The sequence below is a fragment of the Micromonospora lacuserhaii genome, from assembly GCF_036902735.1.
Taxonomy (GTDB): domain Bacteria; phylum Actinomycetota; class Actinomycetes; order Mycobacteriales; family Micromonosporaceae; genus Micromonospora.
Window position 1 is genome coordinate 1 of sequence record NZ_JBAKHO010000007.1, and the last position, 56168, is coordinate 56168.

At 72.7% G+C, this 56168-nt stretch carries 53 protein-coding genes, 2 tRNA genes and 1 pseudogene (1 of these 56 running past the window's edge); 34 read left to right on the top strand and 22 right to left on the bottom strand.

Annotation, left to right across the window (positions count from 1 at the left end; genetic code table 11):
* From eboE to V6U81_RS06795, 10 genes are all read left to right on the top strand, one after another.
* The coding region (eboE, locus tag V6U81_RS06750; protein WP_334485573.1) for a metabolite traffic protein EboE at window positions 1-1029 on the top strand (1029 nt) is incomplete at its 5' end.
* Window positions 1026-2507, top strand: a complete 1482-nt coding sequence (locus V6U81_RS06755; protein WP_334485576.1) for an alkaline phosphatase family protein — start codon at window positions 1026-1028, stop codon at window positions 2505-2507. The genes eboE and V6U81_RS06755, both read left to right, overlap by 4 nt.
* Window positions 2504-3571, top strand: coding sequence for a polyprenyl synthetase family protein (locus V6U81_RS06760; RefSeq protein ID WP_334485577.1), 1068 nt, complete (start codon window positions 2504-2506; stop codon window positions 3569-3571). Before V6U81_RS06755 ends, V6U81_RS06760 begins: the two co-directional genes overlap by 4 nt.
* 419 nt (window positions 3572-3990) lie before the next feature.
* Complete coding sequence (locus V6U81_RS06765) at window positions 3991-6849, top strand: PQQ-dependent sugar dehydrogenase (RefSeq protein WP_334485579.1); 2859 nt, start codon at window positions 3991-3993, stop codon at window positions 6847-6849.
* A 62-nt stretch (window positions 6850-6911) separates the two neighbouring features.
* A complete protein-coding gene (locus tag V6U81_RS06770) occupies window positions 6912-9014 on the top strand; it encodes a ThuA domain-containing protein (RefSeq protein WP_334485581.1) in 2103 nt (700 codons plus the stop codon).
* A gap of 95 nt (window positions 9015-9109) precedes the next feature.
* Window positions 9110-10387, top strand: a complete 1278-nt coding sequence (locus V6U81_RS06775) for a sensor histidine kinase (RefSeq protein ID WP_334485583.1) — start codon at window positions 9110-9112, stop codon at window positions 10385-10387.
* On the top strand, window positions 10384-11064 hold the full coding sequence (locus tag V6U81_RS06780; RefSeq protein WP_334485585.1) for a response regulator transcription factor: 681 nt from the start codon (window positions 10384-10386) through the stop codon (window positions 11062-11064). The genes V6U81_RS06775 and V6U81_RS06780 overlap by 4 nt, the downstream gene beginning before the upstream one ends.
* Before the next feature lie 100 nt (window positions 11065-11164).
* On the top strand, window positions 11165-12103 hold the full coding sequence (locus V6U81_RS06785) for an ABC transporter ATP-binding protein (protein WP_334485587.1): 939 nt from the start codon (window positions 11165-11167) through the stop codon (window positions 12101-12103).
* Complete coding sequence (locus V6U81_RS06790; protein WP_334485589.1) at window positions 12100-12927, top strand: ABC transporter permease; 828 nt, start codon at window positions 12100-12102, stop codon at window positions 12925-12927. Before V6U81_RS06785 ends, V6U81_RS06790 begins: the two co-directional genes overlap by 4 nt.
* Before the next feature lie 234 nt (window positions 12928-13161).
* Entirely contained in the window at window positions 13162-14172 is a 1011-nt protein-coding gene (locus V6U81_RS06795) for a sugar phosphate isomerase/epimerase family protein (protein WP_334485591.1), read from the top strand.
* Window positions 14173-14276: 104 nt separating this feature from the next.
* On the opposite strand, the gene V6U81_RS06800 is transcribed toward V6U81_RS06795, so the two are convergent.
* From V6U81_RS06800 to V6U81_RS06815, 4 genes are all read right to left on the bottom strand, one after another.
* The gene (locus V6U81_RS06800) at window positions 14277-15461 is read right to left on the bottom strand and encodes an ROK family transcriptional regulator (protein ID WP_334485593.1); all 1185 of its coding nucleotides are present in this window, start codon (window positions 15459-15461) and stop codon (window positions 14277-14279) included.
* A gap of 108 nt (window positions 15462-15569) precedes the next feature.
* Complete coding sequence (locus tag V6U81_RS06805) at window positions 15570-16640, bottom strand: sugar phosphate isomerase/epimerase family protein (RefSeq protein ID WP_334485595.1); 1071 nt, start codon at window positions 16638-16640, stop codon at window positions 15570-15572.
* Window positions 16641-16728: 88 nt separating this feature from the next.
* Window positions 16729-20064 carry a ThuA domain-containing protein gene (locus V6U81_RS06810; RefSeq protein WP_334485597.1) on the bottom strand — a complete coding sequence of 1112 codons (3336 nt, stop codon included), beginning with the start codon at window positions 20062-20064 and terminating at the stop codon, window positions 16729-16731.
* A 259-nt stretch (window positions 20065-20323) separates the two neighbouring features.
* Complete coding sequence (locus V6U81_RS06815; protein ID WP_334485599.1) at window positions 20324-20704, bottom strand: hypothetical protein; 381 nt, start codon at window positions 20702-20704, stop codon at window positions 20324-20326.
* Window positions 20705-20992: 288 nt separating this feature from the next.
* On the opposite strand from V6U81_RS06815, the gene V6U81_RS06820 reads away from it, so the two are divergent.
* The 4 genes from V6U81_RS06820 (at window position 20993) to V6U81_RS06835 (ending at window position 24996) form a co-directional block, all read left to right on the top strand.
* A tRNA-Asn gene (locus V6U81_RS06820) sits at window positions 20993-21065 on the top strand.
* 350 nt (window positions 21066-21415) lie between these two features.
* Window positions 21416-23539 (top strand): MMPL family transporter, encoded by a 2124-nt coding sequence (locus V6U81_RS06825; protein WP_334485601.1) that lies wholly within the window; start codon window positions 21416-21418, stop codon window positions 23537-23539.
* The gene (locus tag V6U81_RS06830; RefSeq protein WP_334485603.1) at window positions 23529-24770 is read left to right on the top strand and encodes an NAD(P)/FAD-dependent oxidoreductase; all 1242 of its coding nucleotides are present in this window, start codon (window positions 23529-23531) and stop codon (window positions 24768-24770) included. The genes V6U81_RS06825 and V6U81_RS06830 overlap by 11 nt, the downstream gene beginning before the upstream one ends.
* Window positions 24771-24919: 149 nt before the next feature.
* Window positions 24920-24996: transfer RNA gene (locus V6U81_RS06835), tRNA-Ile, on the top strand.
* Window positions 24997-25010: 14 nt separating this feature from the next.
* Here V6U81_RS06835 and V6U81_RS06840 read toward each other — a convergent pair.
* Window positions 25011-25394 carry a tyrosine-type recombinase/integrase gene (locus tag V6U81_RS06840; RefSeq protein ID WP_334485919.1) on the bottom strand — a complete coding sequence of 128 codons (384 nt, stop codon included), beginning with the start codon at window positions 25392-25394 and terminating at the stop codon, window positions 25011-25013.
* A 155-nt stretch (window positions 25395-25549) separates the two neighbouring features.
* On the opposite strand from V6U81_RS06840, the gene V6U81_RS06845 reads away from it, so the two are divergent.
* Both V6U81_RS06845 and V6U81_RS29135 read left to right on the top strand, forming a co-directional pair.
* A complete protein-coding gene (locus tag V6U81_RS06845; RefSeq protein WP_334485605.1) occupies window positions 25550-26122 on the top strand; it encodes a GNAT family N-acetyltransferase in 573 nt (190 codons plus the stop codon).
* 418 nt (window positions 26123-26540) lie between these two features.
* Window positions 26541-26714, top strand: a pseudogene (locus V6U81_RS29135) (GNAT family N-acetyltransferase); the annotation flags it as partial.
* 187 nt (window positions 26715-26901) lie between these two features.
* Here the strand turns inward: V6U81_RS29135 and V6U81_RS06850 are convergent.
* The 3 genes from V6U81_RS06850 to V6U81_RS06860 all read right to left on the bottom strand — a co-directional run bounded on the left by V6U81_RS06850 (window position 26902) and on the right by V6U81_RS06860 (window position 29103).
* Window positions 26902-27279, bottom strand: a complete 378-nt coding sequence (locus V6U81_RS06850) for a VOC family protein (RefSeq protein ID WP_334485607.1) — start codon at window positions 27277-27279, stop codon at window positions 26902-26904.
* 204 nt (window positions 27280-27483) lie between these two features.
* Window positions 27484-28395: a phosphotransferase gene (locus V6U81_RS06855; RefSeq protein ID WP_334485609.1), complete on the bottom strand. Its 912-nt coding sequence runs from the start codon at window positions 28393-28395 to the stop codon at window positions 27484-27486.
* A gap of 9 nt (window positions 28396-28404) precedes the next feature.
* Entirely contained in the window at window positions 28405-29103 is a 699-nt protein-coding gene (locus tag V6U81_RS06860; protein ID WP_334485921.1) for a TetR/AcrR family transcriptional regulator, read from the bottom strand.
* A gap of 187 nt (window positions 29104-29290) precedes the next feature.
* Here V6U81_RS06860 and V6U81_RS06865 point away from each other — a divergent pair, with 187 nt between their 5' ends.
* A complete protein-coding gene (locus V6U81_RS06865; protein ID WP_334485923.1) occupies window positions 29291-29935 on the top strand; it encodes a DUF2306 domain-containing protein in 645 nt (214 codons plus the stop codon).
* Between the two features lie 10 nt (window positions 29936-29945).
* Here V6U81_RS06865 and V6U81_RS06870 read toward each other — a convergent pair whose 3' ends face one another.
* The 4 genes from V6U81_RS06870 to V6U81_RS06885 all read right to left on the bottom strand — a co-directional run bounded on the left by V6U81_RS06870 (window position 29946) and on the right by V6U81_RS06885 (window position 32237).
* Window positions 29946-30149, bottom strand: a complete 204-nt coding sequence (locus V6U81_RS06870; RefSeq protein WP_334485611.1) for a DUF1737 domain-containing protein — start codon at window positions 30147-30149, stop codon at window positions 29946-29948.
* A 96-nt stretch (window positions 30150-30245) separates the two neighbouring features.
* A complete protein-coding gene (locus V6U81_RS06875; RefSeq protein ID WP_334485613.1) occupies window positions 30246-30887 on the bottom strand; it encodes a GNAT family N-acetyltransferase in 642 nt (213 codons plus the stop codon).
* Between the two features lie 145 nt (window positions 30888-31032).
* On the bottom strand, window positions 31033-31551 hold the full coding sequence (locus V6U81_RS06880) for a hypothetical protein (RefSeq protein ID WP_334485615.1): 519 nt from the start codon (window positions 31549-31551) through the stop codon (window positions 31033-31035).
* 41 nt (window positions 31552-31592) lie between these two features.
* Window positions 31593-32237 carry a TetR/AcrR family transcriptional regulator gene (locus tag V6U81_RS06885; protein ID WP_334485617.1) on the bottom strand — a complete coding sequence of 215 codons (645 nt, stop codon included), beginning with the start codon at window positions 32235-32237 and terminating at the stop codon, window positions 31593-31595.
* Between the two features lie 56 nt (window positions 32238-32293).
* On the opposite strand from V6U81_RS06885, the gene V6U81_RS06890 reads away from it, so the two are divergent.
* From V6U81_RS06890 to V6U81_RS06900, 3 genes are read left to right on the top strand one after another with little or no spacing between them, the layout of a single operon-like run.
* Window positions 32294-32587, top strand: a complete 294-nt coding sequence (locus V6U81_RS06890) for a hypothetical protein (protein ID WP_334485619.1) — start codon at window positions 32294-32296, stop codon at window positions 32585-32587.
* Window positions 32587-33522: a class I SAM-dependent methyltransferase gene (locus tag V6U81_RS06895; protein ID WP_334485621.1), complete on the top strand. Its 936-nt coding sequence runs from the start codon at window positions 32587-32589 to the stop codon at window positions 33520-33522. Before V6U81_RS06890 ends, V6U81_RS06895 begins: the two co-directional genes overlap by 1 nt.
* Window positions 33519-33917: a hypothetical protein gene (locus tag V6U81_RS06900; protein ID WP_334485623.1), complete on the top strand. Its 399-nt coding sequence runs from the start codon at window positions 33519-33521 to the stop codon at window positions 33915-33917. The genes V6U81_RS06895 and V6U81_RS06900 overlap by 4 nt, the downstream gene beginning before the upstream one ends.
* Before the next feature lie 92 nt (window positions 33918-34009).
* Here V6U81_RS06900 and V6U81_RS06905 read toward each other — a convergent pair whose 3' ends face one another.
* Window positions 34010-34981, bottom strand: coding sequence for a helix-turn-helix transcriptional regulator (locus V6U81_RS06905; RefSeq protein WP_334485625.1), 972 nt, complete (start codon window positions 34979-34981; stop codon window positions 34010-34012).
* A gap of 92 nt (window positions 34982-35073) precedes the next feature.
* Here V6U81_RS06905 and V6U81_RS06910 point away from each other — a divergent pair, with 92 nt between their 5' ends.
* A complete protein-coding gene (locus V6U81_RS06910) occupies window positions 35074-35514 on the top strand; it encodes a VOC family protein (protein ID WP_334485627.1) in 441 nt (146 codons plus the stop codon).
* A 30-nt stretch (window positions 35515-35544) separates the two neighbouring features.
* Here the strand turns inward: V6U81_RS06910 and V6U81_RS06915 are convergent, their stop codons facing one another.
* Window positions 35545-36720, bottom strand: a complete 1176-nt coding sequence (locus tag V6U81_RS06915; RefSeq protein WP_334485629.1) for a zinc-dependent alcohol dehydrogenase — start codon at window positions 36718-36720, stop codon at window positions 35545-35547.
* A 174-nt stretch (window positions 36721-36894) separates the two neighbouring features.
* On the opposite strand from V6U81_RS06915, the gene V6U81_RS06920 reads away from it, so the two are divergent.
* The 6 genes from V6U81_RS06920 to V6U81_RS06945 all read left to right on the top strand — a co-directional run bounded on the left by V6U81_RS06920 (window position 36895) and on the right by V6U81_RS06945 (window position 43026).
* Window positions 36895-37689 carry a class I SAM-dependent methyltransferase gene (locus V6U81_RS06920; protein ID WP_334485631.1) on the top strand — a complete coding sequence of 265 codons (795 nt, stop codon included), beginning with the start codon at window positions 36895-36897 and terminating at the stop codon, window positions 37687-37689.
* Between the two features lie 65 nt (window positions 37690-37754).
* A complete protein-coding gene (locus V6U81_RS06925) occupies window positions 37755-38141 on the top strand; it encodes a hypothetical protein (RefSeq protein WP_334485633.1) in 387 nt (128 codons plus the stop codon).
* Between the two features lie 409 nt (window positions 38142-38550).
* On the top strand, window positions 38551-38820 hold the full coding sequence (locus V6U81_RS06930) for a hypothetical protein (protein ID WP_334485635.1): 270 nt from the start codon (window positions 38551-38553) through the stop codon (window positions 38818-38820).
* Entirely contained in the window at window positions 38820-39857 is a 1038-nt protein-coding gene (locus tag V6U81_RS06935) for a hypothetical protein (RefSeq protein WP_334485637.1), read from the top strand. Before V6U81_RS06930 ends, V6U81_RS06935 begins: the two co-directional genes overlap by 1 nt.
* A gap of 201 nt (window positions 39858-40058) precedes the next feature.
* A complete protein-coding gene (locus V6U81_RS06940; protein ID WP_334485639.1) occupies window positions 40059-42038 on the top strand; it encodes a GTP-binding protein in 1980 nt (659 codons plus the stop codon).
* Between the two features lie 31 nt (window positions 42039-42069).
* The gene (locus tag V6U81_RS06945; RefSeq protein ID WP_334485928.1) at window positions 42070-43026 is read left to right on the top strand and encodes a TIGR03560 family F420-dependent LLM class oxidoreductase; all 957 of its coding nucleotides are present in this window, start codon (window positions 42070-42072) and stop codon (window positions 43024-43026) included.
* A 44-nt stretch (window positions 43027-43070) separates the two neighbouring features.
* Here the strand turns inward: V6U81_RS06945 and V6U81_RS06950 are convergent, their stop codons facing one another.
* Window positions 43071-43655, bottom strand: a complete 585-nt coding sequence (locus tag V6U81_RS06950) for a TetR/AcrR family transcriptional regulator (protein ID WP_334485641.1) — start codon at window positions 43653-43655, stop codon at window positions 43071-43073.
* Window positions 43656-43727: 72 nt separating this feature from the next.
* Here V6U81_RS06950 and V6U81_RS06955 point away from each other — a divergent pair, with 72 nt between their 5' ends.
* The gene (locus tag V6U81_RS06955; RefSeq protein ID WP_334485643.1) at window positions 43728-44936 is read left to right on the top strand and encodes an FAD-dependent monooxygenase; all 1209 of its coding nucleotides are present in this window, start codon (window positions 43728-43730) and stop codon (window positions 44934-44936) included.
* Between the two features lie 6 nt (window positions 44937-44942).
* On the opposite strand, the gene V6U81_RS06960 is transcribed toward V6U81_RS06955, so the two are convergent.
* Both V6U81_RS06960 and V6U81_RS06965 read right to left on the bottom strand, forming a co-directional pair.
* Complete coding sequence (locus tag V6U81_RS06960; RefSeq protein WP_334485645.1) at window positions 44943-45476, bottom strand: SRPBCC family protein; 534 nt, start codon at window positions 45474-45476, stop codon at window positions 44943-44945.
* 2 nt (window positions 45477-45478) lie between these two features.
* On the bottom strand, window positions 45479-45787 hold the full coding sequence (locus tag V6U81_RS06965) for an ArsR/SmtB family transcription factor (protein ID WP_334485647.1): 309 nt from the start codon (window positions 45785-45787) through the stop codon (window positions 45479-45481).
* A gap of 129 nt (window positions 45788-45916) precedes the next feature.
* On the opposite strand from V6U81_RS06965, the gene V6U81_RS06970 reads away from it, so the two are divergent.
* On the top strand, window positions 45917-46846 hold the full coding sequence (locus tag V6U81_RS06970; RefSeq protein ID WP_334485649.1) for an LLM class F420-dependent oxidoreductase: 930 nt from the start codon (window positions 45917-45919) through the stop codon (window positions 46844-46846).
* 268 nt (window positions 46847-47114) lie between these two features.
* On the opposite strand, the gene V6U81_RS06975 is transcribed toward V6U81_RS06970, so the two are convergent.
* The gene (locus V6U81_RS06975) at window positions 47115-47513 is read right to left on the bottom strand and encodes a hypothetical protein (protein ID WP_334485652.1); all 399 of its coding nucleotides are present in this window, start codon (window positions 47511-47513) and stop codon (window positions 47115-47117) included.
* 55 nt (window positions 47514-47568) lie between these two features.
* Between V6U81_RS06975 and V6U81_RS06980 the strand changes: the two genes are divergently transcribed.
* Window positions 47569-48801 carry an FAD-binding protein gene (locus tag V6U81_RS06980; RefSeq protein ID WP_334485654.1) on the top strand — a complete coding sequence of 411 codons (1233 nt, stop codon included), beginning with the start codon at window positions 47569-47571 and terminating at the stop codon, window positions 48799-48801.
* A gap of 12 nt (window positions 48802-48813) precedes the next feature.
* Here V6U81_RS06980 and V6U81_RS06985 read toward each other — a convergent pair whose 3' ends face one another.
* Both V6U81_RS06985 and V6U81_RS06990 read right to left on the bottom strand, forming a co-directional pair.
* Window positions 48814-49953: a site-2 protease family protein gene (locus tag V6U81_RS06985; protein WP_334485656.1), complete on the bottom strand. Its 1140-nt coding sequence runs from the start codon at window positions 49951-49953 to the stop codon at window positions 48814-48816.
* Between the two features lie 46 nt (window positions 49954-49999).
* Window positions 50000-50851, bottom strand: a complete 852-nt coding sequence (locus V6U81_RS06990) for an alpha/beta hydrolase (protein WP_334485658.1) — start codon at window positions 50849-50851, stop codon at window positions 50000-50002.
* A gap of 148 nt (window positions 50852-50999) precedes the next feature.
* Here V6U81_RS06990 and V6U81_RS06995 point away from each other — a divergent pair, with 148 nt between their 5' ends.
* Genes V6U81_RS06995 through V6U81_RS07010 form a run of 4 tightly spaced genes read left to right on the top strand, consistent with a single transcriptional unit; the run spans window position 51000 to window position 54496 of the window.
* Window positions 51000-51905: an ABC transporter ATP-binding protein gene (locus tag V6U81_RS06995; RefSeq protein WP_334485660.1), complete on the top strand. Its 906-nt coding sequence runs from the start codon at window positions 51000-51002 to the stop codon at window positions 51903-51905.
* 1 nt (window position 51906) lies between these two features.
* Window positions 51907-52713 carry an ABC transporter permease gene (locus V6U81_RS07000; protein WP_334485662.1) on the top strand — a complete coding sequence of 269 codons (807 nt, stop codon included), beginning with the start codon at window positions 51907-51909 and terminating at the stop codon, window positions 52711-52713.
* A 29-nt stretch (window positions 52714-52742) separates the two neighbouring features.
* The gene (locus V6U81_RS07005) at window positions 52743-53876 is read left to right on the top strand and encodes a sensor histidine kinase (RefSeq protein WP_334485664.1); all 1134 of its coding nucleotides are present in this window, start codon (window positions 52743-52745) and stop codon (window positions 53874-53876) included.
* Window positions 53873-54496, top strand: a complete 624-nt coding sequence (locus V6U81_RS07010) for a response regulator transcription factor (RefSeq protein WP_477463156.1) — start codon at window positions 53873-53875, stop codon at window positions 54494-54496. Before V6U81_RS07005 ends, V6U81_RS07010 begins: the two co-directional genes overlap by 4 nt.
* A 38-nt stretch (window positions 54497-54534) precedes the next feature.
* Here the strand turns inward: V6U81_RS07010 and V6U81_RS07015 are convergent, their stop codons facing one another.
* Complete coding sequence (locus V6U81_RS07015; protein WP_334485666.1) at window positions 54535-54978, bottom strand: DUF4362 domain-containing protein; 444 nt, start codon at window positions 54976-54978, stop codon at window positions 54535-54537.
* Between the two features lie 123 nt (window positions 54979-55101).
* Window positions 55102-56168: the 3' portion of an alpha-amylase gene (locus V6U81_RS07020; protein WP_334485668.1), read on the bottom strand. It continues 379 nt past the right edge of the window; the window shows 1067 of its 1446 coding nt (coding positions 380-1446); its start codon lies off the right edge, out of view; the stop codon is at window positions 55102-55104.

The following is a 56168-nucleotide window of genomic DNA, read 5'->3' on the forward strand; positions in this document are numbered from 1 at the left end:
CTACGATCCGACTTCGCCGCCGCGCTCGCCGCCGACCCGGCCGCCCGCCGCCGGCTGCGGGCCGCGCTGGACGGGCGGGGCCTGGAGGTGGTCACCCTCAACGGCTTCCCGTACGCGGCCTTCCAGGCGCCGGTGGTCAAGGGCGCGGTGTACCAACCGGACTGGACCACCGACGCCCGGCTGGACCACACCCTGCATCTGGCCCGGATCCTGGCCGACCTGCTCCCCGACGACGCGGCCCGGGGCTCGGTCTCCACCCTCCCACTGGCCTGGCGCCGGCCCTGGGACGCGGCCCGCGCCGACGCCGCCCGGCATCGGCTGGACCGGCTCGCGGCCGGGCTCGCCGCCGTCGAGCGGGACACCGGCCGGTGCATCCGGGTCGGCTTCGAGCCGGAACCGGGCTGCGTGGTGGAGAGCACCGCGCAGGCCGCCACGCTGCTGGCCGGCGTCGACACCGGACGGCTCGGCGTCTGCCTGGACCTGGCCCACCTCGCCTGCGCCTGGGAGGAGCCGGCCGAGGCGTTGGCCCGGCTGGCCGCCGCCGGCATCCCGGTGGTCAAGGTGCAGGTCTCCGCCGCCCTGGAGGCGGCCGACCCGGTCGGGGCGGCCGACACGTTGGGCCGCTGGGTCGAGCCGCGCTTCCTGCACCAGACCCGGGCCGCCGGCTGCGCGGGGGCGGTGGATCCGGCCGGCCCCGGGTACGCCGCCGACGACCTGGACGCCGCGCTGGCCGGCGGGCTGCCCGGCCCCTGGCGGGTGCACTACCACGTGCCGCTGCACGCCCCACCCGAGCCGCCGCTGACCTCGACCGTGCCGGTGCTGCACGCCGCGCTGGCCGCGCTCTTCGCCGGGCCGGCCGCGGGCTGCGACCACCTCGACGTCGAGACGTACACCTGGGGGGTGCTGCCGGCGGCGCGACGACCGCGCACCGACGCGGAGTTGGCCGCGGGGATCGCCGCGGAGCTGGCTTTCGCCCGCGACGAGCTGGTCGCCCTCGGCCTGACCGAGAGAAGCGAGGTGCCGGCATGAGCAGGCGACTGGTGGTGCTGGACGTGGTCGGGCTGACCCCGCGGCTGCTGGCGCACATGCCCCGGCTGCGCGCGGTCGCCGAGGGCGGGTTCACCGCCGAGCTGGGCACGGTGCTGCCCGCGGTGACCTGCTCGGCGCAGGCGACCCTGCTGACCGGGGAGCCGCCGTCCGGGCACGGGATCGTCGGCAACGGGTGGTACTTCCGCGACCTCGGCGAGGTGCTGCTGTGGCGGCAGCACCATGCGCTGGTCGGTGGGGAGAAGCTCTGGCAGGCAGCCCGCCGGGTCGAGCCGGGCTACACGGTGGCCAACGTCTGCTGGTGGTACGCGATGGGCGCGGACGTCGACTGGACGGTCACCCCGCGCCCGGTCTACCACGCCGACGGGCGGAAGGAACCGGACTGCTGGACGGACCCGCCGGAGCTGCACGACACGCTCACCGCCGCGCTGGGCACCTTCCCGCTCTTCACCTACTGGGGGCCCGGCGCCGGACTGCCGTCGTCGCGGTGGATCTGCCGGGCGGCCGAGCGGATCCTCGCCGACCACGCCCCGGACCTGACCCTGGTCTACGTCCCGCACCTGGACTACGACCTGCAACGCTTCGGCCCGTCCTCGCCCCGGGCCGCCGCCGCGGCGGCCGAGCTGGACGCGGTGCTCGCCCCGCTGCTGGACGCGGCCCGGGCCCGCGACGCCACGGTGGTGGCGCTCTCGGAGTACGGCATCACCGACGTGTCCCGGCCGGTGGACGTCAACCGGCTGCTGCGCGCCGAGGGGCTGCTGCGGGTCTACACCCAGGCCGGGATGGAGTACCTGGACCCGTGGACGTCGCGGGCCTTCGCGGTCGCCGACCACCAGATCGCCCACGTGTACGTCCGCGACCCGGCGGACGTGCCGGCGGTGGCGAAGCTCTGCGCCGGCCTGCCCGGGGTGGCCGAGGTGCTGGACGCCGACGGCAAGGCGGCGGCCGGGCTGGACCATCCGCGTGCCGGCGAGCTGGTGCTGGTGGCCGAGCCCGACGCCTGGTTCACCTACTACTACTGGCTCGACGACGACCTCGCCCCGGACTTCGCCCGGCTCGTGGACATTCACCGGAAGCCGGGTTACGACCCCGCCGAATTGTTCTTCGACCCGGCCGCGCCGGGGGCGGCGAAGCGCCGGGCGGCGGTCGCGCTGGCCCGCAAGAAGCTCGGCATGCGCTACCTGATGAGCGTGGTCGGCCTGGACGCCGCCGCCCGCGCGGTTCGCGGCTCGCACGGCCGGCTCCCCGCCGACCCGGCGGACGCCCCGGTGCTGCTCTGCTCCGATCCGGCCGCCGCCCGGGACCGGCTCGCCGCCACCGAGGTCAAGGCGCTGCTGCTGGAGCTGGCGGGACTCGGCGCCGCGGTCCCGGCCCCGGGCGGTCCCCGGTCGGCCGCGCCGTCGTCCGGACCGCCGCGCGTCGGGGCGGACGGACCCGGTGGCCGGGGGGCGGAGCGGTGACCCTCGCCGCCGCGCCCGCCGACGCCAGTGGGCTGCGGGAGCGGTTCGACGCCGAGTTGGTGGCCTTCCTCGACCGGCAGGGCCCGGACTGGCCGGACGGCGCACCGCGCGGGGTCTTCGCCGCGCTGCACCGGTTCGTGCTGACCGGTGGGAAGCGGCTGCGCCCGCTCTTCTGTTACTGGGGCTGGCGGGGCGCCGGCGGCGCGGACGGCCGGCCGATCGTGGTCGCGGCGGCGGCGCTGGAGCTGTTCCACGCGTTCGCGCTGATCCATGACGACATCCTCGACGGCAGCGACCGCCGGCGGGGGGAACCCTCGGTGCACCGGCTCTTCGCCGACCGGCACGCCCGGTCCGCCTGGCGGGGCGACCCGGAGGCGTACGGGCGGAACACCGCGCTGCTCTGCGGGGACCTCTGCGCCGCCTGGTCGGACCAGATGTTCCACGAATGCGGGCTGAGCACCGCGCAGGTGTGTCGGGGTTACGCGGTCTTCGCCCGGATGCGGACCGAGGTGATCGCGGGGGAGTACCTGGACCTGGTCTCCGGCGTGGGCGACGGCTCGGTGGCCAGCGCGCTGACGGTGATCCGGATGAAGGCGGCCCGGTACACCGTGACCCGCCCGTTGCAGATCGGCGCGGCGCTGGCCGGTGCGGAGCCGGAGCTGGTGTCCGCGCTGGCCGACTTCGGCGATCCGCTGGGGGACGCCTTCCAGCTCCGCGACGACGTGCTGGGCGTCTTCGGCGACCCGGTGGTGACCGGCAAGTCCACCCTGGACGACCTGCGCGAGGGCAAGCCGACGGTGATGATGGCGCTGGCCCGGGCCGGCGCGGACCGGGCCCAGGGCGCCCTGCTGCGCGAGTTGCACGGCAATCCCGCGCTGGACGTCGCCGGCGCGGCGGAGCTGCGCGCGATCATCGAGTCGACGGGGGCCCGGGACGAGATCGAGCGGCTGATCCGGGTGCGCGCCGATGCGGCCCGGGCCGCCCTGGACCGGGTACCGCTGGTGGAGCCGGCGCGGGCCGCGCTGGCCGCCCTGGCCGATCAGGCCGTCGATCGCCGCCGCTGACCGGCGGACCCGGGTTCTCGGGCGTGTCGCCCGCTGGGGCCACATCTCGGGAAGAGCGGTATGACGCAGAGGCATAAATATGCCGCTGCGTCATATCGCTCATGCCGGAATCCGCCGCCGTGCGGCGACACGCCGCGCAACTTTCGGCTGGATGAGCGAAAGTTCGGGTTGCTTGGGCAGAAGGTATGGACAGGGATATCGATTCCCCTTAATGTTCGTGCCATCACGAACATGTTTCGTCGAGGTGAACCGGCGGCGCGGTAACCCATCGACTGGTGACCATCCCGTGGCCCACGCTGCGGCCCGTGGTCACGGCCGGCCGGCACGGCACCCGGCAGGCCTGCCGCACCCCCGTACACGGCACCGGCGCGACGGCGCGCGCCCGCCTGGCAGTCGCTCGTCAGGAAGGGACAGCAAGCATGTCCATCGAGGACACCACACCCCACCGCCCCCGACGATGGTTCACCGCCGTATCCGCACTGCTCCTGGTCGGCGCGGCCGGCACGGTCAACCTGGCGGTCGGCCCCACCGCCCTCGGCGGTCCGGCCCCCGTCGCCGCCCACCCCATCACCGCCAGCGACTTCCAGCAGGTCGAGCTGGCCCGCGGCGTCGCCGAGACCGGCGAGCCGATGTCCCTCGCGGTGCTGCCCGACCGCTCCGTCCTGCACACCGCCCGCAACGGCACGCTGCGCCGCACCGACGCCGCCGGCACCACCACGGTGATCGGCACCCTCTCCGTCTACAACCACGACGAGGAGGGCCTCCAGGGCGTCGGGGTCGACCCGAACTTCGCCGGCAACCGACAGATCTACCTCTACTACGCCCCGCCGCTGGCCACGCCCGGTGGGGACGCGCCCGCCACCGGCACCGACTTCTCCGCCTGGCAGGGCGTCAACCGGCTCTCCCGGTTCACCCTCAACGCAGACTTCACCGTCAACCAGGCCAGCCGGGTCGACGTGCTGGACGTCCCGGCCGACCGGGGCATCTGCTGCCACGTCGGCGGGGACATCGACTTCGACGCCGCCGGCAACCTCTACCTCTCCACCGGCGACGACACCAACCCGTTCGACTCCGCCGGCTACGCGCCGATCGACGAACGGACCAACCGCAACCCGGCGTATGACGCGCAGCGCAGCGCCGCCAACACCAACGACCTGCGGGGCAAGATCCTGCGCATCAAGGTCAACGCCGACGGGTCGTACTCGATCCCCTCGGGCAACCTGTTCCCGGCCGGTACCGCGAAGACCCGCCCGGAGATCTACGCGATGGGCTTCCGCAACCCGTTCCGGATGAGCGTCGACAAGGCCACCGGCATCGTCTACGTCGGCGACTACGGGCCGGACGCCGGCAGCAGCTCCGGCCGCGGGCCCAGCGGCCAGGTCGAGTTCGACCGGGTCACCGCCCCCGGCAACTACGGCTGGCCGTACTGCACCGGCACCAACACCGCCGCCGAGACGTACGCCGAATGGGACTTCGCCGCAGGCACCGCCGGCGCCAAGTTCAACTGCGCCGGCGGCCCCACCAACAACTCGTTCCGCAACACCGGCCAGAGCACCCTGCCGGCGGCGAAGGCCGCCTGGATCCGGTACGGCGGCGACGCCGGCACCCCCACCGAGTTCGGCGGCGGCTCCGAGTCGCCGATGGCCGGCCCGGTCTACCGCTACAACGCCTCGTCGGCCTCCACCACGAAGTTCCCGCAGTCCTTCGACGGGCAGTTCTTCGCCACCGAGTTCGGCCGCGGCTGGATCAAGCCGATCCACCTCAACGCCGACGGCACGCCGGGCACCATCGACGCCTTCCCGTGGACCGGCAAGCAGGTGATGGACTCGGCGTTCGGGCCGGACGGGGCGTACTACGTGCTCGACTACGGCACCGGCTACTTCAACGGCGACGCCAACTCGGCGCTGTACCGCTTCGACTACATCGGCTCCGGCAACCGGGCCCCGATCGCCCGGGCCGGTGCCGACCGGACCTCCGGCGCGGCGCCGTTGACGGTGAACTTCTCCTCGGCCGGGTCGTCGGACCCGGAGGGCGGCGCGCTGACCTATTCGTGGGCGTTCGGTGACGGCACCACCTCGACGGCCGCGAACCCCGCGCACACCTACACCGCGAACGGCAGCTACACCGCCACCCTCACGGTGAAGGACCCGCAGAACGCCACCGGCAACGCCAGCGTGGTGATCACCGTTGGCAACACCGCGCCGACGGTCACCGTGAACGCCCCCGGCAACGGCCAGCTCTTCTCCTACGGCGACACCGTGCCGTTCCGGATCACCGTCACCGACCCGGAGGACGGCACGATCGACTGCGGGCGCGTCAAGATGACCTACGTGCTCGGCCACGACCAGCACGGCCACCAGATCACCTCGGCCGGCGGCTGCACCGGCTCGATCAGCATCCCGGTCGACGGCGAGCACGACGACGCCGCGAACATCTTCGCGATCTTCGACGCCGAGTACACCGACACCGGCGGCCTGACCACGCACACCCAGCACACCCTCCAGCCCCGGCACCGGCAGGCCGAGCACTTCAAGACCTCGTCCGGCATCAACACGTTCGCCAAGACCACCGCCGAGGGCGGCAAGACCGTCGGTGACATCAGCAACGGCGACTGGATCGCGTTCGAGCCGTACCAGCTCGGCAACGTCACCTCGTTCAGCGCCCGGGTCTCCTCGGCCGGGACCGGCGGCACCCTCCAGGTACGGGCCGGCTCGCCCACCGGCACGGTGCTCGGCTCCGCCACCGTCCCGGTCACCGGCGCCTGGGACTCGTTCACCACCGTCACCGGCGCGATCTCCGGCGCCCCGGCCGGCACCACCACGCTCTACCTGACCTTCGCCGGTGGCACCGGGCCGCTCTACGACGTCGACTCGTTCACCTTCACCACGGCCGCCGTGCGTACCGGGCCGATAGTCGGGCTCGCCGGCAAGTGCCTCGACGTGCGGGGCGCGGCCACCGCCGACGGCACCCAGATCCAGCTCTACGCCTGCAACGGCACCGCCGCGCAGAGCTGGACGGTCACCCCGAACTCGACGGTCAGGGCGCTGGGCAAGTGCCTGGACGTCTCCGGCGGCGGCTCCGCCGACGGCACGAAGATCCAGCTCTGGACCTGCAACGGCACCGGGGCGCAGAACTGGTCCGCCCAGGCCGACGGGACGGTACGCAACCCGCAGTCCGGCAAGTGCCTGGACGTCTCCGGCAACAACTCCGCCGACAGCACCCCGGTCCACCTGTGGACCTGCACCGGCGCCGCCAACCAGAAGTGGACCCTGCCGTAACCGAGTGAACGCGCGGGGGCCCGTCGCCCGGGCCCCCGCCCACCCGAGAGGGGAACCCCGACATGCGCAGCATCCTGCGACCCGTTCTCGGCGCGGCCACCGCCGTCCTCGCCGCTGTCGCCTGCACCATCCCCGCCGCCCCGGCGGCCGCCGCCGACGCCCCGTACGACGTGCTGGTCTTCTCCAAGACCGCCGGCTTCCGGCACGACTCCATCGCCGTCGGCACCCAGGCCGTCCGGGACCTCGGCGCCGCCAACAACTTCACCGTCACCGCCACGGAGGACGCCGCCGCGTTCACCACCGGCAACCTCGCCCAGTACGAGGCGGTCGTCTTCCTCAACACCACCGGCGACGTGCTCAACACCACCCAGCAAGCCGCCTTCGAGTCGTACATCGGCTCCGGCGGTGGCTTCGTCGGGGTGCACTCCGCCGCCGACACCGAGTACGACTGGCCGTTCTACGGCAGCCTGGTCGGCGCCTGGTTCGCCTCCCACCCGGCGATCCAGCAGGCCACCGTCAAGGTGGAGGACCGGGCGCACGCCGCGACCGCCCACCTCGGGCCGACCTGGACCCGCACCGACGAGTGGTACAACTACCGCACCAACGCCCGCTCCACCGCGCACGTGCTGGCCACCCTGGACGAGTCGTCGTACACCGGCGGGTCGATGAGCGGTGACCACCCGCACTCCTGGTGCAAGACCTACAGCGGCGGACGGTCCTTCTACACCGGCGGCGGGCACACCCAGGCGTCCTACTCGGAGCCGGCGTTCCGCGCCCACCTGCTCGGCGGCATCCGGTACGCGGCCGGCCGCACGAAGGCCGACTGCCGCCCGGAGACCGGCTACACCAGCCTCTACAACGGCTCCACCACCGGCTGGTCCCAGGCCGGGCCGGGCGGGTTCACCAACGCCGACGCCACCCTGAGCTCGGCCGGCGGCCTCGGTCTCTACTGGTACAGCGCGCGGCAGTTCACCAACTACTCGCTGAAGCTGGACTGGAAACTGGCCGGGGACGACAACTCGGGGGTCTTCATCGGCTTCCCGCCGTCGACCGACCCGTACTCGGCGGTCAACAACGGCTACGAGGTGCAGATCGACGCCACCGACGCGGTCGACCGGACCACCGGCGCCGTCTACACGTTCAAGGCCGCCGACATCGCGGCCCGGGACGCGGCGCTGAACCCGCCGGGGGAGTGGAACACCTACGAGCTGCTGGTCGAGGGGGAACGGCTGCAGGTCTTCCTCAACGGGTCGAAGATCAACGACTTCACCAACACCGACCCGGCCCGCTCCCTGGCCGGCCACATCGGCATCCAGAACCACGGCACCGGTGACGACGTCTCGTTCCGCAACATCCGGATCAAGGAACTGGGCGGCACGCCGACCGGGAACACCACCGTCCAGGCCGAGGCGTACAGCGCGGCGAGCGGGGTCACCCCGTTCACCAAGACCGGCGCCAACGGCGGGCAGACCCTCGGCTACATCGACCCGGGCGACTGGTCGGCGTACCAGGGGCAGGACCTGACCGGAGTGACCTCGTTCCAGGCCCGGGTGGTCTCCGGCGGGCCGGGCGGCACCATCCAGGTCCGGACCGGCTCGACCACCGGCGCCGTCCTCGGCTCGGTCGCGGTGCCCAACACCGGCAGCTGGACCACCTTCGCCACCGTCAGCACCGCGCTGAGCGGGGTGCCCGCCGGCAGCCAGACCCTCTACCTGACCTACACCGGCACCGGTACGGGCCTGTTCGACGTGGACGACTTCACCCTCGTCCGCGGCGGGGCCGGCGGGACCGGCCCGATCAAGGGCCTGGCCGGCAAGTGCCTCGACGTGCGCGGCAGCGGCACCGCCGACGGCACCCAGATCCAGCTCTACACCTGCAACGGCACCGCCGCGCAGACCTGGACCGTGACGCCGAACAGCACGATCAGGGCGCTCGGCAAGTGCCTGGACGTCTCCGGCGGCGGCTCCGCCGACGGCACGAAGATTCAGCTCTGGACCTGCAACGGCACCGGGGCGCAGAACTGGTCCGCCCAGGCGGACGGGACGCTGCGCAACCCGCAGTCCGGCAAGTGCCTGGACGTGGCCGGCAACAACTCCGCCGACAGCACCCCGGTCCAGCTCTGGACGTGCACCGCCGCGACCAACCAGAAGTGGACCCTGCCCTGACCGGCTGATCCGGCGCGGCCACCCGGCGGCGACACCGGTGCGTGATCCTCGGACGCGCCCGGTCCGCCGCCGGGCGGCTGCCGTACCTTGACCGCATGGGACCCCTCGCGGAGTGGCGCCGGGTCGCGCGGGAGCACCCCACGGTCGCCGACGCGCTGCTGGCCGCCGCCCTCCTCGCGGTCAGCCTGCTGCCGGTCAACCCGCCCGGCGGCCCGCCCCGCGCCCCGCTCACCGTCGGGGCCGTGCTGCTCGCCGTGCTGGGCTGCGCGGGGCTGGTGCTCCGCCGCCGGTACCCGCTGCCGGTCCTCGTCCTGGCCACGGTCACCGTGATCGCCGCACAGCTCACCGGCCTCGCCCGGGGGCCCTTCGTGATCATCGTGGCGATCGCCGCGTACACCGTCGCCACCCGCACCGACCGGCGGACCGCCGCCGTCGCCGGCGCGGTGAGCGCCCTCGCGGTCGCCGTGGCCGCCGTGGCCACCCTCGGCGTCGGAGTGCTCGACCCGGCCGTGGTGGTGCTGCTGCTCTGGTTCGGCGTCGCGGTCGCCTTCGGCGACGCGGTACGCAGCCGGCGGGCCTACGTGGCCGTGCTGGAGGAGCGGGCCCGCCGGGCCGAGCAGACCCGCGAGGAGGAGGCGCTGCGCCGGGTCGCCGAGGAGCGGCTGCGCATCGCCCGGGAACTGCACGACGTGGTGGCGCATCACATCGCCTTGATCAACGTGCAGGCCGGGGTGGCCGGGCACCTGCTGCGCGGGCAACCGGAGGCGGCCGAGGAGGCGCTGGGGCACGTCCGCGCGGCGAGCCGGACCACCCTGGAGGAACTCGCCACCCTGCTCGGGGTGCTGCGCGGCGCCGGGGAAAGCGACGCCCCCACCGAGCCGGCACCCAGCCTGAACCGGCTGGACGCCCTAGTGGAGGGCTTCAGCGCCGGGCAGCCGGTGCGCTGGACCGTCGCCGGTCAGCCCCGCCCGCTGCCCACCGCGGTCGACGTCGCGGCGTACCGGATCATCCAGGAGTCGCTGACCAACGCGCACAAGCACGCGCCGGGGGCGGCCGTCGCCGTCCGCCTGCGCTACGACGCCGACGGCGTCACCATCGAGGTACGCGACGACGGCCCGCCCCGGCCGGACGCCGCCGTCCCGCCCGACCGGGCCGTTGCCGCCGGCACTCCCACGCCCGCGGCCGACCGGCCCGGGGCCACCAGCCCCGGCGCGGTCGCACCGGACCGGGGCGCCGGGGCGGGGGGCGGGCTGGGGCTGGTCGGCATGCGCGAGCGCGCCGAGACCGTCGGCGGCGCCTTCTCCGCCGGCCCCCGCACCGGCGGCGGCTGGCTGGTCCGGGCGGAGCTGCCCGCACCCGAGGAGGCCCCATGACCATCCGGGTGCTGCTGGCCGACGACCAGAAGCTGCTGCGGGCCGGCTTCCGGGTGCTCATCGACTCCGCGCCCGACCTCACCGTGGTCGGCGAGGCGGCCACCGGTCGGGAGGCCGTCGACCGGGCCCGCAGCACCCGCGCCGACGTCGTGCTGATGGACATCCGGATGCCGGAGATGGACGGCCTCGCCGCCACCGCCGAGATCACCGCCGACGAGGACCTGGCCGGCGTACGGGTGCTGATCCTGACCACCTTCGAGATGGACGAGTACGTCTTCCAGGCGCTGCGCGCGGGGGCCAGCGGCTTCCTCGGCAAGGGGGTCGAGCCGGCCGAGCTGCTCGACGCGATCCGTACCGTCGCGGCCGGCGAGGCACTGCTGTCCCCGAAGGCCACCCGTGGGCTGATCGCCCGGTTCCTGGCCCAGCCCGAACCGGACCCGAAGGCGACTCCGGAGCAGCTGCGGGTGCTCACCGACCGGGAGCGGGAGGTGCTCACCCTGGTCGCCGGCGGGCTGTCCAACGAGCAGATCGCCGAGCGCCTGGTGGTCTCCCCATTGACCGCGAAGACCCACGTCAACCGGGCGATGATGAAGCTCGGCGCACGGGACCGGGCGCAGCTCGTCGTGGTCGCGTACCAGAGCGGGCTGGTCCGGGCGGGGGAGCCGCCGGCACCCTGACCGCGGTAGTCGGGGCCGCCCGCTACCGCGGCTGCGGTACGCGCAGGTGTCCGCGGCTGGCCGACGCGGCGGCCCGGGTACGCGGGCGATCGTTGGCCGCATGATTGACGTGGCCAACCTCAGCAAGCGCTACGGCGACAAGCTCGCCGTCGACGACCTGACCTTCCAGGTGAAGCCGGGGATCGTCACCGGCTTCCTCGGCCCCAACGGCGCCGGCAAGTCCACCACCATGCGGATGATCCTCGGCCTGGACGCCCCGACCTCCGGCACGGTGACCGTCAACGGCCGCCGGTACGCCGAGCACCGGGCCCCGCTGCGCGAGATCGGCGCGCTGCTGGAGGCGAAGGCCGTGCACACCGGCCGCTCCGCCCGCAACCACCTGCTCGCCATGGCGGCCACCACCGGCATCGGTCGCCGGCGGGTCGACGAGGTGATCGACCTGGTCGGCCTGCACGAGGTGGCCGGCAAGCGGGCCGGCGGCTTCTCCCTCGGCATGGGCCAGCGGCTCGGCATCGCCGCCGCGCTGCTCGGGGACCCGAAGGTGGTGATGCTCGACGAGCCGGTCAACGGCCTCGACCCGGACGGCATCCGGTGGATCCGCGGGCTGCTCAGGGGGCTCGCCGCCGAGGGGCGGACGGTCTTCGTCTCGTCGCACCTGATGAGCGAGATGGCGCAGACCGCCGAGCACCTGATCGTGGTCGGCAAGGGCCGGCTGATCGCCGACGTCTCGCTGGCCGAGTTCACCCGGCAGGCGTCCCGGACCACCGTCCGGGTCCGCTCCCCGCAGGCCGCCACGCTGCGCGACCTGCTGGTCGGGCCGGACGTCACGGTGACCAGCGGCGAGCCGGGCCTGCTGGAGGTGACCGGGCTGACCCGGGAGCAGATCGGCGACCGGGCCGCCGACGCTGGTCTCACCCTGCACGAGCTCGCCGCCACCGAGGCCTCCCTGGAGGAGGCATTCATGACCATGACCCGCGACGCCGTCGAGTACCACGGCGACACCGCCCAGCCCGTCCCCGCCGGAAGGAGCGCCCGATGACCACCGCCACGCTCGCCCCCGCCACCGTCCCCGCCGACGCGAAGGTCACCTGGTGGCGGGTGGTCCGCTCGGAGTGGATCAAGTTCCGCTCGCGGCGCTCGTCCCTGATCATGCTGGCTGCCGTCGTGCTCGTCTTCGCCGGCCTGGGCCTCGGCTTCTCGGCGTTCCTCTCCGACACCACCATCGAGCCCGGTTCCCCGGCCCCGCCCGGCGGGCCGTCCTCGCTGGACCCGCTCGGTGCCAGCCTCGGCGGGGTGAACCTCGCCCAACTGCTCATCGGCACGCTCGGCGTGCTGTTGGTGGCCGGCGAGTACTCCACCGGCATGATCCGCTCCTCGCTGGCCGCCGTGCCGAGGCGCTGGCCGGTGCTGGCCGGCAAGGTCACCGTGCTGACCGGCGTCTCCCTCGCGCTGCTGGTGCCGACGGTGCTGCTCACCTTCCTCGGCGGGCAGGCCATCCTGGCCGACAAGGGCATCTCGCTGGCCGACGACGGGGTGCTGCGCGCGGTGCTCGGCACGGCGTTCTACCTGGCCGGGGTGGGGGTGCTCGGGATGGCCCTGGGTGCCCTGCTGCGCAACACCGCCGGGGCGCTGACCAGCGTGGTGGCGCTGCTGCTGGTGATCCCCGGGCTCACCTCGCTGCTGCCGGAGAGCTGGTCGGACGCGATCTCGCCGTACCTGCCGTCGAACGCCGGCCAGGCGTTCATGTCGATCTCGTCCAGCCCGGACCTGCTCTCCCCGGGCGCGGGGCTGGCCGTCTTCGTGGGCTGGCTGGTGGTGCTGGTCGGCGCCGCCGCCGTCCTGCTCCGGAGGCGCGACGCCTGACCCGGTACGCCGGCCGGGCCGGGGCCGGTGCGGACCCTTCCGCGCCGGTCCCGGCGGCCCTAGAGTGAGGGCGGCGACCCACGCGGTGGCCGGTGACCCGACGGGAGGCGCAACCCGTCGGGCCCAGGTGCGCCCGCGCACCCACCGGTGATCCGTGCTGGCCGCCGCGTACCGGCCCGGCTCCCTCGCCCCGGTCCCGCTCAGGAATCCCCATCACGACAGGGGAGACAGACGATGGCGCGACCGATCACGCTCTTCACCGGCCAGTGGGCCGATCTGCCGTTCGACGAGGTCTGCCGGCTCGCCTCCGAGTGGGGCTACGACGGGCTGGAGATCGCCTGCTGGGGCGACCACTTCGAGGTCGACAGGGCGCTCGCCGACGACTCGTACGTCGACCGGAAGCGGGAGACCCTCGCCAAGCACCACCTGAAGGTCTTCGCCATCTCCAACCACCTGGTCGGCCAGGCCGTCTGCGACCACCCGATCGACGAGCGGCACCGGGACATCCTGCCGGCCCGGATCTGGGGCGACGGCGAGCCCGAGGGGGTCCGCCGGCGAGCCGCCGAGGAGATGAAGGACACCGCCCGGGCGGCGGCGAAGCTCGGCGTGGACACGGTGGTCGGCTTCACCGGCTCGTCGATCTGGCACACCCTGGCCATGTTCCCGCCGGTGCCGCCGGCGATGATCGAGCGGGGCTACCAGGACTTCGCCGACCGGTGGAACCCGATCCTCGACGTCTTCGACTCCGTCGGGGTGCGGTTCGCGCACGAGGTGCACCCCAGCGAGATCGCGTACGACTACTGGACCACGAAGCGGGCCCTGGAGGCGATCGGGCACCGGCCGGCGTTCGGGCTGAACTGGGACCCGTCGCACTTCGTCTGGCAGGAGCTGGACCCGGTGAACTTCATCCTCGACTTCGCCGACCGGATCTACCACGTCGACTGCAAGGACGCGAAGGTGCGCACCGGCGACGGGCGGCGCGGCCGGCTCTCCTCCCACCTGCCCTGGGCGGACCTGCGCCGCGGCTGGGACTTCGTCTCCACCGGGCACGGCGACGTGCCGTGGGAGGACTGCTTCCGGGCCTTGAACGCGATCGGGTACGCCGGGCCGATCTCCGTCGAGTGGGAGGACGCCGGGATGGACCGGCTGGTCGGCGCGCCGGAGGCGCTGGAGTTCGTCCGCCGGCTCGCCTTCGACGCCCCGGCGGCGGCGTTCGACGCGGCGTTCAGCAGCGGCCGGGACTGATCCCCGGGGCGTTCCCGGGGCCGACCCGGCCCCGGGAACGCCGTGCTGAGGCACCCCGGTGCGCCGACGGTCCGGATGTTGCGACGTCGCCGGCCGGCAGGTGATCAGCAGGCCGCGAAGACGTGCTCGCTGATCATGCGGGCGGCACCCACCAGGGTGGCCCGGTCGTCCAGGTCGGACAGGACGATCGGCATGCTGCCGGTGGCGAGCGGGGTCGAGCGCCGGTAGACCACCGCGCGGATCTCGGCGAGCATGACGGGACCGATACCGGGGGTCGCACCGCCAATGATCACGATGGCCGGGTTGAAGAAGCTGACCAGACCCACCAGGACCTGCCCCAGCCGGCGGGCGCTGTCGCGGACCAGGGCCTGGGCGGTGGCATCCCCGGCGGTCGCCGCCCGGGCGACGTCGGCCATGGTCAGCGTCCCCGCCTCGCTCAGCCGGTCGCCCAGCGCCCCGGACCGGCCGGCGTGCGCGGCGGCCAGCGCCTCCCGGATCAGGGCGGCGTCCCCGCAGTACGCCTCCACGCAGCCGGTGTTGCCGCAGCCGCAGAGCGGGCCGTCCTCGGTCAGCCGCAGGTGCCCGATGTCGCCGGCCCCGCTGGTGGCGCCCCGGTAGAGCGCGCCGCCGAGCATCAGCCCGCACCCGATGGCGTCGCCGAGCTTGACGTAGAGGAAGTCGTCGAATGGCCGACCGGTCCCGGCGTGCCGTTCGCCGAGCGCCATGGCGTTGGCGTCGTTGTCGACCTGCACCGGGCAGCCCAGCTCGGCGGCGATCGCGTCCCGGACCGGGAAGTGGTGCCAGCCCGGCATGGCCGGCGAGGAGACCGCGGTCCCCTCGCGGACCGCGACCGGCGCCGGCAGGGCGACGCCCACCCCGGTCAGCCGGGACACCCCGGCCTCGGCGCGGAGCTTGCCGAGCAGCTCGACGGCGCGGCCGACCACCTCCTCCGGCCCGCTCCGGACGTCGACCGGCTCGCCGAGCCGGGAGAGCACGGTCAGCTCGCCGTCGGTCAGCGCCACCTCGAGCCGCCCGGTGCCGACGGCCACCGCGCCGAAGCGGACCTGCCCGGCGACCCGGAGCAGCGAGGAGCGGCGGCCGCCCCGGGACGCGGCCGGTCCCGCGGGCTCCACCAGGCCCTGGGCGGTCAGCCGGTCCACCTCGGCGGCGAACCGGGCCCGGGTGAGGCCGAGGACGTCCGCCAGCTCGACCCGGGAGCGGGGGCCGTCGTCGCGTAGCAGCCGGAGCAGCCGCGCCTGGTCCGGGTTCTCCGGTCCGACGAGCGTCATGCGATCACCTCCATCCGGAATCTGCCACATCGGCGTCACCGCCGTGTGACGGGAGGGGCCGCACCCGGTTTCCCGGGTGCGGCCCCTGTGTTGCTCCGGTCGGGTCGGTCAGCCCCGCAGACCCGACATGTGCTGGTAGCTGATCTCCGCGTAGCGCAGTGAGCGACCGGGGTCGGCGGTGCCGCCGGGCGCGGTGTCCTGCTCCCACATCGGGTTGTGGTAGCCCTTCGCGCCCATGTTGGCGAAGAAGGTGCCGTAGTCGATGTCGCCCTGGCCGAGCGGCACCATGTCGTACCCGTTGGTGGTGTTGGTGTTGATCTTGCCGTCCTTGGCGTGGAACAGCGGGAACCGGATTGGCTGGGCGGCGACCACGGCCAGCGGGTCGAAGACGCTGGTCTGGGTCACCCCGTCCGGGTCGGTGTAGCTGCGGAAGCGGTACTGCGCCACGTGCGCCCAGTAGATGTCCATCTCGAACCAGACCCACTCCGGGTTGGTCCGCGCGATGAAGTACTCCAGCTTGCGGACCCCGGAGGACCGGGTCGGCCGGCCCAGCGCGTCCAGCGGCCCGCTGTCCAGCAGGAAGTTGTACGCCGCGTCGTGGTTGTGGGTGTAGAGCTTCAGTCCGCGGGCGGCGGCCATCTCGCCGAACGTGTTCCACCGGTCGGCGGCGGCGTCCCAGTCGGCCTTGTAGTTGCTGCCGGTCGGGTCGTTGCCGGTACCGATGTGGGTCATGCCGAGGATCTCGGCGGTGTCCAGCGTCCGCTCGAACGCGGCGATGGTGTCCGGGGTGACGGTGCTCGGGACCGAGGCGTGCGAGCCGTTCGCCCGCAGCCCGTTGTCGTCCAGGATCTTGCGGATCTCCTCGGGGGTGATCTGCCGGCCGAGGATCCCGGTGTTCTGGGTGTATCCGGCGAACTCGACCTCCTTGTAGCCGATCTCGGCGAGCCGGCCGAGCACCCGCTCGAAGCCGTACGGCACTCCCGAGGCGTCTGGCGCGGCGCCGATCCGGTCGCGGACGCTGTACAGGATGATGCCGCGCTTGCCGGTGGGGACGAGCAGGCCGTTGCCCTCCGCGGCGGCGGAGGAGGCCCAACCTGCGGCGCCGACGGCGACCGCGCCGGCGGCCCCGGCAACGGTGCCGAGCATCCGGCGGCGGCTCATTCCGTGCTGTGTGTTCATCTGGTGGCTGCCCTTCCGTGCTGACTGGTGATGGACGGTGGTCCGGGGGCGCGGGTGGGGCCACCGGCGGTGGCCCCACCCGGGGTCGTCATGGGGTGACGCCGATGCCCTGACCGGTGAACTCGACCCAGTTGAGGTTGCCGAAACCGCTGGTCGGGCCGCCGGGAACGGTGGTGAAGACCAGGTAGAGCCGGTGCGTGCCGCCCGGGTCGGTGAACGGCACGGTGGTGCTGGTGAAGGCGTTGTTGCCGCTGGTGGCGTTGACCGTGGCGGTGGTCAGCAGCGGGCCGGTGGGGGAGTCGAGCCGGAACTGGACGCCGAACCGGGGCTGCCCGGCGGTGGCGGCGCTGCCACCGGAGGTACGCAGCGTCACCGACTGCATGTTCGTCAGGTTCACGGTGTTGTTGATCGCGATCCAGTCGCCGTTGTCGAGGCTGCCACGCTGCTGCCCGCCCCCGGTGTCGGCGCTGGTGCCGACCGTGGTGCCGGACTCGTCGCCGGCGAACTCGACCTCCTGGCGCTTGGCCTGGACGATCTGCTGGTCCACCGTGGTCAGCGCCGGCTGCCCGTTCGCCCCGCCGTCGGTGTACGACGCGCTGACCACGCCGTAGATGTAGCCGCCGTGTGAGGCGTCGTCCGGCTCGGTGGGCAGCACCCCGGAGCAGCCGAACTGGTTGGTCTCGCCGTGGCCGTGCTGGTCGTGGCCGAGGACGAAGGTGACCTCGACCTTGGCGCAGTCGACCGGCCCGTCCTCCGGGTCGGTGACGGTCACCGACCAGGGGATGTCGTCGCCCCAGCTGAAGAAGCCGCCCTCGAGCGGGGTGTTGACGGTCACGGTCGGCGCGGTGTTGCCGACCGTGATGGTGGTGTTCGCCGACGCCGTCTTGCCGCTGGAGTCGGTCACCGTCAGCCGGGCGGTGTAGACGCCGTTGGTGGTGTAGGTGTGCGACGGGTTCGGGTCGATCGAGTCGGTGGTGCCGTTACCGTCGAAGTCCCAGGCGAACGAGACCGAGTCGGCCGGGTCCGGGTCCTTCGACCCCTCGCTGGAGAAGGCGACGGTCAGCGGCGCGATCCCGTTGGTCGGGGTGGCCGTCAGTACGGCGTTCGGCGCCCGCAGGCCCTTGACGTAGCTGAACTTCACCATCGCCGCGTCCGGATTGACGGCGAAGAACCCGTCGCCGTACGTCAGCAGGTAGAAGTTGCCGTCCGCGCCCCAGCGCATGTCCATCGGGTTGTCGCAGAGGAACGGCTTGGCCGGGGTGGTGGGCGCCTGACCGCAGTTCAGCACATTGTTGATCTTCAGGATGTCACCCTTGTCGTCCAGCCGGACCTCCTTGAGGGTGTCCCGGGTGAACTCGCCGAAGAAGATCGCGTCGTCGTAGTACTCGGGGAACTTCGTCTCCGACCTCAGCTCCGGGTCGAAGTCGTACTTCGCCGCGCCGTGCGGGCCGACACCGCCCGTGCCGAGCTCCGGGAAGAGCACCGGACAGGTCTGCGTCGGCGTCGACAGGTACGACTCCGGGCACGGGGTCGGCGCCTGGAACGAGTACCACAGCTCGGACTTCTCCACCGCCGGCAGGTCCGTGAGGCCCGTGTTGTGCCGGGAGGTGTTCTTCGGCGCCGCGCAGTCGAAGGGCGCGATCGGCGAGATCGGGCTGGTGGTCCAGTTCATCTCGATGTACGGCAGGTTCGGCTGCACGCACATCGGCCAGCCGTAGTTCGCCGGCTTGTCGACCACCATCATCCGGCCGGTGCCCGCCGGCCCACGGCCGACCGCGGCGGTCGAGGAGTCGGGGGAGTAGTCGGTGATGTAGGCGACGTCGTTCTTGTCGAGGGTGATCCGGAACGGGTTCCGGAAGCCCATCGCGTAGATCTCCGGGCGGGTCTTTCCGGTGCCGGCCGGGAAGAGGTTGCCCGACGGCACGGTGTACGAGCCGTCCGCCCCCACCGCGATCCGCAGGATCTTGCCGCGCAGGTCGTTGGTGTTGGCCGCGCTGCGTCGGGCATCCACGAAGGGCGCCTGGTAGACGCCGGTGGCACTGACCGAGTCGTTGTGCGGCGAGAAGCCGCCGGAGCCGCCGCCGCCGGCCGGGGTGTCGTCCCCGGTGACCAACCAGAGGTTGTTCTTCGAGTCGAACGCGATGTCACCGGCCACGTGGCAGCAGGCGCCCCGGTCCACCGGCACCTGGAGGATCTTCTGCTCCGTGCTCACATCGAGCGACGGGGTCTCCCCGTCGACGAACTTGAACCGGGAGAGCTGGAAGTAACCCTTCCACTGGTCCCAGGCCGTCGGGTCGGTGCTGGTGGTCGGCGCGCCTCCGGCCGGGGTGTCCAACGGGGGCGCGTAGTAGAGGTAGACCCACTTGTTGTTGGCGAAGTCGTTGTCGATCGCCGGGCCGTACATCCCGTCCTCGCTGTGGGTGTAGACCGGGATCTGGGCCAGCACGGTGGTCGCGTTGCTCTCCGGGTCGTGCAGGCGTACGCCGCCGCGCCGGTCGGTCTGGATCACCCGGCCGTCGGGGAGCACGTCGAAGCCGATCGGCTCGTTGACGTTGGGCTGCGCCCCGATCACCGTCATCTGGTAGTTGGCCAGCACGGTCGCGCCGCAGTCGCCGTCGGTCACCCCGGCCGCCCACTGGATCGCCCCGCCCAGGTGGGCACGCAGGTCGGTGCTGCCGTAGCTCTCCGGGGTCGCGCCGAGTCCGGTGTAGAAGGACCGGCCGCCCTGGTAGTCCTTGCACCAGGTCACCGGGTGGTCGAAGCCCATGGTGCCGCCGGGGTACGTCTTCTCGTCCACGGTGGCCAGCACGTGCGAGACGCCCCGGACGTTGGCCGCGAAGTTGTACCAGCGGTCGGTGGTGCTCCAGCGCTGCGGCAGTGTCTCGGAGGCGGGGTGGACCCGGTCCGCGACGGTGACCGTCGCCCGGCTCACCGCGGAGGCGGTGGTGGCCCGGGTACCGAGCACGTTGGTCAGGAAGGACCACTCCGGCTCGGCCTCGATCGCGGAGTGGACGCCGACGAAGCCGCCGCCGTCGCGGTAGTACTGCTCGAAGGCGGCCTGCTGGGTGTCGGTCAGCACGTCGCCGGCGGTGTTCAGGAAGACCACCGCGCGGAACTGCTTCAGGTGCGATTCGTCGAACTTGCGGGCGTCGTCGGTGACCTCGACGGTGAAGCGCCGGTCGCGTCCGAGTTGCTGGATGGCCTGCACGCCGGCGGTGGTGGCGGCGGGGTTGGCCCCGGTGGCCGACCGGGTGAAGACGAGCACCTTGTACTCGATGCCGTTGCTGACGGCCGCCGGTGCGGCCGGTACCGGCGCGGCCTGCGCCGGGGTCGGCTGCCGCGCCGTCGTCGCGACGAGCGTCGCGCCGACGAGGGCGAGCAGGCTGAGATGGGTGACGGCCCTGCGGCCGAATGGTCTGCGCATCGAACCTCGCTCTGGTCGGGCGGGTCCGCCTCAGCCGGGACGAGGCTGAGGAGGTCGCTGTGAGGTGACGAGAGCCTGGCCAGGTTCTACGCAGGACGATATTTGCGGATGAGAAGAAAGAGAAGAGGTTGGAGGCAAAAGTTTTCGATGAACCGCTCGAACTTTTGCTCTAGAACAGCAAAAGTCCGGGATGGATCGTGCGGGCACACGAAAGCGGGCCGGTCGCCCTGCGGCGACCGGCCCGATGACGTACGAACGGTCAGATGGTGCTGCCGTTGGTGCCCGGCGCCTTCGGCTTCGGGGTCGTGCTCGACGAGCTGGTGGAGCTGGTGGACGACTTGGCGCCGACCGTGGCCGGCGTGCCCGCGAAGGCGTCGTCGGCGGCGGTCAGCTCCTGCTTGCCACCGTTGCTGCTGGTGCCGAGCTTCTCGCCCAGCTTGGACTGGCCGAGCTTGTCCTTGCCCTCCGAGTAGAGCCGGTTCGCCTGGGCCTGCGCGACCCCGGCCGCCTCCTGGACGGTCGGGTGGTCGAGCACCTTACGGCCCCGGACGACCAGCTCCTCGTACTTCTCTCGGCCGGCACGGGCGCCCAGGACGAAGCCCGCAGCCAGCCCGCCAAGAAACATGATCTTTCCGCGCATGGCGGCTCCTTCCGTACCTGACGCTCCGCCGTTCCCGCCGGGTTCCCCCCGCGGGACCGACCATGTCGCGCCCACGTCGTCCTCTGTCGGCAGCTAACTACCCATCCTGCTCCGCGCTCATGCCTCCGTGTGCCCGGATGACGATTTGTCCGTATTCTTCTTGTGGGTCCGGACCCTTCCACCCGGCCGACGCGACGGGGTAACCCCCTGGACCGGACCCCCCGGGAATCCTGTACTCTTGTGCCGTCGCCGAGCGCCGGGGAGATCCGGAACGAGGCGACGAAGCGGTCCCCCGTAGCTCAATTGGCAGAGCAGCCGGCTGTTAACCGGCAGGTTTTTGGTTCGAGTCCAAACGGGGGAGCTCTGCTCCAACCCAACGCCCGTCGGCCCCGCCGGCGGGCGTTTTCGCTGCTCCGGGCGGCCGCCGCCAGGTCCACGCGCCGCGAGCACGCCGGCCTCGCCCAGGCTGCCGGCCGCCACGCCCCGGGGTTCCCGGTCCGGATGCCGCCGGGTGCCCGCGCGTGCAGCTGTTGCTGCCCTGTCGACCACGAACGCACCCGGAACCGGGCCGGCGAGCGGGCGGCGCCGGGGCCAGGGGCCGCCGGCCGGGTGGGCGGTTTAGGTCACGGACGGCTCCCTCGGGCGGCAGGATGGCCAATGTCGACTTAGACTCCCGCTGCGTCGATTGGTGCGTCGATGTGAGGGGTGGAGATGGCCGGAAGACGGGGCCGCGGCATTGCCACGCTGGTCGCGGTGGCGGTCGTGCTGGGCTGGCTGGTGGTCGGGGGCATCGCCGGGCCGTACTCCGGCAAGCTCGGCGACGTCGCGACGAACGACAACGCCTCCTTCCTGCCCACCGACGCCGAGGCGACCCGGGCGCAGAACCTGGCCGCCGGCTTCGTCGAGAAGGAGACCACCCCCGCGCTGGTGGTCTACGAGCGCACCTCCGGCATCACCGACGCCGACCGGCAGCGCGCCGCGGCGGACGTCGCCCGGTTCGGCGAGATCCAGGGCGTGGTCACCCCGGTGTCCCCGCCGATCCCCAGCCAGGACGGCCAGGCGCTCCAGGTGGTCGTGCCGATCAACGGCTCCGAGGGCGAACGGATCGGGGAGGTGGTCGACCAACTGCGCGGCATCGCCGGCGCCGACACCGACGGCCTCACCGTGAATGTCGCCGGCCCGGCCGGCCTGCTCGCCGACCTGATCGAGGTGTTCGGCGCGATCGACGGGCCGCTGCTGTTGGTCACCCTGGTGGTGGTGCTGATCATCCTGCTGATCGTGTACCGCAGCCCGGTGCTCTGGATCGCCCCGCTGCTGGCCGCCGGGATGTCGTACTCGGTGGCGTCGGTCTTCGTCTACTACCTGGCGAAGAACGACGTGATCAAACTGAACGGGCAGGCGCAGGGCATCCTCACCGTGCTGGTCTTCGGCGCCGGCACCGACTACGCGCTGCTGCTGATCGCCCGCTACCGCGAGGAGCTGCACCGGCACGAGCGCCCCTGGGACGCCATGAAGACCGCCTGGCGGGGCGCCGCCCCGGCGATCGTCGCCTCCGGCGCCACCGTCATCGTCAGCCTGCTCTGCCTGCTGCTGTCCAGCCTCAACTCCAACCGGGCGCTCGGCCCGGTCGCCGCGGTCGGCATCGCCGCCACCCTGGTCGTGATGCTCACCTTCCTGCCCGCGCTGCTGGTGCTCGGCGGGCGGTGGGCCTTCTGGCCGCGTAAGCCCCGGGCGGACCAGGCCGACCCGCAGAGCGAGCACGGCATCTGGAGCCGGATCGCCGGCTTCGTCGCCCGCCGGGCCCGGGTGGTCTGGGCGACCACCGCCGTGCTCCTCGCCCTGCTCACCATCGGGCTCACCCAGCTCGGCGTCACCACCCTGGGCCAGTCCGACCTGTTCACCAAGCGCACCGACTCGGTCGCCGGGCAGGAGGCGATCGCCCGGCACTTCCCGGCCGGCACCGGCAGCCCGGCGACGATCTTCACTCGGCAGGAGACCGCCCAGCAGGTCGCCCAGGTGGCCCAGGGCGTACGCGGGGTCGCCGCCGTCCGCCCGGTCACCGGCGGCCAGGCCGGCCCGCCGGACCCGAACGCGCCGCCCAAGGTGGTCGACGGGCGGGTCGAACTGGAGGCCACCCTCGCCGACCCGCCGGACAGCGACGGCGCCGAGCGGGCCATCCGCGACCTCCGCGCGGCCGTGCACCGGGTGCCCGGCTCGGACTCCGTCGTCGGCGGCTTCACCGCGATCAACGTGGACACCTCCGACGCGTCCACCCGGGACCGCAACGTGATCATCCCGGTGGTCCTGGTGGTGATCGCGGTGATCCTGGCGCTGCTGCTGCGCGCGCTGCTGGCCCCGCTGCTGCTGATCGCGACCGTGGTGCTGTCGTTCCTCGCCACGCTCGGGCTCTGCGCGCTGATCTTCCGGTACCTCCTCGACTTCCCCGGCGTCGACCAGTCGTTCCCGCTCTTCGCGTTCGTCTTCCTGGTCGCCCTCGGCATCGACTACAACATCTTCCTGATGAGCCGGGTCCGCGAGGAGTCCGTCAAGCGGGGCACCCGGGCCGGCGTGCTCAGCGGCCTCGCCGTCACCGGCGGGGTGATCACCTCCGCCGGCGTCGTGCTCGCCGCGACCTTCTCCGCGCTGGCCGTACTCCCGCTGGTGGTGCTGGTGGAACTGGGCGTGACGGTCGCGGTGGGCGTACTCCTGGACACCATCGTGGTCCGCTCGCTGCTGGTGCCCGCGCTGTCGTACGACATCGGGCCGAAGATCTGGTGGCCCAGCCGGCTGTCGCGCGCGGCCCGGAACGAGACGGAGGTCGGGCGTGCTCGCTGAGACGGACGTCGTCATCGTCGGCGGTGGCCTCGCCGGGCTGGCCGCCGCCCGGCGGCTGCACCGCGCCGGCGTGCCCTGGCGGCTGCTGGAGGCCGGCGGCCGGCTCGGCGGCCGGGTCGCCACCGACCGGGTCGACGGCTACCTGCTCGACCGCGGTTTCCAGGTGCTCAACACCGCCTACCCGAGGCTGGGCACCCTGCTCGACCTGGCCACCCTGGACCTGGGCTGGTTCACCTCCGGCGTGCTGGTGCGCCGCGGCGACCGGCTGGACCGGCTGGTCAACCCGCTGCGTCAACCCACCGGCGCGCCCGGCACCGCGCTGGCCGGCGTGGGAACGCTGCTGGACCGGCTGCGCTTCGCCGCGCTCGCCACCGGCTGCGCCACCCTGCCAAAGAGCCGCCTGCTGAGCGCCACCGAGACGACCAGCGAGGTGGCGCTGCGCCGCGCCGGGCTCTCCGACGCCATCATCGAGGAGCTGATCCGGCCGTTCCTCTCCGGGGTCCTCATCGACCGGGAGCTGGAGACCTCCAGTCACGTGCTGGCGATGATCCTGCGGTCCTTCGTACGCGGCCGGATCGGCCTGCCCGCGCGGGGCATGGCGGCACTGCCCCAGGCGATCGCCGACCCGCTCCCCGCCGACCTGATCGAGCTGGACACCCCGGTCGCCGAGGTCAGGGCCGGCCGGGTCCGCACCCAGGCCGGTGAGATCGGCTGCCGGGCCGTCGTGGTCGCCGTGGACCCGCCCGCGGCGGGCACCCTGCTGCCCGCCCTGTCCCGGGTACGGATGCACAGCTACACCACCTACTACCACAGCACCGACGACGCGCCGCTGGACGAGCCGATCCTGCTGCTCGACGGGGAGCGCCGGGAACTGGTCGCCAACACCGTGGTGATCAGCAAGGCCGCGCCGACGTACGCGCCGGCGGGGCGGCACCTGGTGGCCACCTCGGTGGTCGGGACGTCCGCGCCGCCGGAGCCGATGATCCGGCGCGAGCTGGACCGGCTCTACGGCCGGTCCACCGCGGACTGGACCCACCTGACCACCGTCTCCGTCCCCGACGCGCTGCCCGCCGCGCCGCCGCCGCAGGGGCGGCTGCGCAAGCCCGTCGCGCTGGGGGAGGGGCTCTTCGTCTGCGGGGACCACCGGGACAGCCCGTCCATCCAGGGGGCGCTGGCCAGCGGCTGGCGGACCGCGGGGGCGGTGTTGGCGGAGCTGCGCGCGGTCGGCTGAGCGGGGGACATCCGGCCCGCTTGTCGGGGCACTTGCGGGCGGCTGCTGACTGTTATCCTCGCGTAGCCCATCGTGCCGGCCCGGCGTGTTCCTGCCGGTTCGGTGGTGGCCGGTGATCCGGCGGGCGGGTTACGATCCGGCGCGGTATCGGGGCGGTAGCTCAGCGGGTTAGAGCAGGGGACTCATAATCCCTCGGTCGCGGGTTCGAGTCCCGCCCGCCCCACCACGCAAACCCCCTGGTCAACCATGCTGCCGACGACCCTGGCGAACCGCCTCGAGGTCGGGGCCGACCCCGTCAGTCCGTACTGAGTCCGCAGCCGCACGACCCGCCGCCCGGTCGAGGCGGTCCGTCACCTGGTCCAGGTCGTCCTCGAACAGATCCGCGTACACGTCCAGCGTCATCGCCGCCGAGGCGTGGCCGAGCATCCGCTGCACCGCCTTCACGTTGGCACCCTCGGCCACCGCGAGACTGGCCGCCGTGTGCCGCAGCTCGTGCGGGGTCAGGCCGGCGAGGCCGATCGACTCTGCGGCTCGATCAAGGACCCGGCGGCGGAAGTTGTTGTTGCGCAACACCTCGCCGGCCGGCGACGTGAACACCAGCTCGTCACGGGTGCGGCCGGTGATCTGCGCGGCCGTCGAAGTCGGAGAAGTGGGCTCCGTCGATGACCAGTACGGGAGGGTCGTCGCTGTGGTTCGTCATGATCCTCAGGACGGCGTTTGCGCCGCGCGCTCCTATGCCGCCGCCCGGCCGCCCCTCATGACAAGGCAACATGGCGCGTATGTCCTTGCCCACCCCCACGCTGCACACCGCTCGCCTGCTACTGCGCCCCGTGACCAGCGCAGACGCGGACGCCCTCTTCGCGATGCACAGCAGCGCCTACGTGCTGCGCTACTGGGACGCGCCGCCCTGGAGCGAACGAGCGCGCGCCGAACGCTTCGTCACGGCTTGCCAGCAAATGGCGGACGAGGGCAGCGGGGCGCGGCTGGCCATCGACCGTGTTTCCAACAGGGCATTCATCGGCTGGTGCAGCCTGACCCGATGGAACCCCGACTATCGCAGCGCGTCGATGGGCTACTGCCTCGACGATGCGGCATGGGGCCACGGCTACGCGACGGAGGCCGCGCGCGCCTTGCTGCAGTGGGCATTCGACACGCTGGATCTGAATCGAGTCCAGGCCGAGACCGATACGCGCAACACGGCATCTGCTCGCGTCCTGGAAAAGCTCGGATTCGTGCGTGAAGGGACGTTGCGGGAAGACTGCGTCGTGAACGGCGAGGTGTCGGACTCGTGGGTGTACGGGCTGATCAGGCGGCAGTGGCGCCCGTCGTCCGGGTCGGATCCTGGCCGCTGAATGCTTTTCGCCAGGCGAGAGAGCGCCCAGCCTCCTGACAAGCGGACGGCGGCCGCGGGCTTCACGGTTGACGGCCTGTGGAGCGTGGCAGGCGAGGGACCTTCAGCCAGAATGGGGCCGGGCGCACCGCGCCGGGATCGTCGACTCCGGGACGTCCGCTTCCGGCGCAGAACTTCCGCATCTGCCGCATCACCTGGTCAGCAGGCCCTGCTAGCGTCAGCCGCACACAGATGATCAGTCGGAGGCCAGCAGGAATGACCCCCACGTTCCCCGAGACCCGCCTGCTGGCGGGCGATCTCTTGCTGCGGCCCTTCTCCGCAATCGACATCGAGGAAAATCAGATCGCTTGCGCGGACCCGCTCATCCAGCAGTGGCTCCCACTGCCCCAGCCCTACCCCCGCCAGGGCTCCGCTGACTGGTGCACCAAGATCTCCCATTCCCTGCGGGAGACCGGAGACGGGATCCACTTCCGATCGTCGACGCGAACACAGACCGCCTCCTCGGCACCGTCGGCCTGAAGAAGACCGACTGGCGCGGCCTGGTCAGCGAGATCGGCTACTCGGTCGCCCCCTGGGCTCGCGGCCGAGGCATCGCGGCCGAAGCCACGCGGACCATTGGTCAGGTCCGTAGCGGCGCGACCCGCCGCCCGGTCGAGGCGGTCCATCACCTGGTCCAGGTGTTCTCGAACAGCACATGCGTGACAGATCCGTCCCGGCACACGGCAGCGCACTCACACGACGAGTGGAGTGCGCTGCCGAACCCCATGCCCAGGCGTCAGGTCATGGCTCCATGCCCTCCCAGGTGGTCAGGCAGAAGGGGTGACCGGCCGGATCGGCGTACACGTAACACTGGCCGCTGTTGGGCTGGAACTCGTACTTGGTTGCTCCTGCCGCCAGCACGCGCGCTTCGGCGGCCGCCCGGTCCTCCACGTAGAAGTCGAGATGCATCATGATCGACGAGGTTGGATCGGGCCAGGTGGGCGGTGTGTAGCCAGGTACGGTCTGGAAATCCATTCGGCCGCCCGGGCCCTGGACCGTGGCCCACTGCTCGCCCAGATTCGTCACCGTCCCGCCGGTGATGTCGGCGTAGAAAGCCGCCAGGCGGCCGGCGTCGGGGCTGTCGAGCGTGACCGAACTGAGCTGGATCGAGTCGGACATGTCGTCTCCTTCACGGTCAAGGGCGGTTGCCATCACGTAGCCATCTCCAAGATGACGAATGACGTGCGACGAACCGGACAGGTCCCCACGCCCGCAGTCATCTGCGATGCGCGCCGCTGTCGCGGACCGCGCGGGGGCGGAGCCGCAGCAGGACTGAACACGCGGCGTTCGGCGGCCCGCCCATCCTCTCAGTGACGGGCCGATTCAGGCACCGGCCAGTGCGAGCCTCTGCTCGGCCTCGTCCGGTGCCAGCCATGATGCTCCGTCCAGGCTGGCCTTCTTCGCGTTGAACGCGTACACCCAGAGGCCCGCGGCCCAACTCGCTTCGATCTCACCTGCGGACCAGGCGCGGCCGGCGGCGCGCTGGTAGGCGTCCAGGAACGCTGCTGACTCGGAGACCGTCGCGGCCCTGGGCACCATCCCGCACGGCCAGACGGACGCGGCCAGCCCGACCACCACAGCCTCCGGCGCGGCGGTGACGCTGTCCCAGTCGTGGACCACCAGCGGCTCGTCACCGTTCCAGCGGAGGTTCTGCGCTTCCCAGTCGCCGTGTCCGATCACGACGCGGACTCCGGCCGGGGTACGCACAAACCGGCTCAGCCGGCGACGGACTCGCGCCCCGGTCTCGTCGAGCCACGCCGTCGCATGCTCGGCCATGTTGAGGTCGTCGTCGCGATCGTCGGCGGCCGGCCAGACGCCTGGCAGCGCATGATTCCACGCTGTCCACGGCAGATCCGGTTCCAGGGTGCCGACCATCGCCGGCTGGGGCGCGAGAGCAATGAAGCGCGCCAGCAACCCGGCGAACCGGCTGACGCGGTCGGTCTCCGGCGCCAGCGATCCTCCGGGCACGCACGCCTCCGCGCTCACCGCAACGCCCTCCTCGACCACCGAGCCGCCCAGTGGCTCAGGAGCGGGAAAGCCGGCGCGCCACAGTGCTCGCTGCACAGCCGTACACCCGGCGAGGCGTGGTGAGTACGGTCGCACCTTGACGATCACCTCGCGCCCTCCGGACAACCGCACATCGAAGACCCGCGAAAGATGGCCGGAGATCAACTGCACATCCTCCACCGCGGAGCCGAGGTGACGCTTGCACCAGCGACCGACGTCGAACGTCATGCGCCGAACCTACGCCTGGTTGGTGGAGGTCCAGCCCTGCTGGTGGAGTCTTTCGAACCCGTCGAGCAGCAGGTCGACCGCGAATTCGAACTCGAACTGGTCGTCGCAGCCGTGGCCCACGACCGACCCTTCGTCGTGCGCGGCGGCCATGGCTATCTCCGCGATGTGGGGATACCTGCCTGCCATCTCCCGGAGCATGGCTGCCTGCATCTGCGGGTCAGCGGGTAGCGGTGAGGCGGGGAACAGTTCCTGGGTGAATCCCCACATGCGGCTGCCCAGAACGTGCATCACATGGTGGGTGAGGTCGACGGAGAAGCCGCCGGCCCGGAACATCCCGACGATCGAGTTCATGTAGTCCAGCACGACCGGGGTGGGCTGGGGCCGGGACTCGATGACCCGCGACGCCCAGGGGTGTCGCAACAGCACACCCCGGGCCGAGAGGATGCGCTGGCGGATCGCCGCCTTCCAGTCGGTACCGCGGACCGGTGGATCGATCTCACCGACGACGACGTCGACCATGCCGTCGAGGAGCTGTTCCTTGTTGGCCACGTGCTTGTAGAGCGCCATCGGTACCACGCCCAGCTCCTGGGCGAGGTTGCGCATACTCAGCGATTCGATCCCGACGTCGTCGGCGAGCGCGACGGCGGCGCGCAGCACGCGGTCCCGGTTGAGGGGGGCCCGGCGCGCTCCGTCCACCTGCTGGACCATCTCGACCCGCCTTCCTCTCGGACAGTTGTAGACCCGCACCCGAACTTGACGGTGTACGGCGTACACCCTACCCTGACGCAGAGGTGTACGCCGTACACCTGGATGTCGTTTGAAGTGGCCGGCCGATGGATGACCGGAATGAAGAAGGGACTTTGCGGTGACCTCCTCCGCCAAGCGAGAGTGGCTGGTGCCCGTAGGGCTGATCATGCTCAGCGCCGTTCCGGTGATCGCCGGCGCCGCCCGGGTCGCCGAGCTCACCGGTGGTGCGACGGTCACGCCGGACAACGCTCGGTTCTTCGCCTCGCCGGTACCCGTGCTGGTGCACATCGTCGGCGCCAGCCTGTACTGCCTGCTGGGCGCGCTCCAGTTCGCCCGCGGCTTCCGCCGCCGCAGACCCGGCTGGCACCGCACTGCCGGGCGGCTGCTGATCCCCTTAGGGCTCGCCGCGGCACTGACGGGCCTGTGGATGACGCTGTTCTATCCCCGCCCTCCCATCGACGACGAACTCCTGACCGGCGTCCGGCTCGTATTCGGCTCGGCCATGGTCGGCTGCATCGTCCTCGGTTTCGCCGCCATCCGGCGTCGGGACATCGCCGGTCACCGCGCCTGGATGGCCCGCGGCTACGCGATCGGTCTCGGAGCGGGTACTCAGGTCCTGACCAACCTGCCCTGGATGCTGCTGGTCGGCCAACCGAGTGGACTCAGTCGGACGCTGCTGATGCTCGCGGGCTGGGTGATCAACCTTGCCGTGGCCGAGTGGGCGCTCCGCAAGCGCCCGACCAGGCCAACCCGGACCGCGAGGGCAGTACCGACTCGGGTGAGCACGGCCTGAGCGTGTGTCTCTATCTGGCGCTGCCCTCGGAGGCATCGGGGCGCGGCAGCACCAACGCTTGAGCGGCGATGACGCGTTCACCGTTGAAGGTCAGCGCCGGCGACCCGTACAGCTGATAGCCCTGGTCGAGCAGGCCGCTGACGCGGGCGCAGAATTCAGCATCATCGGGTCCGGTGATGAGGCGGTAGCCGAGCGGCTCAGAGAGATCTGACACCGTCGCATTGTGCCCGCCCCGGCTGTGCCGGGCCGAGTCCCGGCCACCAGTCCGTCTTGGACGGCCGCACGGCCAGCGGCAGATCCGGATACCCGCTCAAAGGCCAAAGGACGCTCTGCAGGCGTCCATGCCCTCAACCGTCACGGCTGGCAGCTTCTGCTGGCGCCAGCTTCGCAGCGTCAGACGCAGACGGTCGGAGACAACCGCCTCACCGTCGCGCGCGTCGACGGAGATGCCGTCGTGCTCGTAGCCGAGTTTGCGGGAGACGCCCTGAGAGGAATGGTTGTCCTGAAACACCTCGGTCAGCGCAGCGGTGGCACCGAGATGATCGAAGGCAAGGGTGAGTAGTCCGACCCTCGCTTCGGTTCCGTACCCCTTGCCTTGGTGCTCCACGCCGAGCCAGGACGACGTCGTCACCTGCCGAACCACCGGGAAGTCGTGTGCGCGAAGTGTGACCACGCCGATCGGGTGTCCCGCGCGGAAGACGCCCATCCCCAGTCGCCACGCTGCCACGTCCCACGAGGCAAGCTGGTGCCAGTGTCCCTGTAGGACGGCCTGGGCCCGGTCGGCACGGGTGCCGTCGGTCCACGGGGTGAGGAATGGCCGCTCGCCGGGTGGATGCACGCCCTGACCTGCGAGGTCGGCGAGTTCAGCGAGCTCCTCCTCGCGTGGTAGGCGCAGCTGCAGGTGCGGTGTGGCGATGGTGAGACCATATTGAGGCCACAGATCAGCGAGCATGTGCCACATCTTGTCGACCAGGATCTGCCTGCGCTACCGACATACACCGGACCCCCTGATCTCGGCACGATCGCACGCCGTGCGTCGCTGGAGGTCCCTCGGATGGTGATCCACACGGATCGCGGTAGACGCGGCGTTCGTAAGCTCAACCGCGGCCGGCGTACAGGTACACCGTGACCGAATCAGGTACGCCGAGGTCGACCAGGAGAGCGCGCCGTGTGCCGTCGGCCGTAGGTTGCTCCTCGTCGATGCCGGATACGGTCTTGGCGGTCTCGGGCTTCCACAGATTGCCACCGCCGACGTTGTGTTTCGCGGTGACTGCTCGAAGTCCGGGGGTGGGGGGCGCGGTGAACGCCGCCGACGCGATGAAGGAGTCGAGTTCGTTGCGAGGCAGGCGGAACTTCGCCGAGAGCTGCGTCTCCAGGCCGTTGCTGTAGGCGGCGGACAGCATCACGGCACCCGGTGGAAGGGTTACATGGGCGACGGCTTCGACCTGGGACGCGCTGGCGACCTCCGGCGCGGACTGCAGGTCCGATCCCCCGAAGTGCTCGCCCAGTCCGATCACCGCACACGTGACGAGTGACAGTGCCAGACTGATGCACGCGAGTACGAGTGCAATTGGCCCGGCCAGGCTCCCGCGCTTCGGTGAGACGGTCTCGATCATGGCCAGACATTACCTGCGCGGCGAGTGGCTGAGCCTGTCCGCTATTCGGCGCTGCCGATGATGGCGCCGCTGACGGTGTCCACGTACCACCGCTGGTACTGCTCCAGCGGCCATCCGCGTTGCCGGACGAGCCAGTCGAAGTTGCGGACGTCCTGGGCCAACCAGAGGATGTCGGCCACCTGTTCGACGTCCAGGTCAGGGCGGAGGCCTCCGGTGCCGACGAGTTCCGCGGCGAACATGGCCATGCCCCGGCGGCGCTCGTCGATGTTCTTACGCCAGATCTCGGCGGCGTCCGGATCGGCCGTGGCCGCTCCGGCCAGCGCGAGCATCACCTCGGCCTGCCGGGCGTTGACCTCGGCCAGATGGCGGGCGTAGCGGGCGAGCTTGGCACGGGGGTCGGCGAGCGCGCGGATCTCGGCGACGAAGGGCCGGTCCGGCAGGGCCACCGGTTCGTCGTCGCCGGCCAGGGTGACGTCGACCAGCTGGGAGAGCAGCTGCCGCTTGCTGCCGAACACCGCGTACAGCGTCTGGACCGCGACGCCGGCTTCCGCGGCGACGGCGGTCAGCGGCGTGGCCGCGTAGCCCGGGTCGACGAAGAGCCGGCCGGCCGCTTCGAGGATTGCCCGCCGGGTCTGTCGGGCCTGCTCCTGCCGCCGGGAAGAGTCATAGCGTCTCTTGACAACCACCGTTCGAGTGTAGTGCTCTATTGGATAGAGTCTAACTCTATCGAGAGGGGGCGGCCATGCCGTTCGGTGTGCTGCAGGAGATGCCCGGCGTCAGCGAGGCGGAGTACCAGCAGGTGGAGCGACACCTCGGACCGGACCGGCCGCCGGGACTGGTCGCCCACGTCGCCGGCCCGACCGAGGACGGCTGGCGGATCATCAACATCTGGCAGGACGAAGCCGCGTTCCGCCGGTTCCAGTCCGAACGGCTGGTCCGGGCCGCGGGCCTGGCGGCGCAGGAGGACGGCTTCGACCCGACCAAGGCGGCCCGCTTCCGATCGATGAGCGTCGACGGCGCCGAGATGCCGTTCTGATGGCCGACGCCGCCACCCTGCGGTCCCGCAACGCCGCCTTCTGGACGGGAGCGGCAGCGGGCTGGATCCGCCATGCCGATCGGCAGGACGAGATCGGTCGACCGCTGGGCGCGCCGGCCATGGATCGAGTGGCCGCGCGGCCCGCCGAGCGGATCCTCGATGTGGGCTGCGGCTGCGGCGGCACCACGGCGGAACTCGCCACGGCGGTCGGCGGGACCGGCGCGGCGGTCGGTGTCGACATCGCCGAGGCGATGGTGACCGCCGCCCGGCAACGGTTCCCCACGGACCGGTACCCGGGTATCCGGTTCCACGCGGCCGACATCGAGACCCTCGATGTCGTGCCCGGGGCGCCCTTCGACGCGGCGTACTCGCGAATGACCCTGATGCTGTTGGCGGATCCGGTCGCCGGCTGCACCACGATCCGGCGGTCACTGCGCCCGGGAGGGCGCCTCGCCGCGACCGTCTTCCGCGACGGCAGCGTCAACCCGTGGCTGTCCGCGGCGCTGCTCGGCGCAGCACCACACCTCGGGCCGCTACCCCCGCTCCCGGTGGGTGACGAGCCCGGTCCGTTCTCCTTCGCCGACCCGGCACGGCTCGCCCGGGTCCTCACCGTCGCCGGCTTTGCCGCCGTCACGATCACGCCGTGTGACGTCGCCATGGACGCTCCGGACGACGCCGACGCGGTGGCCGAATGGCTCATCGAGGTCGGCCCCGCCGGTGCCGCGTACCGGGCGGCTCCGCCGGCCGGGCAGGCGTCCGCCCGGGCAGGGGCGGTCCGGCTCCTCGACCGGTTTCGTGAAGCCGGCGTCGGCTACCGACTGCCCGCCGGCCTCTGGCTCGTCACCGCGATGGCCGCCAGGGCTGACAAACCAACCGCCGCGGCCCGTCCGCCGGTCACCCACCACCGACAACCACGTCAGGACGAGAACCGATGAGTACGATCCGAATGCTCGCGCCGACCCTCTGTCTTGTCCTCGCCCTGGCGGCGTGTACTGACGCCGACGCGCCCGAGCCCTCCGGTGCCGCGGCGCCGGGCACCCCCGCAGCAGCCGCGTCCCGCGCGGCCGGATCCGCTCCGGCCGATGACTCGACACCAGTGTCGGCGAAGGAGGTGTGTGCCTACCTGGACGGCCAGTTGCCGACGCTGCGGGGGATCGGGTCCGAGACGGGCACGATGGCCAACCTCACCGTGAACCTCTACTCCTGGTACGAGAAGCAGGGTGCCGTGCCGACCGGCCGTCAGATCGACGACCAGACCCGGCAGCAATGCCCGGCGACCCGGACCGCGCTGCTCGAACTCGCCGGCATGGAGAGCTTCGAACGGCTGTAGCCCCGAGGAAGTACGGCTCAGCCGACCGGCGAGCGCTGGCTTGGCTGTCGGCCGAGCCAACTCCATCGCGTCGGGTCGGCGTGGCCTGGCGCTCACCGGCGCGGATCCGCACCATGGGCGCCGACCACGCGGGTGAGGTGGTCCGCCAGCGCCCTCAGCTCGTCCACCAGCTCGGGCGGTTCGAGGACGGTGAAGTCCGGCCCGAGTCCCGCCAGTCGCACAGCGAGGTAGGCCAGCGAATCCGCCCCCGTGGTCAGCAGGCAGCTGCCGTCGTCGACGGCTTCGACGACCCCGGCGGTGGCGGGAACTCGCGCGCCGACGACGTGCGCTGGTGCGCGTACCCGGATGCGGGCCTGGAACCGGTAGGGCGCCGTCGTGATCGCACCGGCCACGAACGCCGCCGCGTCCGGCGGATCGTGGGGTGTGAAGCGGGGTCCGCTGGCGAGCGGTCCACTGATCCGGTCCACGCGGAACGTACGCCAGTCGTCTCGTTCCCGGTCGCGGGCGACGAGATACCAGCGCCGGCCGGTGTGGACCAGCCGGTGCGGCTCCACCGAGCGTGCGCTGACGGTGCCGTCGTGCCGCTGGTAGGCGAAGCCCAACCGTTGCTGGCTCTGGCAGGCCTCGGCGATCGCCACGAGGACATCCGGGTCGACCGTGGCCGCCTGCGACTCCAGCGGGACGGTGGCCAGCTTCAGGGCCGCGGTGCGGGTACGCAGCCGGGCCGGAAGTATCCGTTCGAGTTTTGCCAGTGCGCGCAGTGCGGTCTCGGCGATCCCGGTCGCCGTGGAACTCGTCGCGGTACGCAGGCTGAGGGCGACCGCGACCGCTTCCTCGTCGTCGAGCAACAGCGGTGGCAGCGTCGTCCCGGCGCCGAGCCGGTAGCCACCCGCGACCCCGGGCGCCGCGTGGACGGGATAGCCCAGGTCGCGAAGCTTGGCCACGTCGCGGCGCAGCGTCCGCACGGTGACACCGAGGCGACCGGCCAGCTCCGGCCCGGTCCACTCCGGCCGTGACGGCAGCAGGGACAGCAGCCGTAGGAGGCGGGCGGAGGCGTCGAGCACGCTTGCCAGTGTTCCACCGAACGAGGACCGAAAGTGTCCGCAATTGCGGCTAGCGTTGCCCACGACGAGGACATCGAGAGGAGATGGCGGCGATGGCGTACGAGTTTCAGGTGACGGTGGGCTGCGCGGATCCGCACACGCTGGCGGACTGGTGGGCCGAGACGCTGGGCTGGCAGGTCGAGCCCTCGGACGAGGCGTTCATCCGCCGGATGATCAGCGCCGGGTACGCCACGGAGAGCGACACGAAGCTGCACGACGGCGTACTCGTCTGGAAGGAGGGGGCGGCGATCGCCCACCCGGAGGGCCTGCAGCGCGCGCCGAGGATGCTGTTCCAGCTGGTCCCCGAGCCGAAGACGGTGAAGAACCGGATGCACCTGGACGTGCGTATCGGCACCGACGACGTGGAGCCGACGGTGGCGGGCCTGGTCGCGCGCGGGGCCACGTTCCTGCACAACGGCCGGCAGGGCCCGAGCACCTGGGTCACGCTCGCCGACCCCGAGGGCAACGAGTTCTGCGTGTCGCAGTCCGCGTGAGGAGGCGGCCCGCCGAGTCAGGGCCACTGTTCAGCGAGCGGGCTCGAAGACCGCGCGTACGCAGCCATCGGTCCTGTTCTTGAACATGTGGTAGCCGCGGGGAGCGTCGTCGAGTGACATCGTGTGTGTCGCGAGGTGCTCGGTGACCAGCTCGCCGCGGGCCATCCGTTCGAGCAGCATCGGGATGTAGCGGTGTCCGTGCTGTTGGGCGCCGCGCACGGTGAGCCCCTTGTTCGTCAGCGCGCCGACCGGGAACTTGTCCATCGGCCCCGCGTACCCGCCGAGCAGGAAGACGCTGCCGCCCTTGCGGCAGTGCTGGATCGCCTCCCGAGCGGCGATCGGCCGGTCGGATGCCCGGCGCAGCCGTTGCTTGAGCTGGTCGTACCGGTACCGCGGGCCGGTGCTGTGCGACTCCATGCCGACCGCCTCGATGCACACGTCCGGGCCGCGCCCGCCGCTGCGTTCCCGCAGCTCGCCACCGATGTCCTGGGTCCGGTAGTTCAGTGTCTCGACGCCCACGTACGTCGCGGCCATCCGCAGCCGATCGTCAAGCTGGTCGATGATGATGACCCGTTCGGCACCGAGCAGGACGGCCGCGCGGGCCGCCAGCTGACCCACCCCGCCCGCGCCCCACACCGCGACCACGTCGCCCGGCCGCACGCCGGCGAGGTCCGCTCCCATCCAGCCGGCGGGGGCGGCGTCGGAGGCGAACAGGGCGCGCTCGTCGCTCACCCCTTCCGGCACGGTGAAGGCACCCTGGTCGGCGTAGGGGACCCGGATGTACTCGGCGTGGCTGCCGGCGAAGCCGCCCAGCGCGTGGGAGTAGCCGTAGCAGCCGGCGGGCGCGAAGCCCCAGGCTGCCTCGGTGATCGCCGGGTTGGTGTTGCCGTTGTCGCACAGGGAGAACTGTTCCTGCCGGCAGTACCAGCAGCGGCCGCAGGAGACGAACGAGCAGACCACCACCCGGTCGCCCACCCTGTGCCTGCGTACCCGCGGGCCGACCTCGACCACTTCGCCCAGGAACTCGTGGCCGAGGACGTCACCGCGCTCCATGAACGGGATGTGGCCGTCGAGCAGATGCAGATCGGCGCCGCAGGTGACGGTCTTGCGTACCCGGACGATCATGTCCTGCTCGTTGCGCAGCCGCGGCTCCGGCACCTGGGTCACCGCAAGCTCGTTCGCCCCCTGCCAGACCAGTGCCTTCATCCACCCGCCCACGGCGCTTCTGAATGTCTCAGGAACGGCGCCAAGGAAACGGCACCAACATGGGCGGATTCTCCTATATCGCTCAGCGGTGCCACCGCTGATTCCGACACTTCACCCGGACGCCCGCTCGTCCAGGGAGCGCGACGCCACCGACGTGGCCCGTATGGTGTGCGCATGGCGGACCAGGTCTGGGCCGACGGCGCGGCCTACGAGGCGTACGTCGGTCGGTGGAGCCGTCGGGTGGCGGACGCCTTCGTGCGCTGGCTGGACCAGCCGCCCGGGCGGCGCTGGCTCGACGTGGGCTGCGGCACCGGGGCGCTGACCTCGACCGTGCTGGGCCTCGTCGACCCGCGCACCGTCACCGGCGTCGACACCTCCACCGGGTTCGTCGCGCACGCCCGCCACCGGGTCGCCGACCCGCGCGTCACCTTCGAGGTCGGTGACGCCCGCGAGCTGCCCCTGGCCGACCACGACGTCGACGTCGTCGTCAGTGGACTGGCGCTCAACTTCGTCCCCGAGCCGCCCCGCGCCGTCGCCGAGTTCGCCCGGGTCCTCCGGCCGGGAGGCGTCGCCGCCGCGTACGTCTGGGACTACGCCGAGGGCATGGCTATGATGCGCCACTTCTGGGACGCGGCCGTGCTGGGCGACGCCGCCGCGGCGGAACGGGACGAGGCCCGGCGGTACGCGATGTGCCGGCCGGAGCCGCTGCGGGCGCTCTGGGCGGGAGCCGGACTGCGGGACGTGACGGTACGTCCCGTCGACGTGCCCACCGTCTTCGCCGACTTCGACGACTTCTGGACCCCGTTCCTCGGTGGGCAGGGCTCCGCGCCCGGCTACGTCGCCTCGCTCGCCGAGCCGGACCGGGAGGCCCTGCGCGAGCTGCTGCGCACCCGGGTGCCGACCGGTGCCGACGGGACGATCCGGCTCACCGCCCGCGCCTGGGCGATCCGGGGCACCGTACCGGTCTGACGCCGCAGCCGACCGTGAGTAGGGGTGCTCATCCGCGCGGCCGCCCACGCCGGAAGGATCGGACCGTGAACAAGACGACGCGTGCCCTCCTCGCCGGGCTGCTCCTCGCCCTGGCGACCGTCGCCACCTGGTGGGCCTGGCTGGGCTGGGACACCGGCTACACCACCGACCCGGAGACCGGCGCGACCAGCGGGCCGTACCAGCCGTGGCAGGTGGCCGGCTGCGTACTCACCCTGGCCGTGGTCGCCGCCGTCGCGGGCTGGTGGCTGCGCCCATGGCTGGTCGTCCCGGTGATGACCCTCGCCTTCACCGCGGCGTGGACGATTCGTGCGGCGTCGACCGACGACAGCGGGCTGTGGGCCGTCGGGGCGGTGCTGGTGCTGGTCGGGACGGGGGTCGGCGTGACGGTGGTGAGCGGGGGAGCGCACCTGCTGCGCCGGCGCAGGCGCTGAGCCTGTCGCCAGGCCATCCGGGCACGGCACCGCGAAGAGCGCCATCACCTGCTCGGACATCGTCTCCGACAAATAGCTGACTGGACGCGCGAGCCTCCCCAGGAGCACTGTTTATGCAGGTGAGAGGGGTTTGGGTGGCGGGCCACATCCCATTCCTCCGGCCCGGCGGGCGACCTGACGGTCCCCGCCGACGCCGCCATCGCCGCGCCCGGCCGGAGTCGGCCGCTGCCGGTCCGACCGCGTCCCCGGCCCCGTCGGGTCGGGTCGTGCCGCCCCGGGCGCCAGGGCGCGGTGCGGTTCCGTCAGGACAAGGACGTCACCACCTCCGGCCGGCGCGCCGGCGGCCCCTTCCGCTGATCGCGGCGGCCCGCGTGCGACGACCGGGCGAGCAAGAGAGGAGGGGGCGGACATGGCCGCTCCCACCGTCAGCGCAAGCCTGAACGCATCCACCTACTCGCCGGGCGATCAGATGACCCTCACGGTCACCTACGGCGACCCCGACACGAAGCCCGTCACGGTCACCATCGTGGTGACCGACTCGCAGGGCAACAGCAGCGCCCCGGTCAAGGTCACCGCGGTGATCGACCCGCTGACCCTGACCGTCACCGACGACTCCGGTCGTACCTGGACGAAGGTCTCGGACACCGGCGGGGTGGCCGTGTACCGGGCGGTGGCGTGATGCCCCGCGTCACCGTGACGGTCCGCGACAACGGCGGGCGCACCGCCACCGCGACCGCCGACTACACGATCGCCCCGCCGGTGCTGGGCGGCTACTACCTCTCCGGGAACGCCGATCCGACGGCCGACATGGCGGGCGGCAACTTCCGCTCGCTCACCCAGTACCGCAGCCTCGCCGACGGGTACACCTTTCCCGGGTACAACAAGGGGTGGCTGCTCACCCTGGGGCAGAACGGCATCAAGATCAACATGGTGCTGGAGCTGAAGCACTACGGCAACGCCAACACCGGTGCGCAGACGTTCACGGTCGACGGGGTGAGCTACACCGTGCCCGCCCCGGCGATGACCATCCAGCAGCGGCCGGGCACCACCTGGCCGAAGGCGTACGGGTACGGGCAGGTGCTGGCCGGCCAGTGCGACGGGCTCTTCGCCCGGGCACTGTCCCAGTACCGCGCGATGGGCTTCGCGGTGACCATCCAGCTCGCCTCCGAGCTGGACACCGACCACGAGTTCGGCACCACCGAGTCGGGGGTGTCGTACAACTGGGCGGACTCGGACGCCCGGGCGGTGCAGGCGACGACGTACATCGTGAACTGGTTCCGGGCGCGGGCGCTGCCGGCCGGCACCACCTTCTCGGTGGGATCGGGCGGCTTCGACCGGGCGTGCTTCCAGCGCACCCACCCGGAGTCGTTGATGTCCCGGCTGGACTTCCTCCAGTGGAACGTCTACGCCACCGATCCCAGCCACACGGCGCTGGGCCGGTTCCGCCGCACCAAGGACTGGGCGGTGGCCGACCTCGGCCCGGTGGCGCTCTCCCGGCCGGTGATCATCGCCGAGTGGGGGGTGCGGGTGGCCGAGTTCCCCGACCAGGCCGCCTGGATCGCCACCGTCCCGTCGGCCATCGCCCAGCTCAACGCCGAGCGGGGCCCACGGATCGTCCGGACCAACTACTTCAACTCGGGCTGGGGCACCCTGTCGCCGAAGGCGACCGGGCTGGCGGCGCTGCGGTCGGCGTACGCCACGAAGCCGTACGTGTGACGAGGCCGGTGGCGTCGGGCCGGCCCCGACGCCACCGTCCGCCCGCCGGGTGAGCCCCGCGCGGGGAAAATGGGTGGACGCCCCCGCCGGGCGGTGCCAGCCTGGCGACGACGCGGTCACCGACGACGGGAGCAGGAACGATGCGCCGACTCGACAACTTCCCGCCCATCCGGACGCGAGTTATCGAGGACCCGTCAACCCATGCAGACCGTCAACATCGGCATCCTGGCGCACGTCGACGCCGGTAAGACCAGCCTCACCGGGCGCCTGCTCTTCGACACCGGCGTCATCGACCGCCTCGGCAGCGTCGACGCCGGCACCACCCGTACCGACACCGACGAGATCGAACGCCGGCGCGGCATCACCATCCGCTCCGCGGTGGCCGGCTTCACCGTCGGCCGGCGCCGGGTCAACCTGATCGACACCCCCGGGCACGCCGACTTCGTCGCCGAGGTCGAGCGGGCGCTCGGCGTACTCGACGGCGCCGTCCTGGTGCTCTCCGCGGTCGAGGGCGTGCAACCGCACAGCCGCCTGCTGATGCGTACCCTCACCGCCCTGCGGCTGCCCACGCTGCTCTTCATCAACAAGATCGACCGGCCCGGCGCCCGGGTCGACGACCTGCTCGCCGACGTCGCCCGGCTGCTCACCCCGGCGGCCGTGCCGATGGGCACGGTCCGCGCGCCCGGCACGGCCGAGGCCACCTTCATCGGGTACGACCACCGCGCCCCCGAGGTCGTCACGCGCTGGGCCACCACCCTCGCCGACCACGACGACCGGCTGCTCGCCGCGCTCGTCGAGGAGCGCACCCCCGGGCACCGGCAGGTCCGCGCGGTGCTGCGGGACCGGACCGCCGCCGGGGTGGTGCACCCGCTCTGGTTCGGCTCGGCGCTCACCGGCGCGGGCGTACCCGAGCTGCTGGCCGGGATCGCCCACCTGCTGCCGCCGTCCCCGCCCGCCGAGCCGGCGCTGCGGGCCCGGGTCTTCGCCGTGGAACGCGACCCCGGCGGGGAGAAGGTCGCGCACGTCCGCTCGTACGGCGGGGAACTGCGCCGCCGGCAACGGGTGAGCGTGCACCGGCGGGAGCCGGACGGCCGGGTGACCCGGCACCGGGGACAGGTCACCGCGCTGGACGTGGCGGGCGATCCGACCGCCGACCGGCTCACCGCCGGGCGGATCGCCCGGCTGCGCGGCCTGCCGGAAGCCCGGATCGGCGACCAGCTCGGCACCGCCGACGGGCTCGAGAGCCGCCGGCACTTCCCGCCGCCCAGCCTGGAGACGGTGGTCCGGCCGGCCCGGCCCGACCAGGCCGCCGCCCTGCACGCCGCACTGCTCACCCTGGCCGACGCCGACCCGCTGATCCGGACCCGGGTGACGCCGGACGGGGAGAGCGCGGTGCTGCTCTACGGGGAGGTGCAGCGGGAGGTGCTCGCCGCGACCCTGTCCGAGCGGTACGGCGTCGAGGCGCGCTTCGCCCCGAGCCGGCTGATCCACCTGGAACGGCCGGTCGGCGTCGGTACGGCCGAGGAGATCATCGGCAACGGCTTCCTGGCCACCGTCGGGCTGCGCGTCGAACCGGGGCGGGGCGTGCGCTACCGGCTGGCCGTCGAGCGCGGCTCCCTGCTGCCCGCCTTCCACGTCGCGATCGAGGAGACCGTGCACGCCGCGCTGGAGCAGGGCGTGCACGGCTGGCCGGTCACCGACGTCACGGTCACCCTGATCCGCAGCGGCTACTGGGCGCCGGTGAGCAGCGCTGGCGACTTCCGTGCCCTCACCCCGTACGTGCTGGCCCAGGCGCTGGCCCGGGCCGGCACCCGGGTGCACGAGCCGTGCCACCGGTTCGAGGTGGAGGTGCCGCAGGATCGGCTGGGCGCGGTGACCGGACAGCTGGCCGGGCTGGCGGCGCGCATCGACGGCACCCTGCCCGGCCGGGGGAGCTGGCGGGTCACCGGCGAGCTGCCGGCCCGGCTGGTTCCCGAGGCGCGGCGCCGGCTGCCCGACCTCTCCGGCGGGGAGGGGCTGTGGTGGTCCGAGCCGTACGGGGACCGGCCGGTGGCGGGGGAGCCGCCCCGCCGGGCGCGCGGCGACGGCAACCCGTACGACCGGGTCGAGTACACCCGCTTCCTGGCCCGGCGGGACCTGGGTACGCCCGGGCCGTCCGGGCCACTACCCTCGCCGGGGTGATCCGGGAAAACGAGGAGACGGCGTGAGCGGGATGCGGTGGGGCGTGGTGCTGCCCCAGGGCTGGCGGTCGGACCTCACCCACCTCGCCGACCCGGTCGCGCAGTTCGAGGCGATGGTCGGGGTGGCCCGGGAGGCCGACGAGCTGGGCGCCGACTCGGTCTGGCTCTACGACCACGTGCAGGCCGTCTCCGGTGAGCCGGAGACCACCTTCGAGTGCTGGACCAGCCTCGCCGCGATCGCCCGGGAGACCCGCCGGGTCCGGCTCGGGCAGATCGTCACCTGCAACAGCCTGCGCAATCCGGCGCTGCTGGCCAAGATGGCGTCCACCCTGGACGTGGCCAGCGGCGGCCGGGCCTTCCTCGGCCTGGGCGCCGGCTGGGACCAGCGCGAGTACGACGCGTACGGCTACGAGCAGCCGTACCCGTCGACGGGGGAGCGGCTGGGCCGGCTGGACGACGCCGCCCGGGTGGTCTCCACCATGCTGCGCCAGCCGGTCTCCACCGTCGAGGGCCGGTACCACTCGGTGCGCGACGCGCAGAACGTGCCGGTCGGGGTGCAGCGCGTCCCGTTGCTGGTCGGCGGGGCGGGCGAGAAGCGCACCCTGCGCACGGTGGCCCGGTACGCCGACGCCTGCAACCTGACCGACCACACGGACCCGGCCTTCTACCGGCAGAAGCTGGCCGTGCTGGCCGGGCACTGCGCCGACGTCGGCCGCGACTACGACCGCATCCTGAAGACCGCCTCGCTGTCGGTCTTCACCGGCGCGACCGAGGCCGAGGTGACCGGCCGGCTCGCCCCGCACCTGCGCGGCCGGGAGCGGGCCGAGGTGGCCGCCGGCAGCGCGGTCGGCACCCCGGAGCGGCTCGTTGAGATCTTCCTCGGCCTGCGGGACGCGGGCATCGAGTACCTGATGCTCTACTTCCACGAGCCGACCGACCCGGAGCCGATGCGGCTCTTCGCCCGCGAGGTGGCCCCGCACCTGGCCTGATCCGTCAGCCGCACGCGCGACCACGGGTCCCGGGGCCGGCTCCGTCAGCCCAGCGCGGCGAGCTCCCCGGCGGCGGTGCGCAGGGCGTCGGTCAGCTCTGCGGCGGTGGGGACGCCGGCTGGGTCGACCAGCGACTGGGCGGCCAGGCCGCCGAGCATGGCCTGGTAGAACGCGCCGAGGGCGAGTGCCTTCGCCTCGTCGGCCGCCGGGTCGATCCGGTGGAAGATGGCGGCCAGCCCGAGCCGGGCCCGCCGGTTGGCGGCTGCGAAGGCCTCCCGTAGCTCGGGGGAGCGGTCCATCGCGCCGATCAGTTCGAACTGGACGGCCCAGAGCGGCCGTAGCCGGGTGAAGGACTCGATGACCCGGGCCCAGATCGCCTCGAAGCGCTCGGCGCCGGTGGCGTCCGCCCCGGCCCCCGCGGCGAGGAGTCGTTCCAGCTCCGCGCCCCACTCCTCCATCGCGTCGAAGAGCACCTGGTCGAGCAGCTGCCGGGTGGTGCCGAAGTGGTAGCCGATCGCGGCGAGGCTGGTGCCCGCGGCGGAAGCGACGTCCCGCGCGGTGGTGGCGGCGTAGCCCTTCGCCTCCAGGCAGCGCCGGGCGCCGGCCATCAGGTCCTCACGGTTTCCCATGCCGCCCAGCCTAGCCGAATGCTGGCACAAACGTGTTGCACATATGTGCGACACGTTTGTACAGTGACGGCCATGACTGACGTCCTCATCTCCGGCGGTGGCATCGCCGGCTCCGCGCTCGCCTGGTGGCTGCGCCGTCACGGCTTCCGACCGACCGTCGTCGAGCGCGCCCCGGCGCTGCGCGACGGTGGCTACAAGGTGGACGTACGAGGCGCGGCGCTGACCGTCCTCGACCGGATGGGGCTGGCCGGGCGGCTCCGCCGGCACGACGCCGGGATGCGGGTGGCCCGCTTCCTGGACGACCGGGGCCGCGAGCTGGCCACCATGGACGCCGCGCTGTTCGGCGGCCGTGAGGGCGACGACCTCGAGATCATGCGTGGTGACCTGGTCCGGATCCTGACCGCCGCCACCGACGACGTCGAACACCGCTACGACGACTCGGTCACCGGGCTCACCGAAACCCCCGGCGGCGTGGACGTCACCTTCCGGCGCGCCGCGCCTCGCCGGTTCGACCTGGTCATCGGCGCGGACGGGGTGCTCTCGACGGTGCGTCGGCTTGCCTTCGGGCCCGAGGCGTCATACCTGCGCCCGCTCGGGCACCACATCGCCGTCTGCACCGTGCCGGCCCACTTCGGCGCCGACCGCACCGAGCTGATGCACGTGACGCCGGGCCGTACGGTCGGCGTCTACCGCACGGCCGGCGCCCCCGACGCCCGGGCGCTCTTCCTGTTCCGCTCACCCGCCGGCGACCACGACCACCGGGACCCCGCCGCCGGGCGGGCGCTGCTCACCGGGGCCTTCGCCGGGCAGGGCTGGCAGGTGCCGCGCCTGCTGGACGCCGCAGCGGAGGCCCCCGACCTCTATCTCGACGCGATCACCCAGGTGCGGATGGACCGCTGGTCCACCGGCCGGATCGCCCTGGTCGGCGACGCCGGGTACGGACCGTCGCCGGCCTCGGGGCAGGGCACCAGCCTCGCCCTGGTCGGCGCGTACGTGCTGGCCGCCGAGCTGGCCCGGGCGGCGGGCGACCCGGCCGCCGGGCTCGCCGGATACGAACGCCGGATGCGCCCGTTCGTGGCCGCGAACCAGGGGCTCGCCGACCGTAACCTCAAGGGCATGGTGCTCGGCTCGGCCACGCAGATCCGCTTCCAGCTGCTGATGCTGCGGCTGATGCCGCACCTGCCCGGCCGGGACGCGATGGTCCGGCGGGTGACCGCGCCGATCCGCCGGGCGGCGAACGCGATCACCCTGCCGGACGCCCCGGCCGCCGAGCGTCGCTGAGCGGCCTCAGGCGTCGCCCAGCCGCTCGGCGTACCCGGCGCGCAGGTCGTCCCAGCCGAAGTTCTTCGCCTCCGCGCCGCGGATCGGCCCGACCGGGTCGCCGTCGAGCAGGTGGCCGGCCACGTCGAGGCAGAGGTGCCAGCCCGCCGCCACCATCGGGGCGAGCCCCGGCTCGTCGACCGTGTGCCGCAGGGTGAGCCGGGTACCGCCGGCCACCGGGGTGAGCTCCCAGCGGAGCAGCCCGTCGCCCCAGGTGTACTCCAGCAGCGTCGGCCGTTCGGCGCGGAGCACCCGGGACGGCTGGTCGGTGACCTCGTCACCGTTGACCGTGCTGAGCGTGGCGTCGCCGACCGTGCCCAGGTCGCGGCTGGCGAGGAAGGGTGCCCACTCGGCGAGCCGGGCCGGGTCGGTCAGCGCCGCCCACACCCGGTCCGGTTCGTGCCGCAGCTCGCGGAGGAAGACCAGGGTGGAGCGGCCGTGGTCGGCCGGCTCCCGGGCGGCGTCGGCGAGCGGGCCGGGGCGGAACGAGTCGCGGTCCATCGTCACTCCTGACTGTCGAGATGGCGTTCGAGGGCGTCGAGGTGGGCCGCCCACATCCGGCGGTACGGCGCCAGCCAGCCGTCCACGGCCTGGAAGGGCGTGACGTCGATGCGGTAGATGCGCTGCTGGGCCGCCGTCCGGCAGGTGACGAAGCCGGCCTCGCGGAGCACCTTGAGGTGCTTGGAGACGGCCGGCTGGCTCATGCCCAGCGCGTCGACCAGCTCACCGACGCTGTGCTCCGAGCGCCGCAGCGCGTCCAGGATCCGGCGCCGGGTCGGCTCGGCCAGGACGGCGAACGCGTCGACGGACACCACCACAATATGCCCCTAGGCTCATATGCCTGTCAAGGTATGAAAGGACGGGCCGCCCCGCCGTGCTCAGCGCCAGCTGTCGGCGCCGGTCCGGGAGCGGCGGCCGGGTGGGGTCCATATGCTCGGGTCATGGAACTGCGGATCTTCACCGAACCCCAGCAGGGCGCCAGCTACGACCAGCTGCTCGCCGTGGCCCGTGCCGCGGAGGACGCCGGATACGGCGCCTTCTTCCGCTCCGACCACTACCTGAAGATGGGCGACGTGAGCGGGGAGCCCGGTCCGACCGACGCCTGGACCACCCTGGCCGGCCTGGCCCGGGAGACCTCCCGGATCCGGCTCGGCACGCTGATGACCGCCGCCACCTTCCGGCTGCCCGGCCCGCTGGCCATCACCGTCGCCCAGGTCGACCAGATGAGCGGTGGCCGGGTCGAGCTGGGCATCGGCACCGGCTGGTACGCCGAGGAACACCGCGCGTACGGGGTGCCCTTCCCGGCGCTGGGGGAACGCTTCGATCGGCTGGAGGAGCAGCTCGCCGTGATCACCGGTCTCTGGGAGACCCCGGCCGGCAAGACCTTCGACTTCCCCGGCACGTACTACCCGGTCAGCGACTCGCCGGCGTTGCCCAAGCCGGTGCAGCAGCCCCGCCCGCCGATCCTGCTCGGCGGGATGGGCCCGAAGCGCACGCCGCGGCTGGCCGCCCGGTACGCCGACGAGTTCAACCTGCCGTTCGCCTCGCTGGCGGACTCCGCCGCGCAGTTCGGCCGGGTCCGCGAGGCGTGCGCCGCGATCGGCCGGGACGCCGCCGCGCTGACCTGGTCCAACGCCCTCGTGCTCTGCTGCGGCCGGGACGAGGCGGAGATCGCCCGGCGGGCCGCGGCGATCGGCCGGGAGCCGGCCGAGCTGCGCGAGAACGGCCTCGCCGGCACGCCGGCCGAGGTGGTCGACAAGATCGGCCGGTACGCCGAGATCGGCAGCCAGCGCCTCTACCTCCAGCTGCTCGACCTGGCCGACCTGGACCACCTGGAGCTGGTCGCCGCCGAGGTGATGCCGCAGCTCTGACGCCTGCGCCGGCCGCCCCCGGGCCGGCCGCCCGCGCCAGCATCCCGCAGCCACGCTGCGGCGGCCGTTACACCAGCACCCGCAGCCCAGTGACGCTGCGTGATGTCTCACCGGCCGCTTTCGGCAGTGACCGACATGACGCTCGGTCATAATTATGACTCTGCGTCATACCGCTCGCCGGGTCATCCACTCCGGGAGGCGACCCGCCCGAACCGGAGACGGGCAGGGGCGGCGGGTGAGGATGACGGGCGAGGGTGACCGGCGAGGGTCAGCGGCGTGGGACGTTCGCGTCCGGCTGGCGCAGCACGGTGTCGAGCCGGCCGTCCCGGTCGCTGTCCAGGTAGGTGATGTCCGGGACGCCGTCGCCGTCCAGGTCGAACTGCACCACGTCGGCGATCCCGTCGCCGTCCAGGTCGGTGACCACCTGGGTCGAGCCGTCCAGGTGGTGGGTGACGATCGACAGCGAGCCGGGGTCGCCCACCCGCGGAGCCGGCCCCGGTCCGGGCGGCGGGCCGGGCTCCGGCTCCGGGGTGGGCGCCGGCACCGGCGCGGTCCGGTACGCCGCGGGTGCCGCACTCACCGGCTCCAGCCCGACGCCGGTCGGGTCGATCTCCTCCTCCGACGGGTAGACGTCACCGTGCAGGGTCGGGTCGCGATAGCTGCTCATCGACGTATGGTTCCCCGGGGGCGGCGCCGACAACCGCCCGGACGGGGGGTACGACGTGCACCGCAACTGGGCCGGCAACGTCACCTACGCGGCCCGCCGGCTGCACCGGCCGTCCACGGTGGACGAGCTGCGCCGGCTGGTCGCCGGCGCCGAGCGGGTCCGCGCCCTCGGTACCGGTCACTCGTTCAACCGGTTCGGCGACACCACCGGCGACCTGGTCTCGCTGACCGGGCTGCCGCCCACCGTTCAGATCGACCGGGAGCGCGGCACGGCCACGGTGGCCGGCGGCCTGCGCCACGGCGACCTGGCCACCCGGCTGCACGCCGAGGGCCTGGCCGTGGCCAACCTCGCCTCCCTGCCGCACATCTCGGTGGCTGGCGCGGTGGCCACCGGCACCCACGGCTCCGGCGACGGCAATCGCAACCTCGCCGCCGCGGTCGCCGGGCTGGAACTGGTCACCGCCGACGGTGACCTGCTCACCGTGGACCGGTCCGATCCCCGGTTCGCCGGCATGGTGGTGTCCCTCGGCGCGCTCGGCGTGGTCACCCGGGTCACCCTGGACGTCGTGCCGACCTTCGCGATCCGCCAGTACGTCCGGCGTGACCTGCCCCGCGAGGCGCTCGACGCGGCGTTCGGCTCGGCGTACAGCGTCAGCGGTTTCACCACCTGGCGGTCGTCGGCGATCGACCAGGTCTGGCGCAAGCAGCTCGCCGACCGGCCGCCGCCCCCGGCCGACTGGCTCGGCACCACGGCCGCCGACGCGCCGGTGCACCCGGTCGCCGGCATGGACCCGGTGAACTGCACGCCCCAGCTCGGCGAGCCCGGCCCGTGGCACGAGCGGCTGCCGCACTTTCGGCTGGGGTTCACCCCGAGCAGCGGCGACGAGCTCCAGTCCGAGTACCACCTGCCCCGCGCGGCGGCGGCCGACGCGCTCGCCGCCCTGGACGGGATGCGGGACCGGATCGCGGCGGTGCTCCAGGTCTGCGAGCTGCGTACGGTCGCCGCCGACGAGCTGTGGCTCAGCCCGAACCAGGGGCGGGACAGCCTGGCCGCGCACTTCACCTGGATCGCCGACGCCGCCCGGGTGCTGCCGGTGGTGGCCGAGATCGAGCAGCGGCTCGCGCCCTTCGGCCCCCGCCCGCACTGGGGCAAGGTCTTCACCCTGGACCCGGCCGCGGTCGCCGCCGGCTACCCCCGGTACGACGACTTCCGCACCCTGCTGGCCGAGCTGGACCCGGCCGGCACATTCCGCACCGAGCTGCTGGACCGGTACTTCCCCCGGGACTGACCCACCCGGCCGTCAGTGACGGCCGGCCACCTGGTCGCGCAGGCTGCCGCGCTGCACCGCCCGGCTGATGTCGCTGGGCGAGACGATGCCGACCAGCCGCCCCTCGGTGACCACCAGGGCACGACCGTCGGCGCACTGGCTGAGCCGGGGGAGCAGGTCGTTGAGCGGTTCCTCCGGCCGGGCCAGCACCAGGTCCTCGGCCCGGCAGGAGACCTCGGCCAGCGTGGTGGTGGCCCGCCGGTCGGCGGGGATCCCGCGTACCCGGTCCAGGGTGACCAGGCCGGTCGGCCGGCCGTCCTCGGTCAGCGGCAGCGCCGAGTGCCGGTACGCGAAGAGGTAGTGGTCGACGAAGTCGGCGACGGTCATCTCCGCCGAGGCGGTCTGCGGTTGCGGGGTCATCACCTCGCCGACCCGGACACCGGCCAGCGCGCTGCCCATCTTCGCCTGCCGCTCCTCGACACCGGCCGCGCCGATCAGGAACCAGCCGATCAGCGCCAGCCAGAGCCCACCCACCCCGGAGCCGGTCAGGAACTGGAGCAGCCCCAGCCCGATCAGCAGTGCGCCGAGGATCCAACCGGCCCGGGCGGCCACCACCGACGCCTTCGTCCGGTCGCCGGTCGCCTTCCACACGGCGGCGCGCAGCAGCCGGCCGCCGTCCAGCGGCGCGGCGGGCAGGATGTTGAAGATCGCCAGCAGGATGTTGATGCCGGCCAGCCAGGACAGCGAGCCGAGCAGCAGCCCACCCTGCCCGGCCAGTGCCAGCACGACGGCGATGCCGCCGAAGAAGAAGCCGAGCAGCAGGCTGACCAGCGGGCCGATGCCGGCGATGCGCAGCTCCGCGCCCGGGTTCGGCGCCTCGCCGCTCAGCTCGGCGACCCCGCCGAAGAGCCACAGGGTGATCCCCTTCACCTGGAGGCCGTTGCGCTTGGCGACCACCGCGTGGGAGACCTCGTGGGCCAGCAGGCCGACGAAGAAGACCGCCGCCGCGGCCAGCCCGGCCAGCACGTACTGCCAGGTGGGCCGGCCCGGGTACGACCGGGGGAACAGGTTGGCCGACAGCCCCCAGGCGATCAGCAGGAAGATGACCAGGACGCTCCAGTTGACCCCGACGGGTACGCCCGCGATCCGGCCAAGCCGGAAGCTCGCCCTCATGCTCCCGTCATACCCCTGGTACGCCGTCCCATGCCAGGGCCGAAGGTCACCAGCGGGGTGCTTCGCCGACGATCGCCGGTGAACGGGTCGAGGCCATCTCCACCGCCCAGTCCAGCGCGTAGTCGGCGACCTTCTCCCAGCCCTGCTCCCCGACGGTGAAGTGCGACCGCCCCGGGAACTCGTGGTACGCGGTGACGGCCCGCGACTTCTGGTAGATCCCCGCGTTCGCCTTGACCAGCTGCGGCGGGGAGACGTGGTCCGCGCCCCCGGCGATCAGCAGCAGCGGGCCCCGGTCATCGCGCCTGGGGTCGACCGTGGCGGCGGAGCGCGGGTCGAGGTTGGCGAACGCCCCCTCGAAGAGCACGTGGCCGGCGGCCGGGACGGCGTACCGCTGCCAGGCCCGGTCGGAGTCCTCCGCGCTGAGCGTGTTGCCGAAGGCGTACCGGAACTGTTCGGGCGTGAACGGCACCGCCCGGTGCCGGTTGGCCGGGCTGCGCAGCACCGGGTACGCCGCGCGCAGCGTGCTCACCGGCAGCCGGAGCACGCCCCTGGGCGCCGCCGGGGCGATCGCCACGGCGGCCGCGCCGAGCCCACGGTCGAGCAGCACCTGGGTGACGAGCCCACCGAAGGAGTGCCCCATCACGATCGGCGGGTTCGGCAGCTCCCGGATGACCGCCGTGTGGTGGTCGATGATCCGGTCCAGGGTGACCCCGGCGATCGGAGCCGGGTCCTGTCGCAGCGCCTCCACCTCGCCCTCCATCCCGGGCCAGGCGGGCGTCACCACCCGGAAGCCGAGCGCCCGGTAGTGCCGGGCCCACCCTTCCCAGCTGCGCGATGTCATCCAGAGGCCGTGGATCAGCACGATCGTGTCGACCCGTCCGGTCGGCGCGGAGCCCATGGCGTCCCTCCCCGGTTGCGGCGGTGCGCGGACCCCGCGGTTACCCGCCGGAGGCCGCGGGAATCTGGCCGGGGCCTGACATTTGTCATGCCTTGAACGTGACGCCCGCTCCGGGACCGGGCGGCCGGCACGCCGGAGCATCAGAGTCATGACCAGAAGTACTCACCCGGCCGTCGAGCTGGCCGGCCTCCGCAAGAGCTTCGGACCGGTTACCGCCGTCGACGGTCTCGACCTGCGCATCTCCGCCGGTGAGGTGGTGGCCTTCCTCGGCCCCAACGGCGCCGGCAAGACCACCACCATCGACCTGCTGCTCGGCCTGGCCCGCCCGGATGCCGGCACCGTCCGGCTGTTCGGCGGCACCCCCGCCGAGGCGGTCCGGCACGGCCGGGTGGCCGCCGTCATGCAGAGCGGCGGCCTGCTCAAGGACCTCACCGTCGCCGAGACGGTACGGATGACCGCGCACTTCCACGGCCGTACCCGGCCGGTCGCCGAGGTGCTGGCGCGGGCGGGGATCGCCGAGCTGGCCGACCGGCTGGTCGGGAAGTGCTCCGGCGGCCAGCAGCAGCGGCTGCGCTTCGCCCTGGCGCTGCTCTCCGACCCGGACGTGATGGTCCTCGACGAGCCGACCACCGGGATGGACGTCGAGGGGCGGCGGGATTTCTGGCAGGCGATCCGGGCCGACGCCCGGGCCGGCCGGACCGTCATTTTCGCCACCCACTACCTGGACGAGGCCGACGCGTACGCCGACCGGATCGTGCTGGTCCGACAGGGGCGGGTGGTCGCCGACGGCAGCACCGCCGAGATCAAGAACCTGGCCGCCGGGCGCACCGTCCGGGCCACCCTCCCGGCCGCCGACCAGGCCGGGCTGGCCGCCCTGCCGGGCGTCGAGACGGTCGAGGTACGCGGGGACGCCGTGCTGATCCGTACCGGCGACTCGGACGCGGTGGCTCGGCACCTGCTCACCCGGACCGCCGCCCGGGACGTGGAGATCACCTCCCGCAACCTCGAGGACGCCTTCCTCGCCCTGACCGCCGCCGAGACCGTCGGAGCCTGAGATGACCCTGACCTCCGCCACCCGCACCCCGTCCGCCGCCGACCCCGCCGACCGGCGCCCGCCCGCCCTCGGCGGCTTCTCCCCGGCGGTGCTCGCCATCGAGATCCGCCGGGTGCTGCGCAACCGGCGCACGCTGATGTTCACCCTGGTCATGCCGGCCGTCTTCTTCCTCCTCTTCGGCCTGCCGCAGCGCGGCCAGGAACTGCCCAACGGTCGGCCGGTCACCGCCTGGATCATGATCAGCCTGGCCGTCTACGCGGCCATGGTCGCCACCACCAGCGCCGGCGCGGCGGTCGCCACCGAACGGGCGCTCGGCTGGAGCCGCCAGCTCCGGCTCACCCCGCTGCACCCGGCCGCGTACGTGGCGACCAAGGTGGCCACCGCGATGGTGCTCGGGCTGCTCGCCATGCTCGTCGAGTTCACCGTCGGCGCGGCCTCCGGGGTGCGGGTACCGGCGTACGTCTGGCTGCTGGCCGGCCTCGCGGCCTGGCTCGGCTCGCTGGTCTTCGCGGCCTTCGGCCTCTTCGTCGGCTACCTCGCCCCGGCCGAGAACGTCATGCAGTTCATGGGCCCGATCCTGGCCATCCTGGCCATGTTCGGCGGCCTCTTCGTCCCGCTGGACCTGCTGCCCGACGTGTTTCAGCAGATCGCCCGGTTCACCCCGGTGTACGGCGTCGGTGAACTGGCCCGCGCCCCGCTCACCGACGACGGGGTGAGCCTGGCGGCGGTGGCGAACCTGGTCGGCTGGACGGCGCTGTTCGGCCTCGGCGCGGCCCGGCTGTTCCGCCGGGACACCACCCGGGTCTGACCGGTCCGGCGGAGGCTAGCGTGTACGAAATGGACGCCCCGCCGCCCCGGCTCCAGCCGGTGAACCGCCGCTGGCGGTTCACCGGCTGGCTGCTCGCCGGGGTCTGGCTCTTCTTCCTCAACATGCCGCTGCTCACCGCCCTGCACCAGGAGCAGGTCTGGCGCCGGGTGGTCGGCGTGCTGACCCTGGTGGCCTTCGGCTTCGGCTACGTGGTCGTCTTCGAATGGGCCCGCCACCGGCGGCAGCGGCACCTGCCCGTCCCCCGCCGCCGGGCCTGGGCGTTCCTCGCGGCGCTGCTCGTGCTGGGCCTGGCCGGCATCCCGGGGACCGGCGGCGACTGGATGGCCACCCTGGTCTTCGTGGCCGCGGCGGCGGTCTTCCTGCTGCCGTTCCGGCCGGCGCTGGTGGTGGTCGCGCTCGCCGCGGCGACTCCGCCGGTGGCCGCCCGGCTGGTGCCCGCCTGGGAGGCAGAGGACACCGTGGTCTTCGCGGTGCTGCTCGCCTCGTTCGCGATGTTCGGGGTGAGCCGGCTGGCCCAGCGCAACGCCGAGCTCCAGGCCGCCCAGGCCGAGATCGGCCGGCTGGCGGTCGCCGAGGAACGCGCCCGCACCGCTCGCGACCTGCACGACATCCTCGGCCACTCGCTGACCGTGGTGGCTGTCAAGGCGGAGCTGGCCGGGCGGCTGCTGGAGCTGGACCCGGCCCGGGCGGCCACCGAGATCGCCGACGTCGAACGGCTGGCCCGGGAGGCGCTGGCCGACGTGCGGCGCACCGTCGGGGCGTACCGGGGGATCAGCCTGGCCGACGAACTGGCCGGCGCCCGGACGGCGCTGGCCGCGGCGGGCATCGTCGCGGAGCTGCCGGACGACCCGCCGGAGCTGCCGGCGGCGCGGGACGAGCTGTTCGGCTGGACCGTCCGGGAGGGAGTGACGAACGTGGTACGGCACAGCGGGGCCCGGCGGTGCGTGATCCGGGTGGCCCCGGACCGGGTGGAGATCGCCGACGACGGGCGGGGACCGTCCGAGGTCGACGGTGGCGCCGGGCACGGGCTGACCGGGCTGCGCGAGCGGGCCCGCCGGCTGGACGGAACGGTCAGCGTGGGGCGGCGGACCGATGGGCCCGGCTTCCTGCTCCGGGTCGCCGTGCCGGAGACGGCGCGGTGAGCGTGCCGATCCGGCTGCTGCTCGCCGACGACCAGGCGCTGGTCCGCGGCGCGCTGGCCGCGCTGCTCTCGCTGGAACCGGATCTCGAGGTGGTGGCCGAGGTGGGCCGGGGCGACGAGGTGGTGGACGCGGCCCGGCGCTGCGCGCCGGACGTGGCGCTGCTGGACGTGGAGATGCCCGGGCTGGACGGCATCGCCGCCACCGCCGCGCTGCGGGCGGCGATGCCCGGCTGTCGGGTACTGGTGGTGACCACCTTCGGCCGGCCGGGCTACCTGCGTCGGGCGATGGAGGCCGGGGCGAACGGGTTCGTGGTCAAGGACACCCCGGCCCGGCAGCTCGCCGACGCGGTCCGCCGGGTGCACGCCGGCCTGCGGGTGGTCGACCCGACCCTGGCGGCGGAGACCCTGGCGACCGGGGCGAGCCCGCTGACCGAGCGGGAGACCGACGTGCTGCGCGCCGCCCGGGGCGGCGGCACGGTCGCCGACCTGGCCCGGGCGCTGCACCTGTCCGAGGGGACGGTGCGCAACCACCTCTCCGCCGCGATCGGCAAGACCGGGGCCCGCAACCGGGCCGCGGCGGTGCGGATCGCCGAGGAGAACGGCTGGCTTCTCGGCGACTGATCCCCACCCGGCTGACCCCGCCCCGGTCAGGGAAAGGGTCAGCCGGATCGTGGCGGGGAGCAGGGGGCGCCGACCGGCCACCCGTGGTCGAGGGTGACGGCGGTGCAGGTGCGCCGCTCGATCCGCCTCGAACCGAACCGGTCCAGCCGGCCGTCCTCGGTCACCTCGACCCGGCCGTCCGACCCCGCGACGAAGCTGGTGGTGATCGGGTCGCCCTCCACGGTGGGTCGGGTGACGACCAGTCGGGCGGGGCGGCGGTCGCGGACCGCGTCGAGGAGGCAGCCGGCAGCGCGCGCGGGCAGCTCACCGCCCTGGGCGACGGTCCAGGTGCCGCATTCCCGTACGGCGTCCGTGGCCGGCGCGGTGGTGCCGGGCGGGGGTACGGACGGGCCGGACGGCGCGGCGGCCGGGCCGCTCTCCGTCGGGGTGCAGGCGGCGAGGGCGAGCAGCAACGCCAGTGGCGCGGTTCGGGTGGTCCCCATGCGAGTCCGACGTGGCACGCCCGTCCCCGGTTCCCGCTCTGAAGGGTAGAGCGCGTGCGGGGCCCCCACCCGGCCGGATCAGGCGCGGGTGGGGGCCCCGGAATCGGTCGGGACGCCGAGGCGTCAGGGCAGCTTGGCGCCGACGTGGATGGCGACCGCGTCGTGCGCCGGGATGGTGGCCGCGAACCAGCCGGCGGAGTCCACCGTGATGACCGGGCCGCTGCAGGAGCCGTTGGCGAAGTCGCCGTGGATCACGTCGCAGTACCGGCCGGCGGGGAGCCCGGTGTAGTACGACCGGCCGCTGACCGCGAAGTCCTCGTCGTTGATGGTCAGGTAGCCCTTGCCCGCCCGGCTGAACGCGATGTGCTGGTAGCCGTTGTCGTACCAGTTGGCGACCGCCGCGCCCTGGGTGGCGTTGTTGAAGCCGACCATGTTGGCGACGACCCGCCAGCGGTGCTCGCACTCCCAGCCGGAGTAGCAGGTGGTGTTCGAGACCTTGTTGCTGGCGTCCGAGGGCGGACCCTGGTCCTTGTTGCTGAACGAGAAGCTCGACATGACCGCCGGCGTGCCGTACGGCCAGGCCAGCATGAAGGCGTTCGCCAGGGCGTACGCCCCGCCGTTCTTGTACGTCAGCACCCCGCCCTCGCGCTGGGTGTCGTGGTTGTCCACGAAGGCCACCGCCTGGCCGCTGGGCAGGTAGCCCCACGCCTCGCCGAAGTTCCTCAGGTACGCCAGGCGCTCGCTGTTGAACATCCGGGCGAGGTCCTTGCCGTAGCGGAACTCGTGCACGTCGCCGTTGCCGGTGTACTCGGTCGGCTGGATCGGCTCACCGGCGCCGTAGATGACCTCCTGCACGATGTACGCCGACCGGGAGAGCTTGCCCTTGATGGCGGCGATGTCGGCGGCCGGCATGTGCTTGCTGGCGTCCAGCCGGAACCCGTCGACCCCCAGGGAGAGCAGGTCGTTCATGTACGTCGCCAGCCGGGTGCGGACGTAGTCCGACTCGGTCTTGAGGTCGGAGAGGTTCACCAGCTCGCAGTTCTGCACCTCGTACCGGTCGCCGTAGTTGACGATGTCGTTGTTGCCGTTGCGCCCGCAGTAGTGGAAGTCCTGCGAGCCGTAGGTGCCCGGGTAGTTGTAGTGGCCGTAGCTGGTGCCGGCCCAGCCGGTGCCGCCGTTCTCCTGGCCGG

Coding starts and splice junctions, on each gene's coding strand:
- V6U81_RS06900 (WP_334485623.1), top strand. CDS start 33,519: ATGAGTACGATCCGAATGCTCGCGCCGACCCTCTGTCTTGTCCTCGCC.
- V6U81_RS06815 (WP_334485599.1), bottom strand. CDS start 20,704: ATGCGCGGAAAGATCATGTTTCTTGGCGGGCTGGCTGCGGGCTTCGTC.
- V6U81_RS06990 (WP_334485658.1), bottom strand. CDS start 50,851: ATGGGCTCCGCGCCGACCGGACGGGTCGACACGATCGTGCTGATCCAC.
- V6U81_RS06790 (WP_334485589.1), top strand. CDS start 12,100: ATGACCACCGCCACGCTCGCCCCCGCCACCGTCCCCGCCGACGCGAAG.
- V6U81_RS07000 (WP_334485662.1), top strand. CDS start 51,907: ATGACCCTGACCTCCGCCACCCGCACCCCGTCCGCCGCCGACCCCGCC.
- V6U81_RS06945 (WP_334485928.1), top strand. CDS start 42,070: ATGCGGTGGGGCGTGGTGCTGCCCCAGGGCTGGCGGTCGGACCTCACC.
- V6U81_RS06755 (WP_334485576.1), top strand. CDS start 1,026: ATGAGCAGGCGACTGGTGGTGCTGGACGTGGTCGGGCTGACCCCGCGG.
- V6U81_RS06875 (WP_334485613.1), bottom strand. CDS start 30,887: ATGCTCGCTGATCTGTGGCCTCAATATGGTCTCACCATCGCCACACCG.
- V6U81_RS06950 (WP_334485641.1), bottom strand. CDS start 43,655: ATGGGAAACCGTGAGGACCTGATGGCCGGCGCCCGGCGCTGCCTGGAG.
- V6U81_RS06940 (WP_334485639.1), top strand. CDS start 40,059: ATGCAGACCGTCAACATCGGCATCCTGGCGCACGTCGACGCCGGTAAG.
- V6U81_RS06910 (WP_334485627.1), top strand. CDS start 35,074: ATGGCGTACGAGTTTCAGGTGACGGTGGGCTGCGCGGATCCGCACACG.
- V6U81_RS06825 (WP_334485601.1), top strand. CDS start 21,416: ATGGCCGGAAGACGGGGCCGCGGCATTGCCACGCTGGTCGCGGTGGCG.
- V6U81_RS06845 (WP_334485605.1), top strand. CDS start 25,550: ATGTCCTTGCCCACCCCCACGCTGCACACCGCTCGCCTGCTACTGCGC.
- V6U81_RS06935 (WP_334485637.1), top strand. CDS start 38,820: ATGCCCCGCGTCACCGTGACGGTCCGCGACAACGGCGGGCGCACCGCC.
- V6U81_RS06860 (WP_334485921.1), bottom strand. CDS start 29,103: ATGGTCCAGCAGGTGGACGGAGCGCGCCGGGCCCCCCTCAACCGGGAC.
- V6U81_RS06880 (WP_334485615.1), bottom strand. CDS start 31,551: ATGATCGAGACCGTCTCACCGAAGCGCGGGAGCCTGGCCGGGCCAATT.
- V6U81_RS06985 (WP_334485656.1), bottom strand. CDS start 49,953: ATGAGGGCGAGCTTCCGGCTTGGCCGGATCGCGGGCGTACCCGTCGGG.
- V6U81_RS06975 (WP_334485652.1), bottom strand. CDS start 47,513: ATGAGCAGCTATCGCGACCCGACCCTGCACGGTGACGTCTACCCGTCG.
- V6U81_RS06765 (WP_334485579.1), top strand. CDS start 3,991: ATGTCCATCGAGGACACCACACCCCACCGCCCCCGACGATGGTTCACC.
- V6U81_RS06855 (WP_334485609.1), bottom strand. CDS start 28,395: ATGACGTTCGACGTCGGTCGCTGGTGCAAGCGTCACCTCGGCTCCGCG.
- V6U81_RS06970 (WP_334485649.1), top strand. CDS start 45,917: ATGGAACTGCGGATCTTCACCGAACCCCAGCAGGGCGCCAGCTACGAC.
- V6U81_RS06915 (WP_334485629.1), bottom strand. CDS start 36,720: ATGAAGGCACTGGTCTGGCAGGGGGCGAACGAGCTTGCGGTGACCCAG.
- V6U81_RS06775 (WP_334485583.1), top strand. CDS start 9,110: ATGGGACCCCTCGCGGAGTGGCGCCGGGTCGCGCGGGAGCACCCCACG.
- V6U81_RS06920 (WP_334485631.1), top strand. CDS start 36,895: ATGGCGGACCAGGTCTGGGCCGACGGCGCGGCCTACGAGGCGTACGTC.
- V6U81_RS06890 (WP_334485619.1), top strand. CDS start 32,294: ATGCCGTTCGGTGTGCTGCAGGAGATGCCCGGCGTCAGCGAGGCGGAG.
- V6U81_RS06805 (WP_334485595.1), bottom strand. CDS start 16,640: ATGAACACACAGCACGGAATGAGCCGCCGCCGGATGCTCGGCACCGTT.
- V6U81_RS06995 (WP_334485660.1), top strand. CDS start 51,000: ATGACCAGAAGTACTCACCCGGCCGTCGAGCTGGCCGGCCTCCGCAAG.
- V6U81_RS07005 (WP_334485664.1), top strand. CDS start 52,743: ATGGACGCCCCGCCGCCCCGGCTCCAGCCGGTGAACCGCCGCTGGCGG.
- V6U81_RS06785 (WP_334485587.1), top strand. CDS start 11,165: ATGATTGACGTGGCCAACCTCAGCAAGCGCTACGGCGACAAGCTCGCC.
- V6U81_RS06780 (WP_334485585.1), top strand. CDS start 10,384: ATGACCATCCGGGTGCTGCTGGCCGACGACCAGAAGCTGCTGCGGGCC.
- V6U81_RS06895 (WP_334485621.1), top strand. CDS start 32,587: ATGGCCGACGCCGCCACCCTGCGGTCCCGCAACGCCGCCTTCTGGACG.
- V6U81_RS06850 (WP_334485607.1), bottom strand. CDS start 27,279: ATGTCCGACTCGATCCAGCTCAGTTCGGTCACGCTCGACAGCCCCGAC.
- V6U81_RS06955 (WP_334485643.1), top strand. CDS start 43,728: ATGACTGACGTCCTCATCTCCGGCGGTGGCATCGCCGGCTCCGCGCTC.
- V6U81_RS06930 (WP_334485635.1), top strand. CDS start 38,551: ATGGCCGCTCCCACCGTCAGCGCAAGCCTGAACGCATCCACCTACTCG.
- V6U81_RS06770 (WP_334485581.1), top strand. CDS start 6,912: ATGCGCAGCATCCTGCGACCCGTTCTCGGCGCGGCCACCGCCGTCCTC.
- V6U81_RS06810 (WP_334485597.1), bottom strand. CDS start 20,064: ATGCGCAGACCATTCGGCCGCAGGGCCGTCACCCATCTCAGCCTGCTC.
- V6U81_RS07015 (WP_334485666.1), bottom strand. CDS start 54,978: ATGGGGACCACCCGAACCGCGCCACTGGCGTTGCTGCTCGCCCTCGCC.
- V6U81_RS06960 (WP_334485645.1), bottom strand. CDS start 45,476: ATGGACCGCGACTCGTTCCGCCCCGGCCCGCTCGCCGACGCCGCCCGG.
- V6U81_RS06800 (WP_334485593.1), bottom strand. CDS start 15,461: ATGACGCTCGTCGGACCGGAGAACCCGGACCAGGCGCGGCTGCTCCGG.
- V6U81_RS06795 (WP_334485591.1), top strand. CDS start 13,162: ATGGCGCGACCGATCACGCTCTTCACCGGCCAGTGGGCCGATCTGCCG.